This is a genomic window from Mycobacterium sp. 852002-51152_SCH6134967 (genome assembly GCF_001667105.1).
GTDB lineage: Bacteria > Actinomycetota > Actinomycetes > Mycobacteriales > Mycobacteriaceae > Mycobacterium > Mycobacterium neumannii_A.
Genome location: NZ_LZIK01000062.1, coordinates 1 through 55,132 on the forward strand (window position 1 = coordinate 1; position 55,132 = coordinate 55,132).

54 protein-coding genes and 2 pseudogenes are annotated in these 55,132 nt (G+C 67.0%); 27 read left to right on the forward strand and 29 right to left on the reverse strand.

The features are described from left to right. Positions 1 to 240 precede the first annotated feature (240 nt). Positions 241 to 1,098: a Bax inhibitor-1/YccA family protein gene (locus A5790_RS18085; RefSeq protein ID WP_066847260.1), complete on the forward strand. Its 858-nt coding sequence runs from the start codon at positions 241 to 243 to the stop codon at positions 1,096 to 1,098. 66 nt (positions 1,099 to 1,164) lie between these two features. Here the strand turns inward: A5790_RS18085 and A5790_RS18090 are convergent, their stop codons facing one another. Continuing rightward, positions 1,165 to 2,382: an acetyl-CoA C-acetyltransferase gene (locus A5790_RS18090; RefSeq protein WP_066847263.1), complete on the reverse strand. Its 1,218-nt coding sequence runs from the start codon at positions 2,380 to 2,382 to the stop codon at positions 1,165 to 1,167. 34 nt (positions 2,383 to 2,416) lie between these two features. Then, entirely contained in the window at positions 2,417 to 3,379 is a 963-nt protein-coding gene (locus tag A5790_RS18095) for an SGNH/GDSL hydrolase family protein (RefSeq protein ID WP_066847266.1), read from the reverse strand. A 205-nt stretch (positions 3,380 to 3,584) separates the two neighbouring features. Between A5790_RS18095 and A5790_RS18100 the strand changes: the two genes are divergently transcribed. From A5790_RS18100 to A5790_RS18115, 4 genes are all read left to right on the forward strand, one after another. Further along, positions 3,585 to 4,646 (forward strand): alpha/beta hydrolase fold domain-containing protein, encoded by a 1,062-nt coding sequence (locus A5790_RS18100; RefSeq protein ID WP_066847269.1) that lies wholly within the window; start codon positions 3,585 to 3,587, stop codon positions 4,644 to 4,646. Positions 4,647 to 4,687: 41 nt separating this feature from the next. After that, positions 4,688 to 6,088: a cystathionine beta-synthase gene (locus A5790_RS18105; RefSeq protein ID WP_066847272.1), complete on the forward strand. Its 1,401-nt coding sequence runs from the start codon at positions 4,688 to 4,690 to the stop codon at positions 6,086 to 6,088. 110 nt (positions 6,089 to 6,198) lie between these two features. Continuing rightward, the gene (locus A5790_RS18110; RefSeq protein ID WP_066847279.1) at positions 6,199 to 6,801 is read left to right on the forward strand and encodes an RDD family protein; all 603 of its coding nucleotides are present in this window, start codon (positions 6,199 to 6,201) and stop codon (positions 6,799 to 6,801) included. 84 nt (positions 6,802 to 6,885) lie between these two features. After that, positions 6,886 to 7,755: a hypothetical protein gene (locus A5790_RS18115; protein WP_369829797.1), complete on the forward strand. Its 870-nt coding sequence runs from the start codon at positions 6,886 to 6,888 to the stop codon at positions 7,753 to 7,755. A 4-nt stretch (positions 7,756 to 7,759) separates the two neighbouring features. Here the strand turns inward: A5790_RS18115 and A5790_RS18120 are convergent, their stop codons facing one another. After that, on the reverse strand, positions 7,760 to 8,932 hold the full coding sequence (locus A5790_RS18120; RefSeq protein ID WP_156656446.1) for an acyl-CoA dehydrogenase family protein: 1,173 nt from the start codon (positions 8,930 to 8,932) through the stop codon (positions 7,760 to 7,762). A 54-nt stretch (positions 8,933 to 8,986) separates the two neighbouring features. On the opposite strand from A5790_RS18120, the gene A5790_RS18125 reads away from it, so the two are divergent. Then, complete coding sequence (locus A5790_RS18125) at positions 8,987 to 10,150, forward strand: cystathionine gamma-synthase (RefSeq protein WP_066847281.1); 1,164 nt, start codon at positions 8,987 to 8,989, stop codon at positions 10,148 to 10,150. A gap of 3 nt (positions 10,151 to 10,153) precedes the next feature. Here A5790_RS18125 and A5790_RS18130 read toward each other — a convergent pair whose 3' ends face one another. The 3 genes from A5790_RS18130 to A5790_RS18140 form a co-directional block, all read right to left on the reverse strand. After that, complete coding sequence (locus tag A5790_RS18130; protein ID WP_066847284.1) at positions 10,154 to 10,816, reverse strand: GPP34 family phosphoprotein; 663 nt, start codon at positions 10,814 to 10,816, stop codon at positions 10,154 to 10,156. 61 nt (positions 10,817 to 10,877) lie between these two features. Next, entirely contained in the window at positions 10,878 to 11,372 is a 495-nt protein-coding gene (greA, locus tag A5790_RS18135; RefSeq protein ID WP_064394952.1) for a transcription elongation factor GreA, read from the reverse strand. A gap of 246 nt (positions 11,373 to 11,618) precedes the next feature. Continuing rightward, positions 11,619 to 12,041, reverse strand: a complete 423-nt coding sequence (locus A5790_RS18140) for a DUF4307 domain-containing protein (protein WP_066847287.1) — start codon at positions 12,039 to 12,041, stop codon at positions 11,619 to 11,621. A gap of 119 nt (positions 12,042 to 12,160) precedes the next feature. Between A5790_RS18140 and mca the strand changes: the two genes are divergently transcribed. Genes mca through A5790_RS18160 form a run of 4 tightly spaced genes read left to right on the forward strand, consistent with a single transcriptional unit; the run spans position 12,161 to position 15,692 of the window. Next, positions 12,161 to 13,030 carry a mycothiol conjugate amidase Mca gene (gene mca, locus A5790_RS18145; RefSeq protein ID WP_066847565.1) on the forward strand — a complete coding sequence of 290 codons (870 nt, stop codon included), beginning with the start codon at positions 12,161 to 12,163 and terminating at the stop codon, positions 13,028 to 13,030. Then, positions 13,027 to 13,314, forward strand: coding sequence for a hypothetical protein (locus A5790_RS18150; RefSeq protein ID WP_066847290.1), 288 nt, complete (start codon positions 13,027 to 13,029; stop codon positions 13,312 to 13,314). Before mca ends, A5790_RS18150 begins: the two co-directional genes overlap by 4 nt. Next, complete coding sequence (locus A5790_RS18155; protein ID WP_066847295.1) at positions 13,298 to 15,310, forward strand: thioredoxin domain-containing protein; 2,013 nt, start codon at positions 13,298 to 13,300, stop codon at positions 15,308 to 15,310. Before A5790_RS18150 ends, A5790_RS18155 begins: the two co-directional genes overlap by 17 nt. A gap of 10 nt (positions 15,311 to 15,320) precedes the next feature. Beyond that, entirely contained in the window at positions 15,321 to 15,692 is a 372-nt protein-coding gene (locus A5790_RS18160; protein ID WP_066847297.1) for a nuclear transport factor 2 family protein, read from the forward strand. Here A5790_RS18160 and A5790_RS18165 read toward each other — a convergent pair. Further along, positions 15,689 to 16,429, reverse strand: a complete 741-nt coding sequence (locus A5790_RS18165) for a hemolysin III family protein (RefSeq protein ID WP_066847300.1) — start codon at positions 16,427 to 16,429, stop codon at positions 15,689 to 15,691. The genes A5790_RS18160 and A5790_RS18165 overlap by 4 nt on opposite strands. A gap of 55 nt (positions 16,430 to 16,484) precedes the next feature. On the opposite strand from A5790_RS18165, the gene A5790_RS18170 reads away from it, so the two are divergent. The 4 genes from A5790_RS18170 to A5790_RS18185 all read left to right on the forward strand — a co-directional run bounded on the left by A5790_RS18170 (position 16,485) and on the right by A5790_RS18185 (position 19,700). Further along, complete coding sequence (locus A5790_RS18170; protein WP_066847303.1) at positions 16,485 to 17,276, forward strand: (2Z,6E)-farnesyl diphosphate synthase; 792 nt, start codon at positions 16,485 to 16,487, stop codon at positions 17,274 to 17,276. Between the two features lie 32 nt (positions 17,277 to 17,308). Next, on the forward strand, positions 17,309 to 18,661 hold the full coding sequence (locus A5790_RS18175; protein ID WP_066847306.1) for a hypothetical protein: 1,353 nt from the start codon (positions 17,309 to 17,311) through the stop codon (positions 18,659 to 18,661). A gap of 114 nt (positions 18,662 to 18,775) precedes the next feature. After that, a complete protein-coding gene (locus tag A5790_RS18180; RefSeq protein ID WP_066847309.1) occupies positions 18,776 to 19,198 on the forward strand; it encodes a hypothetical protein in 423 nt (140 codons plus the stop codon). Positions 19,199 to 19,289: 91 nt separating this feature from the next. Further along, entirely contained in the window at positions 19,290 to 19,700 is a 411-nt protein-coding gene (locus tag A5790_RS18185) for a hypothetical protein (RefSeq protein ID WP_082961781.1), read from the forward strand. A gap of 4 nt (positions 19,701 to 19,704) precedes the next feature. Here the strand turns inward: A5790_RS18185 and coaA are convergent, their stop codons facing one another. Next, positions 19,705 to 20,652 carry a type I pantothenate kinase gene (gene coaA, locus A5790_RS18190; RefSeq protein WP_066847312.1) on the reverse strand — a complete coding sequence of 316 codons (948 nt, stop codon included), beginning with the start codon at positions 20,650 to 20,652 and terminating at the stop codon, positions 19,705 to 19,707. 30 nt (positions 20,653 to 20,682) lie between these two features. Between coaA and A5790_RS18195 the strand changes: the two genes are divergently transcribed. The 4 genes from A5790_RS18195 (at position 20,683) to A5790_RS18210 (ending at position 25,974) form a co-directional block, all read left to right on the forward strand. After that, positions 20,683 to 21,894 (forward strand): DUF885 domain-containing protein, encoded by a 1,212-nt coding sequence (locus A5790_RS18195; protein WP_066847314.1) that lies wholly within the window; start codon positions 20,683 to 20,685, stop codon positions 21,892 to 21,894. Between the two features lie 195 nt (positions 21,895 to 22,089). Then, positions 22,090 to 23,553, forward strand: coding sequence for a glycine hydroxymethyltransferase (locus A5790_RS18200; protein WP_066847316.1), 1,464 nt, complete (start codon positions 22,090 to 22,092; stop codon positions 23,551 to 23,553). Positions 23,554 to 23,614: 61 nt separating this feature from the next. Further along, entirely contained in the window at positions 23,615 to 24,442 is an 828-nt protein-coding gene (locus tag A5790_RS18205) for an acyl-ACP desaturase (RefSeq protein ID WP_066847318.1), read from the forward strand. 218 nt (positions 24,443 to 24,660) lie between these two features. Next, positions 24,661 to 25,974 carry a PhoH family protein gene (locus A5790_RS18210; RefSeq protein WP_066847569.1) on the forward strand — a complete coding sequence of 438 codons (1,314 nt, stop codon included), beginning with the start codon at positions 24,661 to 24,663 and terminating at the stop codon, positions 25,972 to 25,974. Between the two features lie 6 nt (positions 25,975 to 25,980). Here the strand turns inward: A5790_RS18210 and A5790_RS18215 are convergent, their stop codons facing one another. The 5 genes from A5790_RS18215 to glpX form a co-directional block, all read right to left on the reverse strand. After that, positions 25,981 to 26,178: a hypothetical protein gene (locus tag A5790_RS18215; RefSeq protein WP_066847320.1), complete on the reverse strand. Its 198-nt coding sequence runs from the start codon at positions 26,176 to 26,178 to the stop codon at positions 25,981 to 25,983. 105 nt (positions 26,179 to 26,283) lie between these two features. Next, positions 26,284 to 29,052 carry a LuxR family transcriptional regulator gene (locus A5790_RS18220; protein ID WP_066847324.1) on the reverse strand — a complete coding sequence of 923 codons (2,769 nt, stop codon included), beginning with the start codon at positions 29,050 to 29,052 and terminating at the stop codon, positions 26,284 to 26,286. Positions 29,053 to 29,116: 64 nt separating this feature from the next. Then, positions 29,117 to 31,849 carry an AAA family ATPase gene (locus tag A5790_RS18225; RefSeq protein ID WP_066847327.1) on the reverse strand — a complete coding sequence of 911 codons (2,733 nt, stop codon included), beginning with the start codon at positions 31,847 to 31,849 and terminating at the stop codon, positions 29,117 to 29,119. 22 nt (positions 31,850 to 31,871) lie between these two features. Next, positions 31,872 to 33,296 carry a class II fumarate hydratase gene (locus A5790_RS18230; protein WP_066847328.1) on the reverse strand — a complete coding sequence of 475 codons (1,425 nt, stop codon included), beginning with the start codon at positions 33,294 to 33,296 and terminating at the stop codon, positions 31,872 to 31,874. A gap of 23 nt (positions 33,297 to 33,319) precedes the next feature. Further along, complete coding sequence (gene glpX / locus A5790_RS18235) at positions 33,320 to 34,348, reverse strand: class II fructose-bisphosphatase (protein WP_066847329.1); 1,029 nt, start codon at positions 34,346 to 34,348, stop codon at positions 33,320 to 33,322. A 54-nt stretch (positions 34,349 to 34,402) separates the two neighbouring features. Here glpX and A5790_RS18240 point away from each other — a divergent pair, with 54 nt between their 5' ends. Together A5790_RS18240 and A5790_RS18245 are read left to right on the forward strand one after the other, a co-directional pair. Continuing rightward, positions 34,403 to 35,050, forward strand: a complete 648-nt coding sequence (locus tag A5790_RS18240; protein WP_066847331.1) for a DUF4245 domain-containing protein — start codon at positions 34,403 to 34,405, stop codon at positions 35,048 to 35,050. Between the two features lie 105 nt (positions 35,051 to 35,155). After that, positions 35,156 to 36,043 (forward strand): dienelactone hydrolase family protein, encoded by an 888-nt coding sequence (locus tag A5790_RS18245; RefSeq protein WP_082961782.1) that lies wholly within the window; start codon positions 35,156 to 35,158, stop codon positions 36,041 to 36,043. Here A5790_RS18245 and A5790_RS18250 read toward each other — a convergent pair. The 3 genes from A5790_RS18250 to A5790_RS18260 all read right to left on the reverse strand — a co-directional run bounded on the left by A5790_RS18250 (position 36,024) and on the right by A5790_RS18260 (position 38,889). Next, positions 36,024 to 37,211, reverse strand: coding sequence for an AI-2E family transporter (locus A5790_RS18250; RefSeq protein ID WP_066847333.1), 1,188 nt, complete (start codon positions 37,209 to 37,211; stop codon positions 36,024 to 36,026). The two genes, A5790_RS18245 and A5790_RS18250, sit on opposite strands and share 20 nt — an antisense overlap. Positions 37,212 to 37,222: 11 nt before the next feature. Continuing rightward, on the reverse strand, positions 37,223 to 38,050 hold the full coding sequence (locus A5790_RS18255; protein WP_066847571.1) for an SDR family oxidoreductase: 828 nt from the start codon (positions 38,048 to 38,050) through the stop codon (positions 37,223 to 37,225). A 65-nt stretch (positions 38,051 to 38,115) separates the two neighbouring features. Next, entirely contained in the window at positions 38,116 to 38,889 is a 774-nt protein-coding gene (locus A5790_RS18260) for an SDR family NAD(P)-dependent oxidoreductase (protein ID WP_066847336.1), read from the reverse strand. A 76-nt stretch (positions 38,890 to 38,965) separates the two neighbouring features. Here A5790_RS18260 and A5790_RS18265 point away from each other — a divergent pair, with 76 nt between their 5' ends. Next, entirely contained in the window at positions 38,966 to 39,415 is a 450-nt protein-coding gene (locus A5790_RS18265) for an SRPBCC family protein (protein ID WP_197696830.1), read from the forward strand. A gap of 20 nt (positions 39,416 to 39,435) precedes the next feature. On the opposite strand, the pseudogene A5790_RS18270 reads toward A5790_RS18265, so the two are convergent. The 4 genes and pseudogenes from A5790_RS18270 to A5790_RS18285 all read right to left on the reverse strand — a co-directional run bounded on the left by A5790_RS18270 (position 39,436) and on the right by A5790_RS18285 (position 43,637). Next, positions 39,436 to 40,310, reverse strand: a pseudogene (locus A5790_RS18270) (formylglycine-generating enzyme family protein). 76 nt (positions 40,311 to 40,386) lie between these two features. Beyond that, positions 40,387 to 41,265 carry an HAD family phosphatase gene (locus A5790_RS18275; protein ID WP_066847342.1) on the reverse strand — a complete coding sequence of 293 codons (879 nt, stop codon included), beginning with the start codon at positions 41,263 to 41,265 and terminating at the stop codon, positions 40,387 to 40,389. 4 nt (positions 41,266 to 41,269) lie between these two features. Continuing rightward, the gene (locus A5790_RS18280) at positions 41,270 to 42,814 is read right to left on the reverse strand and encodes an arylsulfatase (protein WP_066847345.1); all 1,545 of its coding nucleotides are present in this window, start codon (positions 42,812 to 42,814) and stop codon (positions 41,270 to 41,272) included. A gap of 103 nt (positions 42,815 to 42,917) precedes the next feature. Further along, positions 42,918 to 43,637, reverse strand: coding sequence for an alpha/beta fold hydrolase (locus A5790_RS18285; protein WP_066847574.1), 720 nt, complete (start codon positions 43,635 to 43,637; stop codon positions 42,918 to 42,920). 95 nt (positions 43,638 to 43,732) lie between these two features. Here A5790_RS18285 and A5790_RS18290 point away from each other — a divergent pair, with 95 nt between their 5' ends. Next, positions 43,733 to 44,011 carry a dsRBD fold-containing protein gene (locus A5790_RS18290; RefSeq protein WP_064395004.1) on the forward strand — a complete coding sequence of 93 codons (279 nt, stop codon included), beginning with the start codon at positions 43,733 to 43,735 and terminating at the stop codon, positions 44,009 to 44,011. A gap of 15 nt (positions 44,012 to 44,026) precedes the next feature. On the opposite strand, the gene A5790_RS18295 is transcribed toward A5790_RS18290, so the two are convergent. From A5790_RS18295 to A5790_RS18310, 4 genes are all read right to left on the reverse strand, one after another. Beyond that, positions 44,027 to 45,139 (reverse strand): NAD-dependent epimerase/dehydratase family protein, encoded by a 1,113-nt coding sequence (locus A5790_RS18295; RefSeq protein WP_066847348.1) that lies wholly within the window; start codon positions 45,137 to 45,139, stop codon positions 44,027 to 44,029. A gap of 63 nt (positions 45,140 to 45,202) precedes the next feature. Beyond that, complete coding sequence (locus A5790_RS18300) at positions 45,203 to 45,415, reverse strand: exodeoxyribonuclease VII small subunit (protein ID WP_066847351.1); 213 nt, start codon at positions 45,413 to 45,415, stop codon at positions 45,203 to 45,205. Next, positions 45,402 to 46,649: an exodeoxyribonuclease VII large subunit gene (gene xseA, locus A5790_RS18305; RefSeq protein WP_066847354.1), complete on the reverse strand. Its 1,248-nt coding sequence runs from the start codon at positions 46,647 to 46,649 to the stop codon at positions 45,402 to 45,404. The genes A5790_RS18300 and xseA overlap by 14 nt, the downstream gene beginning before the upstream one ends. Positions 46,650 to 46,668: 19 nt before the next feature. Beyond that, complete coding sequence (locus A5790_RS18310; protein ID WP_066847356.1) at positions 46,669 to 47,253, reverse strand: lipid droplet-associated protein; 585 nt, start codon at positions 47,251 to 47,253, stop codon at positions 46,669 to 46,671. A 73-nt stretch (positions 47,254 to 47,326) separates the two neighbouring features. Here A5790_RS18310 and A5790_RS18315 point away from each other — a divergent pair, with 73 nt between their 5' ends. Continuing rightward, positions 47,327 to 48,328, forward strand: a complete 1,002-nt coding sequence (locus A5790_RS18315; protein ID WP_066847581.1) for a 4-hydroxy-3-methylbut-2-enyl diphosphate reductase — start codon at positions 47,327 to 47,329, stop codon at positions 48,326 to 48,328. Between the two features lie 22 nt (positions 48,329 to 48,350). Here A5790_RS18315 and A5790_RS18320 read toward each other — a convergent pair whose 3' ends face one another. Next, positions 48,351 to 49,481, reverse strand: coding sequence for a DUF6542 domain-containing protein (locus A5790_RS18320; RefSeq protein WP_066847358.1), 1,131 nt, complete (start codon positions 49,479 to 49,481; stop codon positions 48,351 to 48,353). Positions 49,482 to 49,565: 84 nt separating this feature from the next. Here A5790_RS18320 and ychF point away from each other — a divergent pair, with 84 nt between their 5' ends. After that, positions 49,566 to 50,639 carry a redox-regulated ATPase YchF gene (gene ychF, locus A5790_RS18325; protein ID WP_066847360.1) on the forward strand — a complete coding sequence of 358 codons (1,074 nt, stop codon included), beginning with the start codon at positions 49,566 to 49,568 and terminating at the stop codon, positions 50,637 to 50,639. Positions 50,640 to 50,649: 10 nt separating this feature from the next. On the opposite strand, the pseudogene arsB reads toward ychF, so the two are convergent. The 4 genes and pseudogenes from arsB to A5790_RS18350 all read right to left on the reverse strand — a co-directional run bounded on the left by arsB (position 50,650) and on the right by A5790_RS18350 (position 53,724). Beyond that, positions 50,650 to 52,196: pseudogene (gene arsB / locus A5790_RS18335) on the reverse strand (ACR3 family arsenite efflux transporter). Further along, a complete protein-coding gene (locus A5790_RS18340; protein ID WP_066847367.1) occupies positions 52,193 to 52,540 on the reverse strand; it encodes a metalloregulator ArsR/SmtB family transcription factor in 348 nt (115 codons plus the stop codon). Before A5790_RS18340 ends, arsB begins: the two are co-directional and overlap by 4 nt. A gap of 97 nt (positions 52,541 to 52,637) precedes the next feature. Then, positions 52,638 to 53,180: a DinB family protein gene (locus tag A5790_RS18345; RefSeq protein WP_066847368.1), complete on the reverse strand. Its 543-nt coding sequence runs from the start codon at positions 53,178 to 53,180 to the stop codon at positions 52,638 to 52,640. A 61-nt stretch (positions 53,181 to 53,241) separates the two neighbouring features. Further along, the gene (locus tag A5790_RS18350) at positions 53,242 to 53,724 is read right to left on the reverse strand and encodes an ArsI/CadI family heavy metal resistance metalloenzyme (RefSeq protein ID WP_066847370.1); all 483 of its coding nucleotides are present in this window, start codon (positions 53,722 to 53,724) and stop codon (positions 53,242 to 53,244) included. A gap of 101 nt (positions 53,725 to 53,825) precedes the next feature. On the opposite strand from A5790_RS18350, the gene A5790_RS18355 reads away from it, so the two are divergent. Genes A5790_RS18355 through A5790_RS18365 form a run of 3 tightly spaced genes read left to right on the forward strand, consistent with a single transcriptional unit; the run spans position 53,826 to position 55,124 of the window. After that, on the forward strand, positions 53,826 to 54,185 hold the full coding sequence (locus A5790_RS18355) for an Rv2640c family ArsR-like transcriptional regulator (RefSeq protein ID WP_066847372.1): 360 nt from the start codon (positions 53,826 to 53,828) through the stop codon (positions 54,183 to 54,185). A 40-nt stretch (positions 54,186 to 54,225) separates the two neighbouring features. Beyond that, positions 54,226 to 54,591, forward strand: a complete 366-nt coding sequence (locus A5790_RS18360; RefSeq protein ID WP_066847373.1) for a DUF1801 domain-containing protein — start codon at positions 54,226 to 54,228, stop codon at positions 54,589 to 54,591. Then, positions 54,588 to 55,124: a GNAT family N-acetyltransferase gene (locus tag A5790_RS18365; protein ID WP_066847375.1), complete on the forward strand. Its 537-nt coding sequence runs from the start codon at positions 54,588 to 54,590 to the stop codon at positions 55,122 to 55,124. Before A5790_RS18360 ends, A5790_RS18365 begins: the two co-directional genes overlap by 4 nt. Positions 55,125 to 55,132 lie beyond the last annotated feature (8 nt).

A 55,132-nucleotide genomic window follows, 5' to 3' on the forward strand; every position in this document is an offset into this window, starting at 1 on the left:
GCAGCCAATCTAAGAGCCAGACACCAGGTGAAAAGGATTCAACCACCGCACTACGCGGCACCTCACCTTCACACTGAGTATGCAATCTAGAACGTTGCCCGACCTGCGAATGCTTTGGGTAGGGTTTCTCGTGAACCAGCTGGGAAAGTGATCGGCGCGGCCGGGAACCGACCAGGGACATGATTCGTTGACGGTGTGTTCGCCGATTGACGATCGACATCATCAGGAGAGGAACCCACGGTGCGGGAATCCAGCAACCCCGTATTTCGATCCCTGCCAAAGTCGCAGGGCGGATATGCGCAGTTCGGAACAGGGGCCGCCGCCTACGGTACGCAGGCGGTTCACGCCGACCCCTATGTGACGCAGTACCCGGAGCAGCGCCAGGCCGGCGTTGCCCGCCCGATGACCATCGACGATGTCGTCACCAAGACCGGCGTCACGCTGGCGGTGTTGGCGGCCGTCGCAGTGGTCACCTACTTCCTGGCGGCGGTGAACCCGGCTATTGCCCTTCCGCTGGCGATGGTCGGAGCGATCGGCGGCCTGGTGTTGGTCCTGGTGGCCACCTTCGGTCGCAAGCAGGACAACCCCGCGATCGTCTTGAGCTACGCGGGCCTGGAGGGCCTTTTCCTGGGCGCCATCTCGTGGGTGTTCGGTAGGAGTGTCGAGATCGCGGGCGGCAGCGCGGGCGCGCTGATCACCCAGGCGGTGCTCGCCACGTTCGGCGTGTTCTTCGGCATGCTCGTCGTCTACAAGACCGGCGCCATCCGCGTCACCCCGAAGTTCACCCGCATGATCGTCGCCGGTCTGTTCGGTGTCCTGGTGCTCATGCTCGGCAACCTGGTGCTGGCGATGTTCGGTGTCGGCGGCGGCGAGGGCATGGGCCTGCGCGCCGGTGGTCCGATCGCGATCATCTTCTCGCTGGTCTGCATCGGCCTGGCCGCGTTCAGCTTCCTGATCGACTTCGATTCGGCCGATCAGATGATCCGCGCCGGTGCACCGGAGAAGGCGGCGTGGGGCGTTGCGCTCGGCCTGACCGTCACGCTGGTCTGGCTGTACATCGAAATCCTGCGACTGCTGTCGTACTTCCAAAGCGATTAGCAGCTTGACGAGAAGGCCCGGCACGAAATGTGCCGGGCCTTTTCGTTTTCGCGGGCTCTTCGCGGGCTAGGAGAGCCGCTCGATCACCATCGCCATGCCCTGGCCGCCGCCGACACACATCGTCTCGAGGCCGAACGTCTTGTCGTGGGTCGTCAGGTTGTTCAGCAGCGTCGCGGTGATCCGCGCGCCGGTCATGCCGAACGGATGGCCCAGTGCGATCGCACCGCCCGAGACGTTGAGCTTGTCCTCGTCCATGCCCAGTTCGCGCGCCGAGCCGAGCACCTGCACCGCGAACGCCTCATTGATCTCGTAGAGGTCGATATCGCCGATCGACATGCCTGCGTTGGCCAGCGCCTTCTTCGTCGCCTCGATCGGGCCGAGACCCATGATCTCCGGCGATAGCCCGCTCACCCCCGTCGAGACGACACGCGCCAGCGGCGTCAGGCCCAGCTCGCGAGCCTTGGTGTCCGACATGACGATCAACGCGGCGGCGCCGTCGTTGAGTGGGCAGGCGTTGCCGGCCGTCACGGTGCCGTTCGGCCGGAACACCGGCTTGAGTTGGCTGATCTTCTCGTAGGTGGTCCCGGCCCGAGGGCCATCATCGGTGGACACGACGGTTCCGTCGGGCAGCGTCACCGGGACGATCTCGCGCTCGAAGAAGCCGTTCTTGATGGCCTCCTCGGCCCGGTTCTGCGACCGAACGCCCCAGTGGTCCTGGTCCTCGCGGCTGATGCCGGTGTAGAGCGCGACGTTTTCGGCGGTCTGGCCCATCGCGATGTAGACATCCGGCAGCAAGCCGTCCTCGCGCGGGTCGTGCCACTCCTCGGCACCGGCGGCCGCCTGATCGGAGCGGCTCATCGCGTCGGCGAACAACGGGTTCTTGCTGTCGGGCCAACCGTCCGCCGTACCCTTCGGGAACCGCGAAACCGTCTCCACGCCAGCTGAAATGAACGCATGTCCCTCACCGGCCTTGATCGCGTGGAACGCCATGCGCGTGGTCTGCAGCGACGACGAGCAGTAGCGGTTCACCGTCGTCCCCGGCAGGAAGTCGTAGCCGAGCTGCACGGCCACCGCCCTGCCGACGTTGAAGCCGGCCTCGCCTGCGGGCTGGCCGCAGCCCATGATCAGGTCGTCGATCTCCCGCGGATCCAGTGCGGGCACCTTGTCCAGCACCGCGCGCACCATCTGCGCGGCCAGGTCGTCAGGACGGATGTCGACCAGTGAACCCTTCGCGGCGCGGCCGATCGGCGACCGCGCGGTCGCGACAATGACGGCTTCAGGCATGGTGTCTCCTCGCATTGATGGCTATGGGGAGAACCTAGCTCGCGGACGCCACGATGGGTGCGGGGACCCCAGTCGACCGCCGCCACAGCCGGCTCAACCCGCCCACCCGGGCCAGCAGCGCGAAGCCCTCACCCGAGCGCGTCCGCCACGGTAACTCCGGCGACGCGCCACCGAGCCAGTCGCTCAACGCATTACACAGCGCGGGCAGCAGTTGGTTGGCTGCCAGCGCATAGCCGGCGCCGGATGGGTGGAACATGTCGGGCGAGAACAGCACGTCGGGGGTGGTCCGGAAGTGCGGCGCCAGCAGGTCGGCCAGCGGCACGGGAACCCCGCCCTCGGCTCGCACCGCAGCCGTCTGAGCCCGGGCAAGCTGCAGGCCCCGGCTGCGTGTCACCGCGCGCAGGGGCTGCGGTATCGCGGTGATGACGCCGAAGTCAGGGCACGTTCCCACCACCACGACGGCGCCCGCGGCCCGCAACCTGCGCACCGCCTTTCCCAGTCGGCGCGCCGACGGTCGGATGCCGTTAGGCCGGGTGATGTCGTTGGCGCCGATCATGATCACCGCGGCGTCGGGCGGTGGGCCCGCGACGAACATCGCGTCGATCTGGCCCGACAGTCCCTTCGACGTCGCCCCGACGATCGCCTTGGTGCTCAGCCGGATCCGCTTACCGGAGACCTCGGCCAGACCCCTCGCGAGCAGGACTCCGGGCACCTCCTCGGCGGAGGAGGCGCCGTAACCGGTTGCGGTGGAGTCGCCGAAGACCATCAGATGCAGGTCGAACGGCACTTCACGGCGCCAGCGCTCGACGGGACCGCCGCCGGGTGCGTAGACGCCGTCGGCGCGGGGCGGGATGTCCCACGCGTGCGGAATGACCCGACGAGCCTGATCGGCCTGCCCGATCAGCAGGTTGCGCGCCCCGACATAGGCCGAACCGACCGAGGCGAGCGTGGCCGCGGCTGCGAAGGCGATGGTGCTCGTCCGTCGTGGTGTGCCCACGTCGGCAAGTTTAAGTGGCTTTTCTGGGGTATCCGCGTGGCGAGAAGCGATAAGGGATCACATTGCGGTATCAACTCCGGTATCGAATATGACTCACTAATTGTTGAAACGAACGTAAGCTGTCAAGCTAAGGTGCGAGTCACGTCCAGAAAATTAGGCGTGCTCAGCACCGCGGCGGCTTGAAACGTCGGAGGGGGTGGTTGTAATGACCGCACCAAGCAAATCCAGCCATGTTCGCCCGCGAGGCATACCGCCCGCTCACACGCGTAAGCCCCGTAAGTTCCCGGTCAGTGACGGAGCGCCGGTAGAGGTCGTCGAGGACGGCCCGAGCCTTGGCGGTCGGCTTGCATCGCTCGCGGCCCTGCTAACTGTTCGACCCACGCTAGCTATCGGCAGCTATGCGCCGAAGCTGCCGTGGCCCTGGGGTCTTGTCGACTTCGTCTCGCGCATCGCGCGGCCTGCGCCGGGCACCGTGCGGGCCACGATTTCTTTGCCGAATTGCACTGCGCAACTCGTCCGGGCACCCGGTGTGCTGCCCGCGGACGGCAAACGCGGCGTCATCCTTTACTTGCACGGCGGCGCATTTCTGACCTGCGGTGTCAACTCGCACGGCCGCCTGGTGCAGGCGCTGTCGGGCTACGCCGATTGTCCAGTGCTGGTCGTCAACTACCGGATGATCCCGAAGCACTCCGTCGGCATGGCGATCGACGACTGCTACGACGCCTACCAGTGGCTGCGCCTGCACGGCTACGAGCCCGACCAGATCGTCCTGGCCGGAGACTCCGCGGGCGGCTACTTGGCGCTGGCCCTGTCCGAACGCCTGCAGCGCGAAGGCCTTAAGACTGAGGTGCCTGCCGCGATGGTGACGATGTCGCCCCTCTTTGAGATCGACAACGAGGCGCGGGCCAACCACCCGAACATCCGCACCGACGCGATGTTCCCGCCACGGGCGTTCGAAGCGCTCGTCGACCTGATCGAGGACGCGGCGCGGCATGGTCGCAAGGATGGCAAGCCCGAAGAGGTCTACGAGCCGCTCGACCACATCGAACCCGGGCTGCCCCGCACGCTGATCCACGTCTCGGGCTCCGAGGTACTGGTGAGCGATGCGCGCAAGGCCGCGCGGCGCCTGGCTGCGGCCGGTGTGCCGGTCGAAGTCCGCGTCTGGCCGGGGCAGATGCACGTGTTCCAGATCGCGGCGCCGATCGTGCCCGAGGCGAAACGCTCGTTGCGCCAGATCGGCGAATACATCCGCGAGGCCACCTGGTAGCCGACCTGGTGACGGCGGGAGTCGCCTGACACGATGGAGTCATGCGGATCGCCCGGCACGTCAGTGAACTCATCGGCAATACCCCCCTGGTACAGCTGAACTCTGTTGTGCCGCCGGGGGCCGGTATGGTCGCGGCCAAGATCGAGTACCTCAACCCCGGCGGCAGCTCGAAGGACCGCATCGCGATCAAGATGATCGACGCTGCCGAGGCCATCGGGGAGCTCAAGCCCGGCGGCACGATCGTCGAACCGACGTCGGGGAACACGGGGGTGGGGCTGGCGCTGATCGCCCAACAGCGGGGCTACAGGTGCATCTTCGTCTGCCCAGACAAGGTCGGCGAGGACAAGCGCAAGGTGCTGCGCGCATACGGCGCCGACGTGGTGGTGTGTCCGACCGCGGTGCCACCCGATCATCCCGACAGCTACTACAGCGTCTCCGACCGGCTGGTCGGGGAGATCGACGGTGCGTGGAAGCCGGACCAGTACTCCAACCCGATGGGGCCCGAGTCGCACTACGAGACCACCGGCCCGGAGATCTGGGCCGACACCGACGGCAAGGTCACGCATTTCGTGGCGGGTGTGGGCACCGGGGGCACCATCACCGGCGCCGGTCGCTACCTGAAGGAAGTGTCCGACGGCAAGGTGCGGGTCATCGGCGCCGATCCGGAGGGTTCGGTGTACTCCGGCGGCTCGGGACGGCCGTATCTGGTGGAGGGCGTGGGCGAGGACTTCTGGCCCAAGGCTTACGACCCCGCGGTGCCCGACGAGATCATCGCGGTTTCTGATGCCGATTCGTTCGAGATGACCCGCAGGCTGGCGCGCGAAGAGGCGCTGCTCGTCGGCGGGTCGTGCGGAATGGCAGTGGTGGCCGCCAACAAGGTCGCCGAACAGGCCGGCCCCGACGCACTGGTTGTCGTGCTGTTGCCCGACGGCGGAAGAGGCTATCTCGCAAAGGTTTTCAACGACGATTGGATGTCGTCGTACGGCTTCCTGCGTAGCCGGATGGACGGGTCGGTGGAGGAGTCCACGGTCGGTGAAGTGCTGCGCGGCAAGTCGGGGGCGTTGCCGGACCTCGTGCATACGCACCCGTCGGAGACCGTTCGCGACGCCATCGGGATCCTGCGCGAATACGGCGTCTCGCAGATGCCCGTCGTCGGTGCCGAACCGCCGGTAATGGCCGGGGAGGTCGCGGGCAGCGTGTCCGAACGCGAACTGCTCTCCGCGGTGTTCGAGGGACGGGCCAAGCTCGCCGATGCGGTGGCCGAGCACATGAGCCCGCCGATGCCGCTGATCGGCGCCGGCGAACTGGTCAGTGCCGCAGCGAAAGAACTTCGCGAGTGTGACGCGGTGATGGTGGTCGAGGAGGGTAAGCCCGTCGGCGTGCTGACCCGCCACGACCTGCTCGGTTTCCTGTCTGATGGAAGTAAGCGCCGGGTTCGCTAGCGCCTCACCGTCATCGGGCCGGTGTTTCGCACAGAAAACTCTGCACAAAGCGGCTTCTCGGGTAGATTAGGCACGCTTGATCCCAGCTAAGCCATTGACTGGAGCCGTCCATGCGCGATGAACCGCCGCCTCCGGCAAGCGGTCCGTCTTCACCCGACGGTTCGCAGGGCGGCGGAACTCCGCCACCGCAAATGGTGACCGGCTATCCACCTCCAGCGCAACCGGTTCAAGCACTAGCGAGAGAGGCTTACACGCCCTGGTTCACCCGCGTCTTGGCGTGGCTGATCGATAACATCCCCACGTTCCTCATCCTCGGCATCGGCTGGGCCGTGTTACTCGCAACGCAGGAAACCACCTGCGTGACAGAGTATTCAGAAACCGACATGCGTGAGATCTGCGTGATGGAGCCGTCGATGCTGGGGCAGGCGTCGGCCGCCCTCATCGCTCCGATACTCGTTCTTACATACGTGATCTGGAACTACGGTTACCGCCAGGGGGCCACCGGCTCCAGCATCGGCAAGTCGATGCAGAACTTCAAGGTAGTCAGTGAAAAGACCGGGCAGCCAATCGGGTTCGCTATGTCGATCCTGCGGCAACTGGCGCATACCATCGACGCCGCGATCTGCTATATCGGCTATTTGTTCCCGCTGTGGGACGCCAAACGGCAGACCATTGCGGATAAACTCGTCTCCACCGTCTGCTTACCGCTGTAGTCAACCGGGAAGGTCACATGACTGATCAACCGCCCCCTCCGCCGGAATACAATCCTCCGCCACCACCCGGTGGTTACCCGCCGGGTGACGGAGGAGGTGGGTAACCCCCGGGTGGCGCCAGGTGCTGGTTATCCGCCACCGGGGCAGGCCGGTTACCCGCCTCCAGGCGGCTATCCGCCGCCGGGTGAGCCGGGATACCCTGGCGTTCAGAGGTATAGCGTCGGACAGGCGTTCTCGTGGGCGTGGGGGAAGTTCACCTCCAATGCCGCCGCGCTGATCGTTCCGACGCTGGTCTACGGGCTGATCATCGCCCTGCTACAGGTGCTATTTGGCGTCCTGTCGGCCCTCGTGGAACCGGAATCGACCAGTTACACGTCCGACGGCGATGGTTTTGCCTTCTCGTTCAATGTGTCTGGACCCGCCAGCCTCACCATCACCATTGTCGGCTGGCTAGTCTCCCTCGTCGTAGGCGGAGCTATCCAATCCGCCTACTACAATGGCATGTTGCGTATCGCCAACGGTCAACCGGTAAATATCGGATCGTTCTTCAAACCGCGTAGCGTGGGCAGCGTCATCATCGCCAGCCTGATCGTCGGATTCCTTTCTTCAATCGGCTATGCGCTGTGCTTCGTTCCCGGTTTCATCGTGACCATCTTCACGATGTTCACCGTGATCGCCCTGCTGGACCGCAACCTCTCGCCGATCGACGCGATCAAAACGAGCTTCGACATCGCGAAGAATAACTTCGGTCAGGTGCTGCTGACATTGCTGGCTGTCTTCGCCATCACGGTCGTCGGGGCGTTACTCTGCGGCTTGGGTCTGCTCGTCGCGCTTCCGCTGGTCGCGCTAATCGAGGTGTACGCCTATCGCAAGCTCAGCGGGGGCCAGGTGGCCGACCTCAACCCGCAACCATTACCGCCCGGTCCGCCGCCTCAAGTCACCCCGCAGCAGTAACCGATCAGCGGAAGGCGCTGACGCCGGTCAGCGCCTCTCCGATGACCAACTGATGCACCTCCGAGGTGCCCTCGTACGTCAGCACCGACTCCAGGTTGTTGGCGTGCCGGATGACCGGATACTCCAGGGTGATCCCGTTGGCGCCCAACAGGGTTCGACACTGACGGGCGATCTGGATGGCCTCGCGGACGTTGTTCAGCTTGCCGAGGCTGACCTGCTCGGGCTTGATCTTGCCCTCGTCCTTGAGCTTGCCGAGGTGAAGGGCGAGGAGTTGAGCTTTGCCGAGTTCGACTGCCATATCGGCGATTTTGGCCTGAGTCAGCTGGTAGCCCGCCAGCGGTTTGTCGAACACCTCCCGTGTGCCGACGTAGTCCAGCGCGCTCTGCAGGCAGTCCCTGGCGGCGCCGACACTGCCGAACACGATGCCGAACCGGGCCTCCGACAGGCAGCTGAGCGGCCCGGAGAGTCCGCGCGCGTCGGGAAGCTTCGCGTCGGCCGGCAACCGGACGTCGTCGAGGTGCAATTCGGAGGTGACCGAGGCCCGCAGCGACAACTTGTGTGTCATGTCGGTCGCGGAGAATCCCGGCGTTCCGGCGGACACCAGAAATCCGGCGACCCCGTCGTCGGTTCGGGCCCACACGACCGCCACATCGGCAACCGACCCGTTGGTGATCCACATCTTCGAACCGCGCAGGATCCAGTCCGATCCGTCCCGCTTGGCGGTCGTGCGCATCCCGCCCGGATTGGAGCCGAAGTCGGGTTCGGTCAGCCCGAAACACCCGATGGCCTCACCGGTGGCCATCGCGGGCAGCCACTGGTTGCGCTGCTCCTCGCTGCCCCAGCGGTGGATCGCGAACATCGCCAGCGAGCCCTGCACCGACACCAGGCTGCGCAGCCCGCTGTCCACCGCCTCGAGTTCCTGGCACACCAGGCCGTAGGCCGTCGCGGTCGATCCGCCGCAGCCGTAACCCTTGAGGTGCATACCCAGAAGCCCGAGCTTGCCGAACTCGGCGGCCAGTTCGCGAACCGGCACCTGACCGGTTTCGAACCACTCGGCTATGAACGGCCGCAGCCGCTGTTCGCCGAACCGGCGCACGGTCTGGCGCAGCTCGATGTCCTCGGGTGAGAGCAGGGAATCCAGCTCGAGCATGTCCTCGAGGCGGGTCGCAGAATTCATGGGACATGTCTACCCGGTCGGCATGCGGCACAGTCGTGGCTAGGCTGAGCGGTGATGTCGAAGAACGAAACGCAGGGCCTTTCTACTCAGGGTCTTTCCACGAAGGCCATCCACGCCGTCCGGCCCGATCTGACCACGGGTGCCGTCAACGCGCCGATCTACGCCAGCTCGACGTTCGCGCAGGACGGCGTCGGCGGGCTGCGCGGAGGCTACGAATACGCCAGAACCGGCAACCCCACCCGGGCGGCGCTCGAGGTCTCCCTCGCCGCGGTGGAGGCCGCGGCCTACGGGCGGGCGTTCTCCTCGGGCATGGCGGCGACGGATTGCGCGTTGCGGGCGGTTCTGCGGCCCGGTGACCACGTGGTGATGCCCGACGACGCTTACGGCGGGACATTCCGGCTGATCGACAAGGTGTTCACCAAGTGGGGCATCGACTACACCGCCGTTGCGCTCGCCGATCTGGACGCGGTGCGCGCGGCGATCACGCCGAACACCCGGTTGATCCTGGTCGAGACGCCGACCAACCCGCTGCTGTCGATCGCCGACATCAGCGCGATCGCGCAGATCGCGGCGACGTCGAATGTGAAAGTGTTGGTGGACAACACCTTCGCCTCACCCGCGCTGCAGCAGCCGCTGCTGCTGGGCGCCGACATCGTGTTGCACTCGACCACCAAGTACATCGGGGGGCACTCCGACGTGGTGGGCGGCGCGCTGCTGACCAACGACGAGGAACTCGACGCCGCGTTCGCCTTCCTGCAGAACGGTGCGGGCGGGGTGCCCGGGCCCTTCGACGCCTACCTCACCCTTCGCGGCCTGAAGACACTGGTGATCCGCATGCAGCGGCACAGTGACAACGCGGCCGTCATCGCCGAGTTCCTCGAGGGACATCCCGCGATCGAGACCGTGCTCTACCCGGGGCTGCGCACGCATCCGGGCCACGAGGTCGCGGCCAGGCAGATGACCGGCTTCGGGGGCATGATCTCCGTGCGACTGCGCGGGGGAGCGGAGGCCGCACGCAAACTATGTTCCCGCACAGAGGTTTTCATTCTCGCCGAGTCGTTGGGCGGCGTCGAATCGCTGATCGAGCATCCCGGCGCCATGACCCACGCGTCGACCGCCGGTTCCCAACTGGAGGTTCCTGATGACCTGGTGCGGCTGTCGGTCGGTATCGAGGACGTCGCGGATCTGCTGGCCGACCTCGAGCAGGCGTTGAGCTAGCGGCTAGGTCAGCGCCGGGCGCAGCGCCGAGGCCGTGACCGCGAGGTTCATCTCGGGCAGGGCCGTCGGTGACTCTTCGACCCAGCTTCCCAGCGCGATCTCGCCGGCACGGGCATGCACCCACCGCCAGCCCCGGTCATTGAGGCTGAGCAGCGCGCCCAGACCGTCGATCGCGTGCAGCAGCGTGATGATCGCGGCTGTGGTCGGGCCCGGCGGCCTGCGATCGAACAGCGCCGACAACAGCGCCGAGCGCGCGTGGCCGACGCGGTTGCGGTTGGTCAGCGGCCATGCGAACTCGTGTCCGAACCGCTTGTCCGGCAGAGGGATACGTCGGATCTGACCGGTTCGCTCCAGATGGCCGACGACGTTGCTTTCGGTGTGCTTGGCCAGCCGCTTGACCGCCGATCGGGGCCGCAACGGGCGGCGCTGCAACAGCGAAAACGCCGGTTCTGCGACCGGGTCCGTCGCGCCGGCCACCGACAACGCGATCAGGCGGCCCGGTTCGACCGGGTCACCGTCGACCGACGGGCGGATTCGGCAGGCCAGGGCCAGGTCGAGCAGCACCGCGGCGGCCAACACCCGCTCCCGGCGCGGACGGTCGAGAACCGGTTGCGCCGAAGCGTTGTCGAGCAGCAGCAGGAAAAGGTCCTCGGCGATCTGCGCCATGAGCGGATGCTAAACCGCATCCGGTCCGCGACTCGAATTCGGCTGGGGGTGGGCCGGGCCGTCAGGCGTGATACGGCTCGGCCTCGAGCAGCTTCACCTTGACCGTGCTGCCGCTGGGCACCGTGTAGGTGCGCACGTCGCCGACCTTCGCGTCGAGGAGCGCCTCGCCCAGCGGGGACTTCGGCGAGTACACCTCGAGCTTGCCGTCGCTGATGCCCTCTTGGCGGGTGGCGATCAGGAAGGTCTCGGTGTCGCTCTCGTCGTCGCCGTACTGCACCTTGACCACCGAGCCGGGCAGCGCGACGCCGGACTGCTTGGGCGCCTCGCCGACCTTGGCGCTGTTGAGCAGTTCCTGCAGCTGACGGATCCGGGCCTCCTGCTGGCCCTGCTCCTCGCGGGCGGCGTGGTAGCCGCCGTTCTCGCGGAGGTCACCCTCTTCGCGGCGGTCATTGATCTCGGCGGCGATGACGGGCCGGTTGGCGATCAGCTGGTCGAGCTCCGCCTTCAACCGGTCGAATGCCTCCTGGGTAAGCCAGGTGACCTGCGTATCGGTCATATCGTCGCGCTCCTGTCCTTCTGGGTCTTGCGGCGTGCTCGCGCTTTTCTCGCGTAAGACGTCTCGTGGTACGGCGCCGGGGCTTGACGTGTATTGCCGCGGTTCACGTGCTCAAGCACAGCACCAAATGCAGCAATACACGGCTCCAGCAGGAACCGTGTACCCGACCATGGTAGCACCGACGGGCCAATCGGATTTCAAGAATTCGCAGTTCGCCGTCTGCCGGACCGACGAATCAGCGTGATTTCAAGGGGCCACCAGATACGACGGCACGTCGGTTCCGCACCCGTAAATATCGCCGATCACGGGCTGGCGGGTCGCTTTGACCGGTGCGGTCACTTGCACCGTCTGTTGCGAGGCCGGCGGGACCAGCACCTCCCGACGGCCCGTCTCGGCGCCGTCGATGGAGCGGGCGCGCACGATGCAGACGACCGGCTGGGACGGGTCCTCGCGGGTGACGCTGATCGTGACCGACACCGTCTGGTCGTCGACCAGTTCGTAGGCGCCCAGCTCGCCCGTCACGGGCTCGCTCTCGAACCGTCCGAACGCCACCACAGCGACCGTCACCCCCACCGCCAGCGCGAGCAACGTGAACGCGACCGCGACCCAACGGCGGCGGTTACCGGGCAGCCGCTGGCGGCCGTAGCGCGCGGCGGGGCGCTCGATCATCTGGTTTTCTATGCCCGTCGGTCGGATAGATCTACAGAACTGGAACTATAGGGACTATTGAGACGTCTCGGCGGGTTGATATCGCCGGAGACGACAGCGCGATGATAAGGCAGAGCAGGTTGAGTGAACTGCGGTTGATGGCGGTGCACGCCCACCCGGACGACGAGTCCAGCAAGGGTGCCGCCACCATGGCACGGTACGTGGACGAGGGTGTGCGCGTGCTTGTGGTCACGCTCACCGGCGGCGAGCGCGGCGACATCCTCAACCCGGCCATGGACCTGCCCGAGGTGCACGGCCGGATGGCCGAGATCCGCCGCGACGAGATGGCCAAGGCCGCCGAGATCCTCGGCGTCGAGCACCGCTGGCTCGGCTTCGTCGACTCCGGCCTGCCCGAAGGCGACCCGCTTCCGCCGCTGCCGGAAGGCTGCCTCGGCGTGGTGCCGCTCGAGCAACCGGTGGAGGCGCTGGTGCGCGTCGTGCGCGAGTTCCGGCCACACGTGATGACCACCTACGACGAGAACGGCGGATATCCGCATCCGGACCACATCAGGTGCCACCAGGTGTCGATGGGTGCCTACGACGCCGCCGGTGACCACCTCCTGTTCCCCGACGCCGGCGAGCCGTGGGATGTCCAGAAGCTGTACTACACGCACGGCTTCGTGCGACAGCGGATGCAGCTGCTGCAGGACGAGTTCGCCAAACACGGGGAGGTCGGCCCGTTCGAGAAGTGGCTCAAGCACTGGGATCCCGAGCACGACATCTTCGCCAAGCGGGTGACCACCCGCGTCGAGTGCGCCAAGTACTTCGCGCTGCGCGACGACGCATTGCGCGCGCACGCCACCCAGATCGACCCCAACGGGGACTTCTTCCGCGCGCCGATCGAATGGCAGCAACGGCTCTGGCCCACCGAGGAGTTCGAGTTGGCCCGCTCGCGCGTGCCCGTATCGCTTCCTGAGGACGACCTCTTCGCCGGGATCGAGGGCCGATGAACCTCCTGCTCGCCGTCGACCTGCTGGCCCAGCAGGAACCACCCAGGGACACCGGACCGGACTTCGGCAAGGCCAGCCCGTTGGGCCTGCTGATCGTGGTGCTGCTGCTGGTCGGCACGTTCCTGCTGGTCCGGTCGATGAACCGGCAGCTGCGCAAGGTGCCGGACTCGTTCGACCCGCCGGATGCGGAAGCCGACCGGATCGCCGAGCCGCCCGACGAGCCCCAGGCGCCGATCGAGTCCGACGCGCCGCCCGACGGGACGAAACGTGAGCCCGGGGGCTAACACACTCTCGCGGGCCACCAGCCCGTATCTGCGTCAGCACGCCGCCAACCCGGTGCACTGGCGCGAATGGACGCCGGAGGCGCTGGCCGAGGCTGCCGACCGCGATGTGCCGATCCTGCTGTCGATCGGCTACGCGGCCTGCCACTGGTGTCATGTCATGGCCCACGAGTCGTTCGACGATGACGAGGTCGCCGCGGTGATGAACGACGGCTTCGTCTGCATCAAGGTCGACCGCGAGGAGCGTCCCGACCTCGATGCGGTGTACATGAGCGCGACTGTTGCGCTCACGGGGCAGGGTGGCTGGCCGATGACCTGCTTCCTCACTCCCGACGGCAGGCCGTTCTTCTGCGGGACGTACTACCCGAAGCCGACCTTCCTCCAGCTGCTGGCCGCGGTCATCGACACCTGGCACAACCGCCGCGGGGAAGTCGAGCAGGCGTCCGAGAAGATCACCGAGGAACTGCGGACGATGGCGGCCGGGTTGCCCGGCGGGGGACCGCCGTTGCAGCCCGCGCTGTGCGACCACGCCGTTGCCGCGGTGCTGCAGGACGAGGACGTCGCTCGCGGTGGATTCGCCACCAATCCCGCTGGCGCACCGAAGTTTCCACCATCCGCGTTGCTCGAGGGTCTGCTGCGCAACCACGAACGCACGGGCGACATCATGCCCATCGAAACCGTCGAGCGGACCTGCACGGCGATGGCCCGCGGCGGAATCTACGATCAGTTGGCGGGCGGCTTCGCCCGCTACAGCGTCGACGCGGCCTGGGTGGTTCCGCACTTCGAGAAGATGCTTTATGACAACGCCCTACTGTTGCGGGTGTACGCCCATTGGGCGCGACGTACCGGAAATCCGTTGGCGCACAAGGTAACCGTCGAAACAGCCGCATTCATCATCGACGAACTCGGCGCCGACGGCATGTTCACGTCGTCGCTGGATGCCGACGCGGACGGGGGGGAAGGCCTGACGTACGTCTTCACCCCCGCGCAACTGCGCGAGTTCCTCGGTGACGACGACGGGCAGTGGGCGGCAGAGCTTTTCGCCGTGACCGAGGTGGGCACATTTGAGCAGGGTGCGTCGGTGCTGCAGTTGCCGCGCGACCCCGACGACCAGGACCGGTTCGTCAGTGTGCGGGCAGCGCTGCTGGCGGCCCGGCTCACCCGGCCGCAACCCGGCCGCGACGACAAGGTCGTCACCGGGTGGAACGGGCTGGCGATCACGGCGCTCGCCGAAGCCGCTGTCGCGCTCGACCGGCCCGAATTGCTCACCGCCGCAACGAATTGTGCGCGCGGCGTGTGGAATCTGCACGTCGTCGACGGCAGACTGCGGCGGGCGAGCCTCGGCGGTGCGGTCGGCGACAGCGCCGGGATCCTCGAAGACCATGGGGCGTTGGCCACCGGCCTACTGACCGTTCACCAGATGACGGGTGACCCGGACTGGCTGGAGGCCGCGATGACGCTGCTCGACATCGCGCTCGAGCACTTCGCCGACCCGGGCCGGCCCGGCCGGTGGTTCGACACCGCCGACGACGCCGAGGCATTGATGGTGCGGCCGGCCGATCCGCTCGACGGTGCGACACCATCGGGTGCGTCGTTGATCGCCGAGGCGCTGCTCACCGCAGCGCACCTCGCCCCCGCCTGGCGGGCGGATCGCTACGGCGCGGCGGCCGAGGCCACTCTGGCGGCGGCCACGCCGATCCTGACCCGGCTGCCGCGCTCGGGTGGACACTGGCTCGCCGTCGCAGAGGCGGCGGTGCGCGGGCCGATCCAGATCGCAGTGGCGTGTGACCCTGGCCGGTCGGAACTGTTGTCGGCAGCGCGGCGGCTCGCGCCGGGCGGAGCGGTCGTCGTCGGCGGCGTGGTGAATTCGTCCGAACTGCTGATCGACCGCGACCGCGTCGGCGGCGCCGACGCCGCCTATGTGTGCCGTGGCAGAACATGCGACCTGCCGGTCACCACGGCGCCGGAACTCGCTGCCGCCCTGGGCGCGTCCGTGTAGCGTTCGGCGCATGCCGACGCCGGAAGACAACGCCAAGACCGTCACCCGTTACCTCGAACTGGCCGCGCAGGGTAAGGCCGATGACATCGCCGAGTTGTACGCCGACGACGGCACCGTCGAGGATCCGGTTGGCGGCGAGGTGCACATAGGCCGCAAAGCGATTCGCGGTTTCTACGACGCGCTCCCCACGACGGGCGCCCAGGCCGACGTCGTCACGCTGCGGGCGTTGGGCAACGAGGCGGCGTTCTTCTGGGCGCTGACCATCGACCTCGGCGAGAACAAGATGCGCATCGAGATCATCAGCGTGATGACCTTCAACGAGGAGGGCAAGATCGCGTCGATGAAGGCCTACTGGACCCCCGAAAACGTCACCCAGCTCTAGAAGACCGCGAACCACATCGCGATGTAGTGGCAGATCGCCGCCACCGCGGTGCACGCGTGAAAGAACTCGTGATGGCCGAAGACCGTCGGCCACGGGTTGGGCCACTTGAGCGCGTAGAGCACACCGCCGATGCTGTAGAGCGCGCCCCCGACGATCAGCAGCACGAGCGCGGCCACTCCCGCACCGTGCGTGATCGGTCCGACGAACCACGCCGCCACCCAGCCCAGCAGAATGTAGAGCGGCACGCCGACCCACCGCGGCGCCGACGGCCAGAAGCACTTGAGCAGCACGCCCGCGATCGCACCGCCCCACACGATCCAGAACAGCACCATGCCGTCGGTTTGCGGCAACGCCAGCAAGGCGAACGGCGTATAGCTGCCCGCGATGAACACGAAGATCATCGAATGGTCGAGTCGCTTCATCCACTTGCGTGCGGTCGGCGACTTCCAGTCGACCCGGTGGTACGCGCCGCTGACCGCGAACATCGCCACGATGGTGAGCGTGTAGATCAGCGTCGCGACGCCCGCGCGCGTGGACTGGACCGACCACGACACCGACACCAGCGTGGCGCCGCAGATGGCTGCGATCCCCGCCGCGTACACGTGTATCCAGCCCCGTGCGCGCGGCTTACCGATGAAATTGGCGAGACCGTCGACAACGGCTTCCGGAAAGTCCTCCGCAGGGTTCTGCGGGTCGCGGGACTTATCGGAATCGGTGCTGTCGATGGATCGGGTCATGTCACCTCCACTAATGCCATGGGGGTTTTCGAACCTCACAGTAGTCTGGATCTTCGTGGAGCTCATTCCCCCGCGACTCAAAGAGCCGGCCTATCGGCTGTACGAGATGCGGCTGCGCCAGGAGCTGGCACGGTCCAAATCCCAACTGCCGCGCCATATTGCCGTTTTGTGTGATGGCAACCGCCGATGGGCACGTGACCTTGGACACGACGACGTCAGCGTCGGCTACCGGATGGGCGCCAGAAAGATCGCCGACATGCTGCGCTGGTGTCAGGAGACCGGCATCGAGATGGCGACGGTCTATCTGCTGTCCACCGAGAACCTGCAGCGTGCGCCCGACGAACTGTCCCCGCTGATCGAAATCATCACCGACGTCGTCGAGGAGATCTGCGCGCCCGCCAACCACTGGAGTGTGCGCACCGTCGGCGATCTGGAGCTGATCGGCGAGGAGCCCGCGCGCCGGCTGCGTGACGCGGTCGGGTCCACTGACTCGGGTCCGGACTGCTTTCACGTCAACCTCGCCGTCGGTTACGGCGGGCGCCAGGAGATCGTCGACGCCGTCCGTCAGCTGCTGAGCAAGGAGCTGGCCAACGGCAGCACCGGTGAACAGCTGATCGAGGCCGTCACCATCGACGCGATCTCGGAGAACCTCTACACCTCCGGACAACCGGACCCCGACCTGGTGATCCGCACCTCGGGGGAGCAGCGGCTGTCGGGCTTCCTGCTGTGGCAGAGCGCGTACTCCGAGATGTGGTTCACCGACGCCTACTGGCCGGCGTTCCGGCGGGTCGACTTCCTGCGCGCGCTGCGCGACTACACCGTGCGCCATCGACGGTACGGAATGTGATGCCACGCCGTAGTTGATGGAACACTGAGAACATGGCTGCGCTGTCGGCGGTGGTCTTCGCGCTCAGCTGGTGGTTGGGGCTGTATCTGCTGGCCCGCGACCCGCGTAAGCCTGTGCTCGTGCTGGCCGCGATCGGGTTGACGAGCTTCGCGGCGGTGGTCGCGCTGGATGCCGTGCGGACCGTCAGCGGGGCCGATGTGCTCAGTCGCATCGAGGTCTACCTCGTCGCCGTGCCGGGCATCGCCTGGTTCGCAGTGCTCCTCGAGCTGTCCCGGCCCCGTGACACCTGGCGTGGCCGTGCCGGTGAGCTCGGGCTGGTCGCCGTGGTGGCCGCGACCGCGTTCGTCGGCGCCGCGATGGCCGGAAGCGTCGACGGCCCGTTGCGCCTTGGCCACTGGGTGATGTTCGCGGCGGTCTCGGTGCCCTCGCTTGGCGCCATGGTGTACGCGGTGTTGCGCCAGTCGCAGCCGGTCCCGGTGGTCGGTTTCGTGGTGGTTGCGACGTTGTTCTTCGCGTTGGGCAACGCGATCCTGATCATCCCGCTGGGGCTGGTGCCCAGCTGGTTGGCGCTCGCTTCGACGGGTTTCGACGTGGCGCTGCTCGGTGTCGCGGTCGCGATCGGGGATGCGTTCGACGAGGGGCAGGCGTTGCGCGCCGACATGCTGCGCTCGTTCGCGGCGACGACGGTGGTGGCGGTGCTGTTCGGCGGTCAGGCGTTGATCGGTCTGGCGGTCACCGGTCACGACACCGCGCTGACGGTGCTGCTGTTCACCAGCCTGGCGGTCGCGATCGCGATCAACGTCCTTGCCGACCCGCTGGCAGGTGTGCTCGACCGGTTGGCGTTCTCGCGCTCGCCCGCCCTGCGCGCCGACCGCGCCGCCCTGCGCAGCACCGAGGCTGCGCTGCCGCTGCGCAAGGACAATCCGCTCGACGGCATCGACGAGCAGACGTTCGTCCGCCTCACCCGCCGCGCGCTCGGGCACTACGGCGACCTGTCCAAGCTGATCGCCAGCCCGCTCACCAACCTGCCGATCATCGACCAGCGGTTGGCCTCGCGCGGCGCCTCCGGCCAACCGCTGGAGCGGGCGACCGAACTCAAGGCGCTGCTGGCCGAGCGCATCGCCCGGCTCAAACCCCGCGACGGCGGCGAGTTCGGCACCACCGAGGAGTGGCGGCACTACAACTCGCTGTACTTCCCGTATGTCGCCGGGGTGCGGGCCTATGCGCAGAACGCCACCGCGGCGGGACTCGACCCCGTGGCCCGCCAGGCCTGGCAGTGGTTCGTCACCGAAGTGCCCCAGCGGTCGCTGCACAACTGGCAGAACGCCGCCGCGCGGCTGATCGCTGCCGATCTGCGCGGCAACCTGGTGGCCGCTCAGGACTGACGCGCATCCGCATCGGCGCCGGCGTTGGGCCCGATACCCACGTGACCTGCGGCTGGCAGTAGCTGGCAGCGTTCTGCGTCGATCTGGCAGCGGCATCTGAGCACTGTCGGTGACATGACCACAGCAACCACCCACCTGGTAAACACCACCGGCGAAGGCGATACCACCGACTCGCTGCTGCGCGTGGCACTGCGTGCCGACGCGACGCTGTGCGGGGGTCTCGGCCTGGTCATCGCGATGGCCGCCGACCCGCTGTCCCGACTGAGCGGTCTGTCAACCACCAGCGAGTGGATCGCCGGCGCCGCGCTCGTCGGCTACGGCGCCGCACTGTTCCTGGCGGCCGGGATGGCCGACGTCCGCCGCGTCGGTGTCGGCGTGCTGGTCGGCAACATCGTCTTCGCGCTCGTCGTGGCCGCGGTGCTGGCGACCGGCGTGCTGCCGCTGACCGAAGCCGGCGTTGCGGGCATCGTCGGGTTCACCGCCGTCACCCTCGCATTCGCCTACGCCCAGTACCTCGGGGTGCGTCGCCTGACGTGACCCCCTCATGGCTGGTCCGGAGCCGCCGTCGTCAGAGGTTGCGGCGTCGGCTCCGGAACGGTCCCTCACCCCCCCCAAGAAAGGAAGTACGATGACCGCTATCTCAACACCGAGGCTCCGCGAGTCCAACGACTCGTTCCTGCGCTTCGCTTTGCGGACCGACGCCTTAGCCAGCGGGCTCATGGGTGTGGCCGGTGTCGCGCTCGCGGGATGGCTGGCGGAGACGTCAGGAACTCCAATCGCATTCGAGTACACCGTGAGTGCGGTCTTCATCGCCTTCGCGATCGGTGTGTTCGCACTCGCCGCGCTGCCCACGGTGAAGGCCACCGGCACCGTGATCGCGATCGGAAACGTGGCGTACACGGTCGCCACCGTCGTATTCGTCTTGGCCGACGTTTTCCCGCTGACGACTGCCGGTGTGGTGCTCACCCTGGCCACCGGCGTCTACACCCTGATCATGGCCGAGTTGCAGTACCAGGGCATCCGCCGGATCAACCGGTAGCCGGCTACAGCTTGCGCAAGCGCAGCCGGTTGATCGAGTGGTCGGCATCCTTGCGCAAGACCAGCGTCGCCCGCGGCCGGGTCGGCAGGATGTTCTCGATCAGGTTCGGCCGGTTGATCGAATGCCAGATGTCGCTCGCGGCGAACACGGCCTGCTCGTCGGTGAGCGTGGCGTAGTGGTGAAAGTGCGACGCCGGGTCGGCGAACGCCGTCGTGCGCAAGCCGAGGAACCGATCGATGTACCACTTCTCGATGTCGTCGATGCGAGCGTCGACGTAGACCGAGAAGTCGAACAGGTCGGACACCATCAACGTCGGCCCGGTCTGCAGCACGTTGAGGCCCTCGAGGATCAGGATGTCCGGATGCCGGACGATCTGCTTCTCACCGGGCACGATGTCGTAGAGCAGATGCGAGTACACCGGCGCGCACGCGTATTCCGCGCCGGACTTGACCGTCGTCACGAACCGCATCAGCGCACGACGGTCGTAGCTTTCCGGGAAACCCTTGCGGCCCATCAGGTTTCGTCGTACCAGTTCGGCGTTGGGGTAGAGGAACCCGTCGGTGGTCACCAGGTCGACGCGCGGGTGGTGCTCCCAGCGCGCCAGAAGTGCCTGCAGCACACGGGCCGTCGTGGACTTGCCGACCGCGACGCTGCCCGCGACGCCGATCACGAACGGCACCGGCCGGTCGGGCTGAGAGTCGCTGTCTGAGTCGCCGCCCAGGAACTCGGCGGTCGTCGCGAACAACCGCTGGCGGGCGGCGACCTGGAGGTGGATCAGCCGGGCCAGTGGCAGATAGACCTCTTCGACTTCGAGCAGGTCGATCTTCTCGCCGATACCGCGCAGCTTCTTCAGCTCGTCCTCGGTGAGTTTCAGCGGCGTCGACATACGCAGGTTCCGCCACTGACTCCGGTCGAACTCCACATATGGGCTGGGTTCACTCAGCCGCGCCATGCGCCCAGTCTTGCATTTACGGTTGAGATCATGGACGCCAGCACCTCAGATTCGTTGGTCCGCGAGTATCTGCTGCTCGGGCTGCGCTTCGACCGGGTGGAGGAGGGTTACGTCGACTCGTTCACCGGCGACCCGGCGCTGCGCCGTGCCGTCGCCGCCGAACCACAGCCCGTTCCCGCGGACCTGGCCAGGCAGGCCGACCGGTTGCTGGGGCAATTGACCTCGGTCGACGGGCTGGAGCGAGCGCGTATGGACTACATCGGCGCCCACCTGCGGGCGCTGGCGTGCGCGGGCCGCAAATTCGCCGGTGAAGACGTCGGCTTCGTCGACGAGGTTGAGGCGTACTTCGACGTGCGCATCACCAAAGGGGACCCCGAGCGGTACCGGCAGGCCCATCGCCAGCTCGACGAAGTGCTGAGCGGGTCCGGACCGCTCGCCGACCGGATGCAGGCCTACCGCGCGGCCGAGGAGATTCCGCCTGCGCGCCTCGAAGAGTGCATCCACGCATTCTCCAGCGCGCTGCGTGACCGCGTGCGCGCCGAGTATCCGCTGCCCGACGCGGAGACCATCACCTATGAGGTGGTTTCCGACAAGCCGTGGTCGGGCTTCAACTACTACCACGGGGATTACAAGTCCACGGTGGCCGTCAACGCCGACCTCAAGCAGCAGATGTCGAACCTGCCCCGGCTGGTCGCGCACGAGTCGTATCCGGGACATCACACCGAGCACTGCCGCAAGGAGGCCGGGCTGGTCGAGGGCAGGGGACAGGCTGAGCAGACCATTTTTCTGGTCAACACCCCGCAGTGCCTGATGGCCGAGGGCTTGGCCGACCTCGCGCTGTACGCGGCGATCGGGCCCGAATGGGGTGTGTGGGCCGGCGAGATCTACGCCGACCTGGGGCTGCGGTTCGACGGGGAGCGCGCCCAGGCGGTGTCGGAGGCGACGGCGGCGCTGGCCGAGGTGCGCCAGGACGCGGCCCTGATGTTGCACGACGAGCACCGCGACGTCGACGACGTCGTCGGCTTCCTCAAGCGGTGGCTGCTGGTCAACGACCAACGCGCCCGCCAGATGCTGCGGTTCCTGTCGTCGCCGCTGTGGCGCGCCTACACCAGCACCTACGTCGAGGGGTACCGGTTGCTGCGGGGCTGGCTGGATGAACGCCCCGAAGAGGTCAGCCTGACCCAGCGGTTCGGCACGTTGCTCGACGAGCCGTTGATCCCGTCCTCGCTGCGGGCCGCCTGAGCCTGAGCAGCCGCCTGAGCCTGAGCCGCCGCCTGAGCCTGAGCCGCCGCCGAACCGCCGCCGAACGTGGGTTACCGTCACGCCGATGGCGGGTGTGGCGTGTGTCAATCCCACAGTCGGCGGCCCAGGTATGGGCATCGAGCGCCCCAGGTACGGGCATCGAGCGCCCCAGGTGCGGAAAGTAGGCTGAACCCCATGACTGCAGACCCCGTGACCTCCAACGCTGCCGCTCCCGGTGCCGAGTACGCCGAGACCGCGAGTGCCGCCTACCGGGCCGCGTTGCAGGTGATCGAGTCGGTGGAGCCGCGTATCGCGGCGGCGACACGTAAAGAGCTTGCCGATCAACGGGACTCGCTCAAGCTCATCGCCAGCGAGAACTACGCCTCGCCCGCGGTGCTGCTGACGATGGGCTCCTGGTTCTCCGACAAGTACGCGGAGGGCACGATCGGGCACCGGTTCTACGCGGGCTGCCAGAACGTCGATACCGTCGAAAGTCTCGCCGCCGAACACGCCCGTGAGTTGTTCGGAGCGCCGTATGCCTACGTCCAGCCGCACTCCGGTATCGACGCCAACCTCGTTGCCTTCTGGGCGATCCTGGCCACCCGGGTCGAAGCGCCCGAACTGGCGGCCCTCGGCGCCAAGCACGTCAACGACCTGTCCGAGGCGGACTGGGAGAAGCTGCGCAACAAGCTCGGCAACCAGCGGCTGCTGGGGATGTCGCTGGACGCGGGCGGCCACCTGACCCACGGTTTCCGGCCCAACATCTCCGGCAAGATGTTCCACCAGCGCAGCTACGGCACGGACCCGAACACCGGATTCCTCGACTACGGCGCGGTGGCCGAGGCCGCCCGCGAGTTCAAGCCGTTGATCATCGTGGCCGGATACTCGGCCTATCCGCGTCGGGTCGACTTCGCCAAGATGCGCGAGATCGCCGACGAGGTCGGCGCCACGCTGATGGTCGACATGGCGCACTTCGCGGGTCTGGTCGCGGGCAAGGTGTTCACCGGCGACGAAGACCCGGTACCGCACGCCCACGTCACCACCACGACCACCCACAAGTCGCTGCGCGGACCGCGCGGCGGGATGGTGCTCGCCCAGCCCGAGTACTCCGACGCCGTCGACAAGGGCTGCCCGATGGTGCTGGGCGGTCCGCTCTCCCACGTGATGGCCGCCAAAGCGGTCGCGCTGGCCGAGGCCCGCCAACCGGCCTTCCAGGCTTACGCGCAGCGCGTCGCCGACAACGCCCAGGCGCTTGCCGACGGTTTCCTCAAGCGTGACGCCCAGCTCGTCACCGGCGGCACCGACAACCACATCGTGCTGCTCGACGTCACCTCGTTCGGGCTGACCGGGCGCCAGGCCGAGTCGGCCCTGCTCGACGCGGGCATCGTCACCAACCGCAACTCCGTGCCCGCAGACCCCAACGGCGCCTGGTACACCAGCGGCATCCGGTTGGGCACTCCCGCGCTGACCACCCGGGGATTCGGGGCCGACGACTTCGACCGTGTCGCCGACCTGATCGTGGACGTGCTGTCCAACACCGAACAGCAGGGCACTTCGAAGGCCAAGTACACGCTGTCCGACGGCACCGCCGAGCGCGTTCACGCCGCCTCTGCCGAGCTGCTGGAGGCCAACCCCCTGTATCCGGGGCTGACGCTGTAGCCCCCGCGCCACGCCGGTCGGGAATTTTACGATTCCCACAGAATTGAGTTACTGTAACCGCATGGCACAGAAACCTGTACCGAATGCGCTGATCCTCGAACTCGAGCCGGTCGTGCAGCAGGAGCTGCGTCGTCACATCGACAGCGAGGATCTCTGGTACGCACACGACTACGTGCCGTTCGACCAGGGCGAGAACTTCGCCTTTCTCGGCGGTAAGGACTGGGACCCGTCGCAGGTGACCCTGCCCAAGGACGTCACCGACGCGCTCGAGATCCTGCTCATCACCAAGGACAACCTGGCGAGCTTCCACCGCGAGTTCGTCTTCAGCTTCATCCTCGAGGAGAAGTGGGGTCGTTGGATCGGCCGGTGGACCGCCGAGGAGCACCTGCACGCGATCGCGTTGCGCAACTACCTCGTCGTCACCCGGGAGATCGACCCGGCCGCCAACGAGGACGTCCGCGTCGAACACGTGATGAAGGGCTACCGTGCCGACACCTACAGCCAGGTCGAGCGGCTGGTGTTCATGGCCTTCTTCGAAGGTGCCCACGCCGTCTTCTGCCGCAACCTCGAGGCCAAGATCACCGAGCCGGTGCTCAAGGACCTCATAGGCCGCATCGCCAAGGACGAGGAGCGGCACGAGGAGTTCTTCGCCAACCTGGTCGCCCACCTGCTGTCCACGAGCCGTGACGAAACCGTCGACGCCATCGCGCGACGCGCGGCCGAACTCGACGTCGTCGGCGGCGACATCGACGCCTACGCCGACAAGGTGCGCAACGTCGCCGAGGCGGGGATCTTCGGACCCGAGCGGCTGCGTCAGGTGACCGCCGATCGGATCGCCGCGTGGGGGCTGGCCGACGAGCCGAAGATGCGGGAGTTCACCTCCGCGTAACCGCCCGCTCATCACCGCGGACGAGCAGCGGCGAACACTACGGCGCGCCTGCACGGCGCATGCCGCAACGGGAGTAGCGTCGTTTGCGATGGCTAGCGACGTGCTTTGCTGTCCGGGCGGTACCCGATCGTTGCGATCACGAGAGGGCCGGCCCCGGCCCTGGTGCCGCAGTGTCCGCCGACGGTTCGCGGGGGACCCGCGGATACCAGGAGCGCTACGTGATCGATTCGCCTCTCCGGACCTACGTGCTCGACACCTCCGTGCTGTTGTCAGATCCCTGGGCCTGCACGCGCTTTGCCGAGCATGAGGTCGTGGTCCCGCTGGTGGTCATCAGCGAACTCGAAGCCAAGCGACACCATCATGAGCTGGGCTGGTTCGCGCGTCAGGCCCTGCGACTCTTCGACGATCTGCGGCTCGAACACGGCCGGCTCGATCAGCCGATTCCCGTTGGCACACAAGGCGGTACGCTGCACGTCGAGCTGAACCACAGCGATCCTTCGGTGCTTCCCGCCGGTTTCCGCACCGACAGCAACGACGCGCGGATTTTGACGGTCGCGGCCAACCTGGCCGCCGAGGGCAAGCACGTCACGTTGGTCAGCAAGGACATCCCGCTACGCGTGAAAGCCGGTGCGGTCGGGTTGTCGGCCGACGAGTACCACGCACAGGACGTCATCACCTCCGGCTGGACGGGTATGGCCGAGGTCGAGGTCATCTCCGATGAGATCGACGTGTTGTTCGCCGAAGGTGAGATCGATCTGGAGGCGGCCCGAGATCTGCCGTGCCACACCGGTATTCGTCTGCTCGGTGGTACGTCGCACGCGCTGGGGCGGGTGACGCCAGAGAAGCGGGTGCAGTTGGTGCGCGGTGACCGGGAGGCGTTCGGGTTGCGCGGCCGCTCCGCCGAACAGCGGGTGGCACTGGACCTGTTGCTCGACGAGTCGGTCGGCATCGTTTCGCTCGGCGGTAAGGCCGGCACCGGCAAGTCGGCGCTGGCACTGTGCGCGGGACTGGAAGCCGTGCTGGAGCGCCGCACGCAACGCAAGGTCGTGGTGTTCCGTCCGCTCTACGCGGTCGGCGGGCAGGACCTGGGCTACCTGCCGGGCAGCGAGAGCGACAAGATGGGGCCCTGGGCGCAGGCGGTCTTCGACACGCTGGAAGGACTGGCCAGCCCGGCGGTGCTCGAGGAGGTGCTCTCGCGCGGCATGCTCGAGGTGCTGCCGCTGACCCACATCCGGGGGCGCTCGCTGCACGACTCGTTCGTGATCGTCGACGAGGCGCAGTCGCTCGAGCGCAACGTGCTGCTGACCGTGCTGTCGCGTCTCGGCGCCGGTTCCCGTGTGGTGCTGACCCACGATGTGGCACAGCGGGACAACCTGCGAGTCGGCAGACATGACGGCGTCGCGGCCGTGATCGAGAAACTCAAGGGCCACCCCTTGTTCGCTCACATCACGCTGTTGCGCAGCGAGCGCTCACCGATCGCGGCGCTGGTGACCGAGATGCTCGAGGAGATCAGCCCCGGCGCGCTGCCGTGAACTCCGCTAGAGGCGGAGACGATTGCGACGGGCCAGGTACCAACCGGCGGCCGCCGCACCGCTGAGCGCCACCACCCGGTCCGCGCGATCGCCGCGCGGCAGGTCGAGTAGCGAAACCAGGCCCAGCACCGCGAACCCGGTGTCCAGGGCCGGCTGGCTGGTGGCGGTCGTGACCAGGGTGTGGTCGCCGTGGTCGGTCAGCATTGCGGGAGCTTCGTCGAGACGCACCGGTTCTCCAGTCGATGGCGGGGGCGAGACAGCGTTACGACGGTAAGTCCTGTGCCCCGACGGGAGGAATAGGGTGTTTCCCTATGTGTGGTCCCCCTTTTGAGGCCCGCTCGGCCGCCCGACATGTCGACCCAGCTCGGCGCGCGACTTGATTCCCAGCTTGCGGTAGATGCGCGCGAGGTTGGCTTCGACGGTCTTGGGGCTGATGAAGAGCGCGGCCGCGACGTCGCGGTTCTTCATTCCGCTCGCGACGAGTTCTGCGACCCGCTGCTCAGACGGCGTAAGTTGCCCGCTGCGCTGAGGTCCCGCGCTCGCACGCGAGAACTCCGCGTGGGCCCTGGCCGCCCACAGCGGGATGTTGAGACGCTCGAACACCTCGAAGGCCTCCCGAAGATGCACCGACGCCAATTCCTTCTTGCGTTGCCGGCGTTCGATCTGCCCCAGGGTCAGCAGGGTCCGTGCGCGCTCGAACGGCATCGGCAGACGGAGGTGTGCGGCCATCGCCCGCTGGGCGGCCTCGTGTGCGGCGTCGAGGTCGCCGAGTGCGGCCAGCAGCATGCCGCGTGATCGTGCACCGACCGCGAGCATCCAGTCCCGGTCGGTCCGCCGGCCGTTGTTCTCCAGCGCGGTGGTGAGCCGTTCCGCCTCGTCGAGGCGATCGAGATGTATCAGCGCCTCGATCGCGTCGGGCAGGTAGGCGGCATTGGGCAGTTCGGTCGGCGTGCTGTCGGGGTCGAACTGGACGAGCATGGGTTGTAGCGCGGCCGCAGCGGCTTCGTAGTCGCCCAGCGAGACTTCGAGAAAGCCGAGGGTCGCGCGCACGCGATCTGCCATGCGTAAAGTCCCGGTCTGCCTTGCGCATTCGAGGGCGTCCTCGATCGCGCGGCGGGCGACCTCCTCGTGGCCGGCGAATGCGGTCAGCTGGGCCCGCAAGCTCTGGGTCAGGAACTGCGAGGTGTTGCCCCCGAGCTGGCGGGCCTTCTCCACGGCGTCCTCCGCGACCAGGTTGGCCGTGACGAAATCACCGCGCGCGATCGCGTTCGTCACCACGTGCTGGGAAACGAAGACATGCTCACCCTCTTCGCCCTTCTCCAGGCAGCGCGCACGGATCTTGTCCACGACATCGCGCGCTTCGTCGAGCCGGCCGGACCACTCCAGCAGCAGCGCGTGTTGCATGGTGGGCCGGAAGACCAGCGGTGCGTATGCATCGGGGTCCTCCAGCCGCAGCGCTCGATGCAGGGTCTTTTCGTCGTAACCTTCGCCGGCGGCGAACCGCAGTATGACCAGCATGCCGAGCGCCATGCTGAGCAGATGCGGCTGGTCGAGGGGTTCGGCGTTCGCGACCGCCTGCGCGGCGGTGTTCAACCCCTGTTGAAGTTGATTGGCGTGGAAAAGCGTGTACGCCAACGTGATCAGGGTCTGGACGCGCAGCGCGTGGTTGTCGTGGGCCTCGTCGAGCGCCTCGCGAAGCAGCCGCGCGCTCTCGATGAAACCGTCCCCGTACAGCCGCACCACCGCCAGTCGGCTCAACGCTTCGGCGCGCAACGCGCCGGTGGGAAGTTGTTCGATGGCTTCGGTGAGGACGGCCGCCGCGCGCTCCTGCTCCCCGGCGTCGAAGTGGTGCAGCGCCGAGCGCAGCCGCCGCTCCGCGGTGTCACCGCCGAGGCCGATGGCCAGGTCCACCAGTTCGGCGGCTGCGGCTGGCGCACCGCGCATCCGTGCCGATTCCGCCGCCATGTCGAGGGCCTCCAGCGTGACCTCGTCGCCTTTGGTGGTGGCCAGCGCCAGGTGCCGGGCCCGAAGTTCGGGTTCGTCGACGATCTCGGCGAGCCGACGGTGCATCGACCGGCGGCGGCCGGGGGACGCCTCGGTGTAGACCCCGCTGGCCAGCAACGGATGTGCGAACCGGATCCGGTTGCCGTCGATTGCGATGATGCCCTTGCTCTCGGCGATCTCCAGCAGTTCGACCAGCCGGTCCTCGTCGCCCGTCGTCGCCTTCGACACGAGCTCCACCGTCGGCACGGCAAGGCACGAAGCGGCCAGTAGCGCGTCGTGGACGTCGGTGTCGAGGCTGCCAAGCCTCGTGCGCACCACGTCGGCCAGGGTGCCGGGCAGCGACGCGTCGACGCCCGGCGCCCGTTCATCGAGGGAGCGGGCCAATTCGATTGCGTAGAACGGGTTCCCACCCGACACCTGGTGGATCCGGCCGATGGTCGGGCGTGAGAAGGGGCGTCGCAGCCGTGCGGAGACAGCACGATGCAGATCCTGGATGTTCAACGGGCTCAACCGGATTCGATTCACTGCGTCGGGCCGGGACAACTGCAGCCAGTCGTCGACCGCACGGTCGTCGGATTCGGTACGCAGGCTGGCCAGTAGGCCGGTACGCCCCGTGAGCCTGCGCACCGCGAAGGCGATGACGTGCTTGCTCGACGGGTCGAGCCACTGTAAGTCGTCAATGGCCAGCAGGACAGGGCGGTCCTCGCTGAGCCGTTCGACCACCGAAAGGAACGCGGCGGCCACGGCACGCTGATCGGTCACCGCGTCGTTGTCCGCGCGCAGCAGCACCTGGTCGACCGCGAGGAGTTGCGGCGTCGGCAGGTCGGCCCACGCGCGCGTGTCGGCCTCCTCGAGCAGGTCGGCCAGCGCGGTGTAGGCGAGCACCGACTCCGCAGCCGCCGGTCGGGTCGACAGGACGTGAAATCCGCGCTGGTGCGCCTGCTCGACCGCGGCCAGCCACAGCGTGGTCTTGCCGATCCCGGGTTCACCGTCGATCAGTAAGGCCGACGGGCCCAGCGCCATCGCGTCCAGGAAGGCAACGACGGCGTGCTGGTGTGTCGACTGGCCGATCACGGTATCTCGTGGGTCCCCTCGCGTCTCCCCAGAATTGCAGCTGAGCCGGAAGCGGGCGACATCCCTATACCCCTTGGCGGCCGGACTGACCCATAACCCGGGTTAGTTCGGCCCGGGACCGGATGTCGAGCTTGCGGTACACCCGCGCAAGGGTGGCCTCGACGGTCTTTGCACTGAGAAAGAGTTCACCGGCCACGTCGCGGTTCGTCAGGCCGGCGGCGGCCAGCTCGGCAATGCGCAGCTCGGCGGCGGTCAGCGCGTGCGGCCTCGACGCAGCGGAACGGAGTACCTCTCGCGCTGTCCTGGCGCGCTCGGCCCAAACCGGCGTGCCGATGGCCTCGAACGTCGCCAGCGCCTCGTTCAGCGTCGAAGCGGCCTGCCGATCGCGCAGTCTGGCCTGCAACTGCCCGAGCAGAAGCTGGGTACGAGCGCGTTCGAACGGCATCGCCAACCGTTGATGGTCCTCGAGCGCGCGGCGCGCACAGCTCGCGGCGTCGCGCAGATCGCCCTCGGCCGCGTGAAGCATGGCGCGGCACCGCCCGCCCACCGCCAGCATCCACGCCCGGTCGAGGCGACGGCCGTTGCGTTCCAGTGCGGCCACCAGCGGTTCCGCTTCGGTCGCGCGGCCCAGCTCGACGAGTGCCTCGACCGCATCGGCTACGAACTCGGCGGCTTGAATCTCGGTGGACTCCGGTGCGAACCGCGAGACCAGCGGGTCGAGAAACTCCATTGCCGCACCGTAGTTTCCGAGCGATACCTCGAGAAATCCGAGCGCAGAAAGCGTCCAGTCCTCGTGCCACGCGGTGCCACTGCGTCGGCAGGCGTCGATCGCGTCCGCCGCGGCCAGGCGGGCCTTGCTCTCTGCGCCGTCGTAGGCGGCCAGCCAGGCCTGTAGCACCAGGCTGAGCATCGCGGGGAACTCACCACCGAGTTGCCTTGCGAGAGCGGCAACTTCGTGGGCCACCCGCTTGGCCTCGGCGAAGTCCGCGCGCCATATCCGGGTCAACGCGACGTAGAAGTCGACGAAGACGACTTCGCCTTCCTCACCGCGGTCGGTGCAGCGACGCGAGATCTCCCGCATGCTCTCATAGGCGGTGTCGAGGTCACCGGTGCAGGCCAGCATCAACGCGTGCTCGACGCTCGGCCGCAGCATGATCGGCGTGAAGGTTTCGGTGTCTTCGAGTTCGAGGGCGCGGCGCATGCTGGCGTCGTCCACCCCACCGCCGAGAAAGAACTGGATCGTCGCCCGGACCCCGAGTGCGAGGCTGAGCAGGCCGGGGATACCGAGCTGTTCGGTGTAGGCCACCGACTCCTCGGCCCGCAGCCGGGCCGACGCGTGGTCACCGGTCATGTAGAGGCCGTACGCCAACGTGGTCAGCATGACCGCCTTCGCCGGGCCCTCGGTCGCGTCGTCGAGCGCCGTCGTGAGCAGCTCGACCGCTTCGGTGTAGCCGTCGTCGACGAACCGCACGACCGCGAGCATGTGCCGCGCTTCAGCGCGTATCGGTCCGGGCGCCAGATCGCCGACCACCCCCTCCAGCAGCGCGCGTGCCCTGGACGGATCTCCGCCGTCAAAGCAGTACGCCGCCAACCGCATTCGTCGGTCGGTGGTATCACCGCCGAGTGCGATGGCGAGCTCGATCAACTCTGCGGCGGCGACGGGGGCGCCTCGCGCGTGAGCGGAGATGGCCGCCCGCTCGAGCGCGCTGACAGTGGCGTCGTCGCCGGCGGTCGCGGCGAGCGCCAGGTGGCGTGCCTGCAATTCGGGCTCGTCGACGAAGCCGGCGAGCCTGCGGTGCATCTGCCTGCGGTCCTCGGCGGAGACGCCGGTATACACACCGGTGGCCAGTAGCGGGTGTGTGAACCGGACCCGGCTGCCCTCGATGACGACGACGCCGCGCTGTTCGGCGGCCTCGAGCACCTCGACCGTCCGCTCGTGATCGGTGCCGACCGCGGCGGCCACCAGATTGACCGAGGGGTTGGCCACCGAGGCGGCGGCCAGGAGTGCGGCCATCGTCTCGGGATTCAGTCCGCTGAGCCGGGCTTCCACCACGGCGGCCAGCGTGTCCGGCAGCGAAACTTCCGGCCTGCCGTGGGCGACCTTGGCCAGTTCGATCGCATAGAAGGGATTGCCACCGGAGATCTGGTGGATGCGCGCCAGTTCCGCACGCGGCAGCGGATGCTCGAGGTGTTGTGTGACCACGGCGTGCAGCATGCGGGACGTCAGCGGCTGCAGTGAGATTCGTTGGGTGGCATCCGGGCGCCGCAGCTGAAGCCAGGTGTAGGCCTCTGTGCCGTCGGTGCGCAGGGTGCCCAGCACGCCCACCGGCGCGGAGAGCCGACGTGCGGTGTAGGACAACACATGCGAGCTGGACGGGTCGACGCACTGCACGTCGTCGATCGCCAGTAGCAGCGGTTGTCGGGAAGCGAGGCCCTCGATGACCGACAGGAATGCCGCCGCGACGGCGCGCCGGTCGGTGGGTGCGGCATCGGCGCGGTCGTCGCGGCGGATCCGCTCGATGGCGCCGCGCTGGGCGGCGGGCAGGTCGCCGAACTCGGCGGCGTCGACGTCGGCGAGCAGTTCGGTCAATGTCGCGTAGGCGAGCACCGATTCGGTGCTTGGGTTCGTGGCCGACAGCACACGGAAACCACGGCTGCGGGCGCGCTCGGACGCCGCCTGCCACAGCGTGGTCTTACCGATCCCGGCCTCGCCCTCGATCAGCAGAGCCGCCGGCGCTTGCGAAGCGGACTGGAGGAAGTCCGCTACCGCCGTCTCCTCTTCCGGGCGGTCCGCCAGGTACGACGGAGAACGAAAACCCTTAGCGCTCGTCGTCTTTCACCTTGGCCATCGCCAACACGTCGAGGCGCTTGTCCAGTTCCTCCTCGGACAGCTTGTCGCCGATCAGGCCTCGATCGATGACGGTCTGACGGATGGTCTTCTTCTCCTTGAGCGCCTGCTTGGCGACCGCGGCGGCCTCTTCGTAGCCGATCGCCGAGTTCAGCGGCGTGACGATCGACGGTGACGACTCGGCCAGCTCGCGGAGCCGGTCCTCGTTGGCCACCAGGCCGTCGATGCACCGCTCGGCGAACAACTTCGACGAGTTGGTCAGGATCTTGAACGACTCGAGGATGTTGCGGGCCATCATCGGGATGTACACGTTCAGCTCGAAGGCACCGTTGCCGCCACCCCACGCAATCGCGGCGTCGTTGCCGATCACCTGCGCGGCCACCTGCGTGATGGCCTCCGGAATGACCGGGTTCACCTTGCCCGGCATGATCGAGCTGCCCGGCTGAAGATCGGGCAACTGAAGCTCGCCGAGCCCGGTCAGCGGTCCCGAGCCCATCCACCGGATGTCGTTGGCGATCTTGGTCAGCGACACGGCGATGGTGCGCAGCGCGCCCGAGGCCTCGACCAGTCCGTCGCGGGCCGCCTGGGCCTCGAAATGGTTGGCGGCAACCTGCAATTCGGGCAGGCCGGTCTGCTCGCGCAGCACGGCGACGACACGCTCGTCGAAGTCGTCGGGCGCGTTGAGGCCGGTGCCCACCGCGGTGCCGCCGATGGCCAGTTCGCCGAGCCTTGGGAGCGTGGCCTTCACCCGCTCTATGCCGGCTTCGACCTGGCGGGCGTAGCCGCTGAACTCCTGGCCCAGCGTCACGGGCACGGCGTCCATCAGATGGGTGCGCCCGGACTTGACGACGGTGCGCCACTGCCGCGCCTTGCTGGCCAGCGACTCGTGCAGCACCTCGAGCGCCGGGATCAGGTGGCGCACAGCGGCTTCCGTCGCGGCAATGTGTGTCGCGGTAGGGAAGGTGTCGTTCGACGACTGCGACATGTTGACGTCGTCGTTGGGGTGCACGGTCACGCCGTTGCGCCCCGCGATGCCGGCGATCACCTCGTTGGTGTTCATGTTCGAGCTGGTGCCCGAACCGGTTTGGAACACGTCGATCGGGAACTGGTCGTCGTGCTGACCGTCGGCGATCTCACCGGCCGCGGCGATGATCGCGTCGGCCTTGTCCGCCGCGAGCAGGCCGAGGTCCTTGTTGACCTGTGCGCAGGCACCTTTCAGCAAGCCCAGCGCCCGGATCTGGGTGCGCTCGAGACCGCGGCCGGAGATCGGGAAGTTCTCCACCGCGCGCTGAGTCTGCGCGCGCCACAGCGCGTTGACCGGCACCCGGACCTCGCCCATGGTGTCGTGCTCGATGCGGTACTCGGTTTCAGCTGCGCTGTCGGAGTCGACGCTCATGAATGTCCTTACTTCTCTTGTGGTTACGGCAGCGGGTAGACGGCGTTGCTGTCGCCGGTGAAGTCGATCGCGGAGTACTCGCTGAGTTTGGACAGCCGGTGGTACGCCTCGATCATCCGAACGGTGCCCGATTTCGAGCGCATCACGATCGACTGCGTGGTGCACCCGCCGCTGTAGAAGTGCACGCCCTTGAGCAGGTCACCGTCGGTGACGCCGGTGGCGCAGAAGAAGACATTGTCGCCGGAGACCAGGTCCTCGGTGGTCAACACGCGGTCCAGGTCGTGGCCGCGGTCGATGGCCTTCTGCCGCTCCTCGTCGTCCTTGGGCGCCAACTGGCCCTGGATGGCGCCGCCCATGCAGCGGATCGCGGCCGCGGCGATGATCCCTTCCGGCGTACCGCCGATTCCGGCCAACATGTCGGTGCTGGTGTTGGGGCGGCACGCCGAGATCGCGCCTGCGACGTCGCCGTCGGTGATCAGCCGGCACCGCGCGCCGGCCTCCCGCACATCGGCGATCAACTGCTGATGGCGCGGCCGGTCCAGGATGCACACGGTCAGATCGGAGACCGACACATTCTTCGCCTTTGCCACCCGGCGGATGTTCTCCCCGATCGGGGCGGTGATGTCGATCGCGTCGACGGCCTCGGGTCCAACCGCGATCTTGCTCATGTAGAACACCGCGGACGGATCGAACATGGTGCCGCGTTCGGAGACCGCGAGCACCGAGATGGCGTTGGACAGGCCTTTACTCATCAACGTGGTGCCGTCGATGGGGTCCACGGCGAAGTCGCATTCCGGTCCGTCCCCGTTGCCGACCTCTTCGCCGTTGTAGAGCATCGGCGCGTTGTCCTTCTCGCCCTCGCCGATCACCACCACGCCGCGCATCGACACGGAATTCACCAGCTCGCGCATGGCGTCGACGGCCGCCCCGTCGCCGCCCTCCTTATCGCCGCGGCCCACCCAGCGGCCTGCGGCCATGGCGCCTGCCTCGGTTACTCGGACGAGCTCGAGCGCGAGATTTCGATCTGGGGCTTCACCACGGGTCGGACTCATGGCCCAGATTGTCCCATTAGCCGGTCCGCGTTCGGGAGCTGGGATACTGGCGGAGTGACCTCGCAACCGGCCCCTGCACCCAAGCCCGCCAAGTCGCGGCTGCTGCATGACGGCCGCGACATGTTCTGGTCGATGGCGCCGTTGGTGCTGGCCTGCATCGTGCTGGCCGGGATGCTGGGGATGTGCTCGTTCCAGGGCGCGGGACCCGGCGCCGGTCCGGTCCCGTCCTTCGACGCCCCCGCGGCGTTACGTGCCGATGCCGAGGCGCTGAAGATCCCGATCCGGATCCCGCAACTGCCCGAGGGCTGGCAGTCGAACTCGGGTAGCCGCAACGGCATCGAGGCCGGTCGCGCGGACCCCGCGACGGGGCAGACCCTGCGTGCTGTCAGCTCTACCGTCGGTTATCTCGCACCCAGCGGGATGTATGTGAGCCTGACCCAGAGCAACGCCGACGAGGATAAGCTGGTCTCTTCGCTCGAGTCCGATGTCGTGCCCACTGGGGTTCAGGACGTCGACGGTGTGAAATGGGTGGTCTACGGCGGCGTCGACGACGACGGCAAGCCCGCCGAACCGGTGTGGACGACGCGGCTGGCCGGCCCCACCGGACCGGCGCAGGTCGCGCTGACCGGTGCCGCGGGCGCCGGCGATTTTCGTACGCTTGCGGCGGCGACGCAGACCGCGGCGCCCCTGCCGGTCCCGTAGGAGCACGATTGACTTGTTCGACGAGATTGCACCCACGCAGGCTCCGTCCCGCACTTTCTCTGCATGGTTTCAATCTCGCGTGACGAGCGAACTGGAGAAGCGCCCATGACCGCACCGGACCCCGATGTCGCCGCCGGGGCGGCTCCGGACCCCGATGTCGCCGCCGGGGCGGCTCCGGACCCCGATGTCGCCGCCGGGGCGGCTCCGGAAGCCGACCTCACCGGATGGGCCGCCGCGCCCTTCACCGCCGCCGGTTACACCCACGACGTCTACCGCAAGGGCGAGGGCCCCGGTGTCGTGCTCATCCCCGAGATGCCCGGCGTGCACCCCGGCGTCCTGGCGCTCGGCAACCACCTCGTGGAGGCCGGCTTCACCGTCGCGATTCCGTCGTTGTTCGGCACGCCCGGTGCGGCGCCGATGCGCCCGGGCATGGTGCCGGTCATGCTGCGCGGGTGCGTGGCCAAGGAATTCGCCGCTTTCGCCACCAACGCAGACCGCCCCGTCGCGCACTACCTGCGCGCACTGGCCCGCGACCTCAACGCGCAGACGCCGGGTAAGGGGGTCGGGGTCATCGGCCAGTGCTTCACCGGTGGCTTCGCCCTGGCCGCCGCGGTCGATGACAGCGTTCTCGCGCCGGTGCTGAGCCAGCCGTCGCTGCCGTTGCCGCTGACACCGAAGCAGCGCAGGGACCCGGGCTTGTCCGAGGCCGAGCTGAAGGTCGTCGAGCGCCGCGCCGCCGACGAAGGGTTGTGCGCGCTGGGTCTGCGTTTCAGCAAGGATCCGCTGGTGCCTGCGGAGCGCTTCAAAACGCTCAAGGACCGGCTCGGGGACGCGTTCGAGGTGATCGAGATCGACTCGGGTAAGGGCAACGAACACGGCTTCGGCGCGATGGCTCATTCGGTGTTGACGTTGGAACTGCGTCACCAGGAAGGGCATCCGACGGATGCGGCCCTCAAGCGCGTGGTCGCGTTCCTCAGGGAACGGCTGGTTTAGGTTTCGGGTCGGCTTGGGTTTTGGCCCGCGCCTTTTTGATGCGACGGCCCAGCCACCAGAACGGGTTTCGAAGTTTAGGTTTTTCATCGGCCGAGTCGGGCCGGCGCATCGGCACGCCCTTGTACTCCTCGAGGTAGACGCTGATCGTGGTGACGATGACGATCATCAGCACCGGTCCGATCACGATGCCCCACGCGCCGAACATGCTGATTCCGGCGAACACGGCGAGCAGCATCAGCGCGGCGTCCAGACGGGCCTCGCGCGGAACCAGGATGGGCCGCAGGAAGTTGTCGATGTTGGTGACCACGATCAGGTGGAACAGGATCACGAACGCGCCGCCGAAGATGTTGCCGAACAGGATCATTCCGATACCGAACGGGATCGTGACGATACCGCTGCCCAACGGGATGACCGACAGCGCCGACAGCAGCACGGCGAACAGGAAGAAACCCTGATGGAAGCCCGCCAGGTAGATCGACGCGGCGCCCGCGACGCCCTGGCACACCGCGATGACGAACTGGCCCATCACGGTGCCCTTCACCATCGCGCCCATCTTCTCCATGTAGACGTCGGTGATCCCCTCGCCGAGGGGGTTGAGTTGGCGGATTATCGCGACTACGCGTTCGCGGTTTGTCAGCAGCGACACGAACACGTACACGAACAGGATCATGGCGGTGACGGCGCCGAACAGGCCGCCGGCGGCGCCCTGCAGCAGGCCGAGCAACCACTGGCCGGCCTCCTGGGCGACCCGAGCCATCGAACTCTGCAGCGACTCCGGGGTGACCGTGGTGTCGATGTAGGGCACGCGGCGCAACAGGTCGTTGACGAACTGCAGCGCCCGATCGCCGAGCGCGGACAGGTCGGTGCGGCCGACCCACTCGGCCACCCGCTCCACCATGGTCGAGATCTGCACGACCGCGAGCGTGACGAACAGACTCAGAGGCACGATCACCGCGGCGAACGCGGCGAGCAAGGTCAGCGTCGCCGACAGCCCGCGGCCCATCTTCTTGTTGAGCCAGGTGTACAGCGGTGAGAACAGGTAGGCGCCCACCGCTGCCACCACGATGAGGATGAAGAAGCCGCGCAGGAAGTACGCGCCGAAGGCGACCGCGATGACCGTCGCGACGGCCAGCGCACGGCGTTGCGGCAGCGAGAACTCGGTACTCATTGCCGCTATGTCTACAACGTGTCGGACCTGGCTTGCGCTTGTTTGGCGCGTTGATCGGCGATGAACCGCATCGACACCCGGTTCATCAGGGTCGGCGCGAGGCGCGCAAAGATCCACTGGGCATGCGCGACGCGAGGTTTGACCAGGATCGGCTTGTTCTTCTCGACCGCGCGCAGCACGTCGCGGGCCAACCGGTCCGCGTCATAGGGCTTGCCGCCCTGGGCCTGCAGGAAGTAATCGCGGCCGACGAAGCCGCCGATGGACCCCTTGTCGAGGATCGGCGTCTCGACCGCGGCCGGGCACACCGCGAGCACCCCGACACCGCGCGCGGCGGCCTCGGAGCGCAGCGCGAGGCTGAGCCCCACGACTGCGTGCTTGGTCATCACGTAGCTGGTGACCTGCCCGGCCGCGGTCAGCCCCGCCATCGACGCGGTGTTGACGATGTGGCCGTGGCCCTGGCGCACCATCAACGGATAGGCCGCCGCCACCCCGTGCACCACGCCGCGGATGTTGACGTCGACGATCGCGTTCCACTGGTCCAGCGTCAGCAGTTCGGTGTCGCCGCCCCAGACGATTCCGGCGTTGTTGAACATCAGGTCAAGACGTCCGGCCCGGTTAACCACGTCGTCGACGGCGGCCTGTACCGCCGCGGAATCGGTCACGTCGAGGCGGGCGGCGCGGGCCCTACCGCCGAGACCGGCCGCCGTGCGTTCGGCCGCGTCGCCGTCGACGTCGGTGCACACCACCTCGGCTCCCGCGTCGACCAGTGCTCGGCACAGTGCGGCGCCGATACCGGAACCGCCTCCGGTGACGAGGGCCTGCTTTCCGCTGAACGTCATCACCGGCTGTCTGTTCTTCGCGCGAGCGCTCATCACCGGTTGTCTGTTCTTCGCGCGAGCGCTCATCACTGCCCCGCGAGCCTCATGACGTGCCCCATCACATCGGGGTAGCGCTTCATGTGTGCACCGCCGTTGAGGTCGAGCACCTCGCCGGTCAGCCACGACGCCTTCGGCGAGCACAGGTACAGCACCGCTTCGGCGATGTCCTCGGGCGTGCCCGCGCGGCCCAGCGCGGTGTTCTCCACGTACTCCTCGACGACGCCGGGGACGGCCGCCGCCGGCGCGGTCAACGGCGTGTGCACGAAGCCCGGGGCCACGGCGTTGACGCGGATGCCGCGCGGCCCCCACTCGAGTGCTGCGACCTGGGTGAGCATCGACAGGCCGGCCTTGGCGGCGCAGTAGGCGCTCATCCCGGCGGCCGGCTGACGCGCGTTGAGCGAGCTGATCGACACCAGTGCACCGCCCTCGCGCAGCACCCGGCCTGCGTGCTTGGCGACGATGAACGCCCCGTTGAGGCATACGTCGACGACGGCACGGAAGTCCTCCACGGCGAGGTCGGTGATCATGCCGACATTGCTGAACCCCGCGCAGTTGACGACGACGTCGAGCGGGCCGGTCTGATCGAACAGCGCCTGCACCGAGGCCTCGTCGGTGACCTCGACGTGCACGGCGGTGTGTGGATCGCCGAGTTCGGCGGCGCGTTGACGGGCGCCGTTGACGTCGCGGTCGGCGAGCGTCACGCGATCACCTTCCGCGGCCAGCGCGCGGGCCGTCGCCAAGCCGATACCCGACGCCGCGCCGATCACCACAGCCGCCCTGGCCGACCGCCCGTTGCTCATACAGTTGCCCTTTCGACGCAGTAGAACGCGTTTCAACTTAGCGCTTTGACAGACTCGACCGGTGAGCGATCTGAAGATGAGCGAGTCGATTCACGTGGCCGCAGACCCGCACCGGTTGTACGAAATGGTGTCGGACGTGACGCGGATGGGCGAGTGGAGTCCGATCTGCCGCGCCTGCTGGTGGGACGACGGGGACGGTCCGCGGGTCGGAGCGTGGTTCACCGGCCGCAACGAGACACCCGAACGCTCCTGGCAGACCCGCTCGCAGGTAGTCGCGGCCGAACCCGGGCGCGAGTTCGCGTGGGAGGTCAACGACGGCTGGGTGTACTGGGGCTATAGCTTCGAGCCGGCGGACGGCGGAACACGACTCACCGAATCCTGGGAGCTTCTTCCCAAGGGGGTGGCCGGATTTCGTGAGCGCTTCGGCGAGACGGCTGACGCGGAGATCGACAAGCGCCGCGAAGCCGCCCGCACCGGGATTCCGGCGACGCTGGCGGCGATCAAGGCCGCAGCCGAAATCGCGTGAGGGTCGCGACGCCGATCCTCCTACCGTTTGACGCAGCGAAACCCGATGTGGCTCATCCCCGTGTCGACGGGCTGGGGTCGGCGCGCCGCAGGGCGGTAGCGGCGGCAGTAGGAGTCGGCGCATAGGAAGGAACCGCCCTTCACCACTCGGCGCGGCACACGGAACTGCGGCTGCTGCGGGTCGTAACTGTCCTCTGCGCAACAAGCCGATGGTGACGGGTCCTCGGCATACCAGTCGGTCGTCCATTCCCAGACATTGCCCGCCATGTCGAACAGACCGTATCCGTTGGGCGGGAACGTACCCACGGATGTCGTTCGGCCGTAGCCTTTTTCCGGCCGCCACGGAAAGTCGCCGTGCCAGTAGTTGGCCAGCGGTCGTCCGGGTTGTTCGGGCTCGTCACCCCAGGTGAACTCCGCGCCGTGCAGTCCGCCCCGTGCTGCCGTCTCCCATTCGGTCTCGGTCGGCAGCGCCATTCTCGCCCACTCCGCGTACGCCTCGGCGTCCTCGTAGGCCACATGTGCGACGGGGTGGTCGGAGCGTCTACCGATGGACGACAGCGGTCCGACAGGATGACGCCACGAGGCGCCCGGTGTCCACGTCCACCACTGACCGAGGTGACGTAGGTCGACCGGACCCGGTGTACGGGTGAACACCATCGATCCCGGCTCGAGATTCTCCCGTGGGGCGCCCGGATAATCGGCGGGGTTCAACGGACGTTCCGCAACCGTGAGATACCCGGTGGCGGAGACGACTCGGTGAACTGGTCGTTGGTGACCTGATGCGCCATCATCCAGAACCCCTCGACATCGACCTGACGTACCGGTGCCTCCTCCGGGTAATGGCAGTCGGAGCCGAGCACGGCGGTCTGCGCCGGGATCCATACGAGGTCGGTCATCACCCCTCCGACTTCTGTTGTGCAACCAGATCGCGAACCAGCGGCTGGACAGCGGTTGGGGCGATCTGGACGCACACTAGGCGAAGACCCTGGTCCAGTCGTTGCGCATACTGACGACGATCCAGCCGTCGCTGTCGGCCCGCGCGAGGGCCTTCTCAGCACCGGCGGTGTAGGCGAACTCGCGATCGGGGTCGTCGTGCAGGACGAGCAATCGAAGCCCGCGGGCGAACTCGAGCATCTCGATGTCGCCGTTGGAATTCCCGGCGGCAAGAATCGGCCGGCGGCCCGTACGCCCCCAGATTCGTACCGGTTTCACCGGGCCGTCGTCCAAAAATTCCGGCCGACTCGTGGTGCGCAGATCGCCGTCAGAGAAGAAGAGGCCCACCGAGCTCCCGATGACCCGCTCCGGTGGTATGCCGTAGAGCGCTTCGGTCACCGGCCGCATGAAGTCGCGACCACCGCCCGACGCGATATAGGTGGTGAATCCGTTGTCCTCCAGGTACCGCAACAGCTCGATCATCGGGGGGTACCCGCATGCCGTGTATGGCCGGCGCAGCGTCGGGTGTTCGGCGGTGGCGAAGAACGCCTTCACCCGATCGGCGTACTCTTCGACCGTCAACCCGGCGAAGGCCGAGAGTATGCCCCCGGCAAGGTACTTCAGCTCTGAGTCGTCGCCGTTGTAGTGCCTGGTGACCGCGTCGCCGAACCATCCGAGGTCTCCGGCCGCGGCGGCACGGTACGGCTGCCGGTCGGCGAGTTCCGGGTCGGCGCGGGCTTGTTCGGCCAGGCGACGCACGAGGAAGTCGAGTTGGATGTATGCCGGTTTCTCACACCACAGCGTTCCGTCGTTGTCGAAGACCGCGACGCGTTCCACGGCGGGAACATCGTCGACTGCGCGCGAAATGAAGTCGACGATCGCCGACTTGGCCGGCCCGTCGTTCCACGACCCGAGCATCGAGTCAGCGGCCTAATGACTCGAGGAAATCGTTGAGCTTCTCCACCGCGTCGCCGATAGTGAACGACGCGGGTTCGCGCCGCGGCGGGAACTCCTTGAACGTCTCCAGGAACTGGGTGACCACCGCATTGGCCATGAACGCGATGTAGTCGTGGTCGAAGAACCAGTCCCAGTAGGTATTGGACGTGACGTCGGCGTGTTCGAACGGATCGGTGCGCAGGTTGAAGATCTTCGGCGCGCGCAGCGGAGTGAAAGGCTCGAACCAGATCTGTAGCGTGCCTTGGCAACGCTGCTCCATGAAGACGATCTTCCAGTTTTCGATCCGGACGCCCAGGACATCGCAATCGTCGGAGAAGTAGACCAATCCGCGCCGCGGGCTCTTGTCCACCTCGCCGGTCAGGTAGGGCAGCAGGTTGAAGCCGTCGATGTGCACCCGATAGGTCTGGTCGCCGATTGCGTGGCCCTGCGTGAGCTTTTCGACGATGTCCGGCTGACCGGCGGCGGCCAGGAAAGTCGGTAGCCAGTCGTGGTGCTGGATGATCTCGTTGGACACCGCCCCTGCTGGAATCCTGCCCGGCCAGCGGATCATCTCCGGCACGCGGAAGGCGCCCTCCCAGTTCGTGTTCTTCTCGCTGCGGAACGGTGTGGTGGCGCCATCGGGCCAGGTGTTGGCGTGCGGGCCGTTGTCGGTCGAATAGATGACGATGGTGTCGTCGGTGATGCCCAGTTCGTCGACGGCATCGAGCAGCTGCCCCACATGGCGGTCATGGTCGATCATCGTGTCGTGGTAGCCCGATTGCCAACGCCCGGCCTGCCCGAGGCTTTCCGGCTTCGTATGTGTGCGGAAATGCATATGGGTGGTGTTCATCCACGCGAAAAACGGCTTGCCCGCCTCGTGCTGGCGCTTGATGAAATCGATGCATGCCCCGACGGTCTCGTCGTCGACGGTCTCCATCCGTTTCTTGGTCAGCGGCCCGGTGTCCTCGATGCGCTGCTTACCCACTGGGCCGAACCGCTCGTCGACTTCGTCGGAGGCCTCGTCGATGGCCCACGACTTGATCACCCCGCGCGGCAGGAAAGCCTTGCGTAGCAGCGGCGCCTCCTCGACGGTCGGGTAGTCGGGGTGCTCGGGTTCCTCCTCGGCGTTGAGGTGGTACAGGTTGCCGAAGAACTCGTCGAACCCGTGCGCAGTCGGGAGGTACTTGTTCAGGTCGCCGAGGTGGTTCTTGCCGAACTGGCCGGTGGCGTAACCCAGTGGTTTCAACAACGTGGCGATCGTCGGATCATCCGGTGACATCCCGACGTCCACCCCAGGCATACCGACTTTGCTCAACCCGGTGCGGTAAACGCTCTGTCCCGTAATGAAAGACGAGCGGCCCGCGGTGCAGCTTTGCTCGCCATACGAGTCGGTGAACCGCATACCCTCGTTCGCGATGCGGTCGATGTTGGGGGTGCGGTAGCCCATGAGACCGTCGCTGTAGCAACTGAGGTTCGTGATCCCGATGTCATCACCCCAGATGACCAGAATGTTCGGCTTCCCGTTCGGCATGGCGACTCCTTCAGCGCTAGCCCTAGTCGCACGATAGGACGGTGGTATCCGAGTCGTGGCCGTTCGGTCAACGTGACGGCAATATCTGCCAGGCGACGCTTGGTCAGCTCCCCTCGACGGTGTCGATGTGGGCGCGCACCAGCGCCGGATAACGGTCGCGGTCGGGACGGAAGATGTCGTGCGGCGAGTCGGCGAACACGTGTAGCGACGCCTTGGGGAACACCTCCCGATAGCGGTCCCAGGCGGCGTCGGAAATAAGCGGGCTGTTCGCGCTGCGCACCACCAACAGCGGCGGTTGCCACTGCGCCAAGGACTCCCAGAACGACTGCTTGCGGGCGGCGCGGAAGATCGCCTCCCCGGCGGCCCGGTTCAGCCGTTCGTGCACCGGAGTGCCACGCCACCGCCCGTCCAGCAGGAAGGTGGAGACCTCTTCGGGAAGCGTGATCTCCTCGGGCACGTAGTCGCCGATCGAGATCGAGCGGACCTGTTCGCGGTGCGCGAGCGCCCAGGTCAGCGCGTAGGGGGTGCCCCGGGAGAACGTCATCAGGTGGACGGGACCGTCGGTGACCGCGTCGATCACCGCGCCGACGTCACCGCCGAGAACCGTTGAGTCGTAACCACTTTCGGGTGCATTGCTGCGTCCGTGTCCGCGTAGGTCGACGACCACCGTCCGTCGGCCGAACAGTGGCAGCACCTCGACGTAGTCGTCGGCGACGTCGGTGAAGCCGGGTACGAAGACGACAGGCGCTCCGAGGTCGGGCCCTCCGGAGTCGAGGTAGTGCAGACGAGCGCCCGCGTTGGTTGTGAACTGTGATTCGACCATCACCACCACCATGCCCGGTCGTCGCTCCCGGCGCGGGCCAAACGCCTGCGAAGCGTCGGCGAGAGGAGCACGCTGGTAGCTGGAAGGTGATCTGTATGTACGACAAAGTTCAAGACAACGCCTGGCGCATCGACATCGAGTTCAACGAGGACGAGACGCATACTCACGCGACGGTGTGCGCCACACGCGACGACGGCGAGACGGTGACCGCCCAGGGCGATGCCTACCGCAACCCGAAGGATTCGGTGCAGCCGCTGGTCGGGGAGGAGATCGCGGCGGCCAGAGGGTTGATTGCGTTGGGTGCCGAACTGCTGCAGCGCGCGTCGTCGCGGATCGAGCAGACCACGCATCAGCCGGTCCACCTCGTTCACTGACCTACCGGGCGGCGGTCAGCCCTCCGGCGGGGCGGACGCCGCGACACTGACCGTCGGATCCTTGGACGCGTTCTTCATCTGGTGGAAGAGGTCGACGTAATACGGCAGGCACTCGGCCATCGCCTGGTCCGTGGTGAACAGCGGCCGGTATCCCAGGTCTCGTTCGGCCTTGGCGATCGAAAAGTAGTTGTCGAGGTAAAGGCGTTCCACCCCAAGGGGTTCGATCATCGGTTTGGGTATTCCGAACCGGAAGTGCAACCACTGCCATGCGGTCATGGCGAACCACACCAACCGGCCCGGCACGCGGATCTTCGGGTAGCGCTCGCCGCACGCCTCGACGACGGGCCTCGAGAACTCGAACATGTTGATCGGGTCACCGTCGTTGATGAAGTACGCCTGCCCGGGCGCGGTGCCGCCCGGGACGAGGTGCTGAGCGGCGAGGATGAAACCGTGAATCAGGTTGTGCACGTAGGAATTGTCGAGCTTGACGTTCTTGCCGCCGACGAGAACCTTGACGTGCCCGGCCAGCACGCTCTCGAACACTTTGCGGAACATGGTCTGATCTCCGCGACCCCAGATACCGCTGGGCCGGATCGAGCAGGTGAGCAGGCCGTCGACTCCGTTGGCGGCCAGCACGAACTTCTCCGCGGCGACCTTCGTCTCGGTGTAGAGGTCGTTGAATCGCTCTGTGTAGGGCAGGGTCTCGTCGCCGCCGGAGATGCGTTTGCCACCCATCACGACGCTGTTCGACGCGGTGTAGACGAAGCGCTTGGCGCCGGCGGCGCGGGCGGCGCGCACGAGGCTTTCGGTGCCGGTGACGTTGATCGCGAAGCTGCGCTTGCGGTACTCGTCGGTGACCGACGCGCCGCCCATCAGATCGATGATCGCCGCGGTGTGGAACACGGTGTCGATGCCGGCGACCGCGGCCGCGACCTGGTCGGGGTCGCAGATGTCACCTTCGACGGCCTCGAGGCCGGGTTGCGCAGGAAGCGGCGAGGGGGCCCGGTCGAAGGAGCGGACCTCGTGTCCGCGCTTGAGCAGTTCGGTCACCAGGTTGGCGCCGACGAATCCCGAGCCTCCCGTGACGAGGACCCGGCCCAGTTCGGTGGTCAGCGTTGAGTCACCCATGGCGAGCAGACTAACTGAAACGTGTTACAGTTTCGACCCCTTGGAGAAGAAAACGTTGCGCTGTCAACTTTCGTCGCCGTCTTTGGCGGCCAGCGCCTCCTCGATGCGCTGGCGGGCGCCAGCTAAGTGCTCTTCACAGCGTTTAGCCAGCTCCTCACCGCGTTCCCACAGTTTTAGCGACGTATCCAGATCAAGGCCGCCCTGCTCGAGTTGCTGGACGACCGCGACGAGTTCTTCGCGTGCTTCCTCGTATCCCAATTCACTAATGGGCTTCATCTTCTGCCCCTTCCGGCCCCTCGCTGATCGCGGTGATCGCCCCGTCTGCCACCCGGACCCGCAACCGCACACCGCTGGCGGCGTCCACGGCGGTGCGCAGCACCTGGGCGTCCGGCATCTTCTGCACCACCGCGTAGCCGCGCGCCAGGGTCGCCGCAGGGCCCAGTGTGCTCAGCCGGGCCGACAGATGTCCGATGCGATCGGTCTCGGTGGCCACCATCCGGGTGACGTCGCGGCGTGCGGTCGTGCGCAGACGGTCGACCTCGTCGGCGCGCGCGGTGATCGCCGCCAGCGGCTGCGCCAGCACCGGCCTGCTGCGCAACTGATCAAGGGCGTGCTGCTCGCGGTGCACCCAGTTGCGCAGCGCGCGGCCACCTCGACGGCACAGATCGGTGATGTAGGCCTGTTCGGCGGCGGCGTCGGGAACGATGCGCTTGGCGGCGTCGGTCGGTGTCGCGGCGCGCAGATCGGCGACCAGGTCGCAGAGCGGGTTGTCGGGTTCGTGTCCGATCGCGCTGACCACCGGTGTGGTGCACTTGGCGATCTCGCGGCACAGCGTCTCGTCGTAGAAGGGCAGCAGGTCTTCGACGCTGCCACCGCCGCGGGCGATGACGATCACGTCGACGTGGGGGTCGGCGTCGAGCCCCCGCAGCGCCTCGACCACCTGCGGGACCGTGTTGGGGCCCTGCACGGCGGTGTTGCGGACCGCGAACCGCACGGCGGGCCAGCGGCCGGTGGCCACCGAGATCACGTCGTGTTCGGCATGGCTGCCGCGGCTGGTGATCAGCCCGATCGTGTTCGGCAGGAACGGAATCGGCCGCTTGAGCCGCGGGTCGAAGAGTCCCTCGGCGTGCAACAGCTGGCGCAGGCGTTCGATACGCGCCAACAGCTCGCCCACGCCCACCGCGCGAATCTGGTTGACCCGCAATGAGAACGAGCCCCGACCGACGAAGAAGTTCGGCCGTCCCAGCATGACGACCCGGGTGCCCTCGGTGAGTTTGACCGGCGCGTTGAGCACCAGCTCGCGTGGGCAGGTGATCGACAACGACATGTCGACCGACGGGTCGCGCAGCGTGATGTAGGCGGTGCTGGAGTTCGGCCGCGTCGAGAGCTGGGCGACCTGCCCCTCGACCCAGACCGTGCCCAGCCGTTCGATCCAGTCCTTGATCTTCATCGACACGGAGCGGACCGGAAACGGGTTCTCCGGTGACTGGCCCTGCTCGGCGTCGGTCATCTACCCGGCGTTGGGGTGGTCACTTGGCCGACGCGCGGGTGATCCTGTTGGCGAGCAGCGTCTGGAACGGCGCGCGGCCCTTGGTGGCCTCCTCGTAGGCCAGCAGCGCCTCCAGGTCGGCCACGCGCAGCGTGTTCAGCCGCGCGCGCAGCTGCGCCAGCGTCAGCGACTCGTAGTCGAGTTCGGTGACGATCTCGGGGGCCTCACCGATCGCCAGGTCGGTAGCTTCGCCGTTTTCCTCGCTGCCGTCTTGTTCGGACGGCGACTGCGGCTCACCGTTGCTGAACAGCGCAAAACGGCCTTCGGTCATGCGTTCGCCGTCGCTCGAGGCGGCCGAACTCGGCGCCTCGGAAGCGTCGTCGTCTTCGTCGAAGGTGGCCCACTCGGGCTGCTCGTCCTTGGGCGGGAAGATCGTCTCCAGCGTCTCGTCACCCTTGTTGACCAGGTCGGCGACGTCTTGCTGGACCTTCATCACCAGGTGCGCGAGGCTACTGACGACGGTCATCGGGTACATCAGGATGGTCTGGGGCAGCTTGCGGGTTTCCTCGATGGCGGTTACCGCCGCGCCAACCAGCAGACGGACCCCATACGGTGCGGTTGCCATGGTCACAGACTACGGGCGGCTTCTCGGCTGGTCCGAACGGCCTTGGAACGGCACTGTGCGTACCCTGGTAGCCATGCCGCCGACAATCAACATGGGGATTCCGGGCGCCTCGAGCTCGGTCGCCGGTGGCGTGACCGGGAAACGCGTACTGCTGGCCGAACCTCGCGGGTACTGCGCGGGGGTGGATCGCGCCGTCGAGACCGTCGAGCGTGCGCTGGAGAAGCACGGCGCCCCGGTGTACGTGCGCCACGAGATCGTGCACAACCGCCACGTCGTCGAGACGTTGGCCAAGGCCGGGGCCGTCTTCGTCGACGAGACCGACGAGGTGCCCGAGGGTGCGATCGTGGTGTTCTCCGCGCACGGCGTGGCCCCGACCGTGCACCAGACCGCCAAAGAGCGCGACCTCAAGGTCATCGATGCGACCTGCCCGCTGGTCACCAAGGTTCACAACGAGGCCAAGCGATTCGCCAGGGACGACTACGACATCCTGCTGATCGGCCACGAGGGCCACGAGGAGGTCATCGGGACCGCCGGCGAGGCGCCCGACCACGTCCAGCTCGTCGACGGACCGGATTCGGTCGACAACGTCACCGTGCGTGACGAGAGCAAGGTCATCTGGCTGTCGCAGACCACGCTGAGCGTCGACGAGACGATGGAGACCGTGCGCCGGCTGCGCCAGAAGTTCCCGACCCTGCAGGACCCACCCAGCGACGACATCTGTTACGCCACCCAGAATCGCCAGGTCGCCGTCAAGGCGATGGCCCCGGAGTGCGAGCTGGTGATCGTCGTCGGCTCGCGGAACTCGTCGAACTCGGTGCGCCTGGTCGAGGTGGCCTTGGGTGCCGGTTCCGACGCAGCGCACCTGGTCGACTACGCCGAGGACATCGACCCCGCGTGGCTCGACGGCGTGACGACGGTCGGCATCACGTCCGGCGCGTCGGTGCCGGAGATCCTGGTGCGCGGCGTCCTGGAGCGGCTGGCCGAATACGGCTACGACATGGTGCAGCCGGTGACGACGGCCAACGAGACACTCGTGTTCGCGTTGCCTCGGGAGATCCGCCCCGCCCGCGCGTGACGCTCGTCGAGCGCGCCCGAGGCTAGATGTCGTACTCCCAGGAATCGGCCTCCGAGCCGCGGGGAGCGCGGCGGCGGGTGCGGTACTCCGCGCGGTCGTCGGCTTCCTCGCCGCGGTAGCGCACCCGGGAGATCGGATGGTGGGTCCCGTTGCCTGACCCGTTGTTGCTGCTGCCGTTTCGGCCGTGCGGCTCGCGAGGCTGGTAGTCGTCGAAGCGACGGCGGCGCTCGGGCCGGTCCGCTGTCCGGTCCTGACTCCTGCGGTCGTAGCCGGCGCGGCGTTCGGACGGCGGAGGACCCGGTTGACGCGGGTTCGACGTGCGCGGTCTGCGCCGGGGCTCGGGCCCCGGCGGCGGCTCGGCGTGCCTGCCGGAGCGAGCGCGTCGAGGACGTTCGGCGATCGGCTCGATGATCTCGGTGGCAGGAGGGCGCACATGGCGGGACCGTGGCGTCGTGCTGCGCCGGGCCGGCCGGCCGCTGCGATCGGCGGCCGCCCTGCTGGTTCGCGACGACGTGCGGTCCGCGCGGGCGGTCCGGCTCGCGGTGTCGGGGCGCTTGCGGCGCGGACGGGGGGCGACCTCGTCGTCCTCGTCACGGGGCGTGCGGGCGAACAGCGGCGAGATCTTGGCCGCCGCTGCCGTGACCGCGGTTGCGACGGCCGCCGCCAATGCGGGCTTTTTCGCCTCGCTGTCCTCGGAGGTGGCCGGAGATGTGCGGCGTGTCGACATCCCGATGTACCAGCGGCACAAACCGATCAGCAGCACGGCCGCCGACGTGAAGAACATCAGCGGGAAGCGCTCGATCAGCGGATAGCCGCAATTGATCGCCAGGTCCTTCACCCCGGTGAACTGGCCGCCGGTGAACAGGAAGTAGGCGCCCGGCACGCTGACGAACAACAGCAGGGGCGGCTGGATGACCGCGGTGAACACGGCTTGCTGGCGTACCGCGAGCACGGCCGCGAGGCAGCCGAGGACGTAGAACGCCGCGAACACGGAGCTGAGTTCTCGGCTGCCCGATCCGGCGTCGAACGCGAACCCGACCGTCGTCAGGGTGACCGCGATCAGCACGCCGCCCCACCCGGGCACACCGGGAAAGTTCGGATGCGCGGAGCGGTGGTCGGCGCCGACGGCCGACCGCGCGCGCTGTGCTGACACAGGTAGACCGTACCGGCTCTGGCTCCGTGTGGCTGTCAGCGCGGTTCTGGCGTGCCCGTCACGGTCTCCTAGACTCTGGACCCTGTGAGCTTGAACCTGGGAATCGTCGGCCTGCCGAACGTCGGGAAATCGACGCTGTTCAACGCGTTGACGCGCAACGACGTCCTCGCGGCCAACTACCCGTTCGCCACGATCGAACCCAACGAGGGTGTCGTTCCGCTGCCCGATCCGCGACTGGCCGAGCTCGCCAAGATGTTCGGGTCGGAAAAGATCGTTCATGCGCCGGTCACCTTCGTTGATATCGCCGGGATCGTCAAGGGCGCCTCCGAAGGCGCCGGGCTGGGCAACAAGTTCCTCGCCAACATCCGCGAGAGCGACGCGATCTGCCAGGTCGTGCGGGTGTTCAGCGACGACGATGTGGCGCATGTCGACGGCCGCATCGATCCGAAATCCGACATCGAGGTGATCGAGACCGAGTTGATCCTGGCGGATATGCAGACGCTGGAGAAGGCGCTACCGCGGCTGGAGAAGGAGGCCAGGACGCATAAGGAACGCCGGCCCGCGTATGAGGCCGCCGTGGCTGCACAGGAAGTCCTCAACGAAGGAACCACGTTGTTCGCCGCCGGGACCGATATCGCGCCGCTGCGGGAGCTGAATCTGCTGACCACCAAACCGTTCCTGTACGTGTTCAACGCCGACGAGGCCGTGCTGACCGACGACGAGCGCAAGGCGGAGCTACGTGAACTGGTCGCACCCGCCGACGCGGTCTTCCTGGACGCGAAGATCGAGGCCGAGCTGCAGGAGCTCGACGACGAGTCGGCCGCCGAGCTGTTGGAGTCCATCGGCCAGACCGAGCGGGGGCTGGATGCGTTGGCGCGCGCCGGTTTTCACACGCTGAAGTTGCAGACGTTTTTGACCGCGGGCCCGAAAGAGGCCCGCGCGTGGACGATTCACCAGGGCGATACCGCGCCGAAGGCGGCAGGTGTGATCCACACCGACTTCGAGAAGGGCTTCATCAAAGCCGAGATCGTCTCCTACGACGACCTGATCGAGGCCGGATCGATGGCCGCGGCCAAGGCCGCAGGCAAGGTGCGGATGGAGGGCAAGGACTACGTCATGGCCGACGGTGACGTGGTCGAGTTCCGGTTCAACGTTTAGAGCACTGCCGCTACGCACCGGGTACGCGTCGAGCGGCGACGCCGAGATCAGTGAGTAGGCGGCGGACGCGCTCTTCGATGTCGTCACGGATCGGTCGAACGGCGTCGACCGACTGGCCCGCCGGATCGGGCAACTCCCAAATCTCGTAACGCTTTCCCGGGAAGACAGGACAGGTGTCGCCGCAGCCCATGGTGACGACGACATCGGCGGCTTGGACGATCTCGTCGGTCCAGGGCTTGGGGAACTCGTTGGTGATGTCGATGCCGACTTCTGCCATGGCCTCGATTGCGGAGGGGTTGATCTCATCGGCTGGTTCGGACCCGCCGGACCAGCCAACGGCATCATCCCCGGCCATGTGGGTGAAGTAACCCAGCGCCATCTGGGACCGTCCGGCGTTGTGGGTGCACAGGAACAACACGGACGGCTTGCCGTCGGCCCCCTCTCCCGTCATCGCGCGCTCCGATCGGACGTGCCGGGTATCGGGGCCAAGTCGTCGGTGAAGCGGCGGCGAAGGGCGAGTGAGACATAGACGAGGGCGACGAGCACGGGTACTTCGATGAGCGGGCCGACGACTCCGGCGAGTGCCTGACCCGACGTGGCGCCGTAGGTGGCGATGGCGACGGCGATGGCGAGTTCGAAGTTATTGCCCGCAGCGGTGAACGCGAGGGTGGTGGTGCGCTGGTAGCCCAGCCCGAGCAGGGCTCCGAGGAGGTAACCGCCGCCCCACATCACGGCGAAGTAGACGAGCAGTGGCAAGGCGATGCGGACGACGTCGAGGGGTCGGTTCGTGATCTGTTCGCCTTGCAACGCAAAGAGAATCACGATGGTGAACAACAGGCCGTACAGTGCGCAAGGGCCGACCTTGGGCAGGAACGTGGATTCGTACCAGGCGCGGCCCTTGGCCCGCTCTCCGAGCCGCCGGGACAGGTATCCCGCGAGTAGTGGAATGCCCAAAAAGATCAATACGGACTTGGCGATCTCCCAGGGCGAGGTGCTGATCGTCGCCTGTTCCAGGCCGAGCCAGCCGGGTAGCAGGGACAGGTAGAACCAGCCGAGGACCGCGAACATGACGACCTGGAAAATCGAGTTGAGTGCGACCAGGACGGCGGCGGCTTCGCGGTCGCCACAGGCGAGGTCATTCCAGATGATCACCATGGCAATGCATCTCGCGAGACCCACGATGATCAGGCCGGTGCGGTATTCGGGCAGGTCGGGCAGCAGCAGCCAGGCCAGCGCGAACATCAGCGCCGGACCGAGCACCCAGTTGAGTACCAACGAGCTGATGAGCAACTTGCGGTCGGCGGCGACGGTGTCGAGTCGGTCGTATCGGACCTTTGCCAGCACCGGATACATCATGATCAGCAAGCCGAGCGCGATCGGCAACGAGATGCCATCGATCCCAACGTGATTCAAGGCAGTGTTCAGGCCTGGAACGAGTCGTCCGAGAAACAGTCCGGCGGCCATCGCGATACCGATCCACACCGGCAGGAAGCGGTCGAGCAGCGACAGTCTCTCCACAACGGCGGGATGCGTGTCCGCGGTGACGGGGCCCGTCACGCCGGTGCCGCCGTTGCCGCCTCGTCGGCGACCGTGCTCAGTAGCGACGAGAGGGTCATCAAAGTCTCGGTACGGACGGAGTAGTACACCCAGGACCCACGACGCTCGGAGGCGAGAAGCCCGGCGTCTTTGAGGACCTTGAGGTGATGAGAGATTGTCGGTTGGGTGACGTCGAAGTCGCCGGAAATGTCGCAGACGCAAGCCTCTCCACCGGCGTGACTGGCGACCAGACTGAACAGGCGCAGACGCACTGGGTCGGACAGGGCCTTGAGTTTGGCTGCGATGTGGGCAGCGGCAGCCATCGACAACGGTTCGCGAATCACGGGAGCGTAGGCGCAGGCCATCCCATCGTTCAGCGGGTGACGTGACTTAGACACTCATCGATATTGACAGATATCGATCCAGGGCACAAACGAACTTCGAGTGAACCGGAGCCGTCCCTCAGATTTTCCGGGTGAGGGTGAGCTGGCGGGAGTGGAAGTCGAAGTGCCGCCCCGGGTATCGGTAGAGATCCTCCAACGTCATGTAGTCGCTGAAGAAGGGGTCCCAGCCCGTCGGGAAATGCATACCCCGGAGGAACGCGCTGTCGGGCTTGTTGGCCATCCGTTGTTGGAGCGAACTGATCACCCGGTCGAGCTTTGCCCCCATCCGGCGGCGGTTGTACACGAGCGCGGCGGCTCGCGACCCGTAGTAATTGATCAGGTGAAAGGGGTGGGTCGATGCGTTGAGGATGCAAGCGAACGCGGCGCTTGCCCCGCGCGGAAGCCGCCCGAAGACCGCTATCAGCACTACTAGCCGTTGAACGACCATGTATCCGAAAACTATGTGGAACAACAACTCTTCATTGGTCCATCGGGTGCCGTCGGTCGGCCTTGTCCAGTCCGAGGGTTCGGCACTGTCGAGCAGTCGGTGGAAGTCGATGCGGGCACGTTCGAGGTCGGCGTTGATCGCGGCTCGATCGACGCTCGTACCGCCCGCCTCCATACTTCGATAATGCGCCCGCCGCGACCAGATCTCCACGAGGTCGCGGCGGGACGCATCGCATCTAGCAGCAGGAAGACGTTGCCGCCACCTTGTCATCGCTGTCCGCGGCCGTACCGCCGCAGCAGACGCCGCCTTCAGCGTGCCCGTCACCGGGGTGCTGCGGGCTCGTGCCGAAGGTGTCGGAGTCTTCGAGCACCGTGTACACCTCCCACTTCTCGCCCGCCGGGCCCGTCACCCAGACCTTGTCCTGCTTGGCGAAACAACAGGTGGTGCCGATCTCTTCGTCCGTGAACAGCCCTTCGTCGCTCAGGCGGGCGATTTCGGCGTGGACGATCTCGCTCGACGCAACCTCGACTCCGAGGTGGTTGATCGTGCCGCCCTTGCCGGGATTCTCCAGCAGGACCAGCTTCAGCGGTGGTTCCGTGACGGCGAAGTTCGCGTAGCCCGCCTTGGTCTTGGCGGGCGGAGTGTTGAACAGCTTCGAGTAGAAGGTGATTGCTTCGTCGAGATCGTCGACGTTTAGGGCGAGCTGAACGCGGGACATGATGTTCCTCCATACTTGTGAGACATATATCGAAGTAGCCGGCTGCTCACCACCTTCCTCACCTTTTTGATATATGTCAAGACCCGTGGCAGACTTGCTTCATGCCCAAGTCGTTGCCCGTGATCGATATGTCCGCGCCGGTGTGCTGTGCGCCGGTTGCCGCCGGTCCGATGAGCGACGGCGACGCGCTCCATGTCGCGCTTCGACTCAAGGCGCTCGCTGACCCGGCCAGGGTGAAGATCATGTCGATGTTGTTCAGTTCGTCGGCGGGCGAGCAGAACAGCGGCGAACTCGCGACGGCACTTGGGTTGACCGAATCGACTGTCAGCCATCACCTGACCCAGCTTCGACGCGCTGGGCTGGTCGAATCCGACCGGCGCGGAATGAACGTGTACCACCGGCCGCACCGCGATGCGCTCGGTGCGTTATGCGCCGTCTTGGACCCAAACTGCTGCACGTAGTCTCGCCGGGGTCGTAGCGGCGAGGCGTTACATTCGAGGTATGACTGACGACTGGCGCGTCGACCGGGTTGAGGAGATTCGGTCACTGATCAAACAAGCCGAGCCCGACGTCGTCGAGGAGATCAAATGGCGCAAGCCATCGAATCCCGATGGTGTGCCTGCGTTCTCGTTGGACGGCCTCATCTGCACGCTGGAGATGTATAAAGGCAAGGTCAAGGTGAATTTCGCCAAGGGCTCGTCCATCGACGACCCCGATGAACTCTTCAACGCGAGTCTGCAGGCACCCGTCGGGCGGTCGATCGATCTACGCGAAGACGACGAACTGGACCCAGAGGCGTTCAAGGCCCTGATCAACCGAGCCGTCGAGGTCAACCGCAGCAACAAGGCGTCGAAGCGCCGCAAGTGAGGATCGCCGACCGGCTTCCCCGCGGCGAAGGCAACGTGACGGTCCGGCGGCTGCGACACGGCGACGCGCACGCCTTCGCGGCGGGCACCGACGACGACGCGGTGCGACGGTTCGCACATCTGCCGCTGCGGGAGTACTCGGCAGAGATCGTGCGCGAGCAGATCGACGGCGTCATCGCACGCGGTCTGGCCGACGACACGCTAGCCGTGCTGGCCATCGCGGACGCGTGGTCCGACGGCTTCCTCGGCAGCATTGTCCTTTTCGACATCCATGAATCCGATGCAGAGGTCGGGTTCTGGTTGGCTCCGCAGGGACGCGGTCGCGGCGCGGCCCGTCAGGGTCTGTCGGCGGTCGTTGGTCTGGCCGCCGAAGCCGGATTGACGCGGTTGACGGCACGGACCGCTCCGAAGAACGACGGATCTCGTCGGGTATTGGAAGGCGTCGGCTTCGTGCTGGCGGACGGTCCCCGGGACGAGGTCACGCCATCTGGAGAAACGATGACCGTCGTGACATATGAGTACTGCACTTCGTAGTACGCAAT

Excerpts from the sequence above, each read along its gene's own strand:
- A5790_RS18280 (WP_066847345.1), bottom strand. The coding sequence starts at position 42,814 with ATGCCGAACGGGAAGCCGAACATTCTGGTCATCTGGGGTGATGACATC.
- A5790_RS18185 (WP_082961781.1), top strand. The coding sequence starts at position 19,290 with ATGACCGCTATCTCAACACCGAGGCTCCGCGAGTCCAACGACTCGTTC.
- A5790_RS18255 (WP_066847571.1), bottom strand. The coding sequence starts at position 38,050 with ATGACGTTCAGCGGAAAGCAGGCCCTCGTCACCGGAGGCGGTTCCGGT.
- A5790_RS18130 (WP_066847284.1), bottom strand. The coding sequence starts at position 10,816 with ATGGCGCAGATCGCCGAGGACCTTTTCCTGCTGCTGCTCGACAACGCT.
- A5790_RS18100 (WP_066847269.1), top strand. The coding sequence starts at position 3,585 with ATGACCGCACCAAGCAAATCCAGCCATGTTCGCCCGCGAGGCATACCG.
- A5790_RS18205 (WP_066847318.1), top strand. The coding sequence starts at position 23,615 with ATGGCACAGAAACCTGTACCGAATGCGCTGATCCTCGAACTCGAGCCG.
- coaA (WP_066847312.1), bottom strand. The coding sequence starts at position 20,652 with ATGGCGCGGCTGAGTGAACCCAGCCCATATGTGGAGTTCGACCGGAGT.
- A5790_RS18140 (WP_066847287.1), bottom strand. The coding sequence starts at position 12,041 with ATGATCGAGCGCCCCGCCGCGCGCTACGGCCGCCAGCGGCTGCCCGGT.
- A5790_RS18245 (WP_082961782.1), top strand. The coding sequence starts at position 35,156 with ATGACCGCACCGGACCCCGATGTCGCCGCCGGGGCGGCTCCGGACCCC.
- A5790_RS18295 (WP_066847348.1), bottom strand. The coding sequence starts at position 45,139 with ATGGGTGACTCAACGCTGACCACCGAACTGGGCCGGGTCCTCGTCACG.
- A5790_RS18200 (WP_066847316.1), top strand. The coding sequence starts at position 22,090 with ATGACTGCAGACCCCGTGACCTCCAACGCTGCCGCTCCCGGTGCCGAG.
- A5790_RS18350 (WP_066847370.1), bottom strand. The coding sequence starts at position 53,724 with ATGTCCCGCGTTCAGCTCGCCCTAAACGTCGACGATCTCGACGAAGCA.
- A5790_RS18265 (WP_197696830.1), top strand. The coding sequence starts at position 38,966 with ATGAGCGAGTCGATTCACGTGGCCGCAGACCCGCACCGGTTGTACGAA.
- A5790_RS18260 (WP_066847336.1), bottom strand. The coding sequence starts at position 38,889 with ATGAGCAACGGGCGGTCGGCCAGGGCGGCTGTGGTGATCGGCGCGGCG.
- A5790_RS18275 (WP_066847342.1), bottom strand. The coding sequence starts at position 41,265 with ATGCTCGGGTCGTGGAACGACGGGCCGGCCAAGTCGGCGATCGTCGAC.
- A5790_RS18215 (WP_066847320.1), bottom strand. The coding sequence starts at position 26,178 with ATGCTGACCGACCACGGCGACCACACCCTGGTCACGACCGCCACCAGC.
- A5790_RS18230 (WP_066847328.1), bottom strand. The coding sequence starts at position 33,296 with ATGAGCGTCGACTCCGACAGCGCAGCTGAAACCGAGTACCGCATCGAG.
- A5790_RS18160 (WP_066847297.1), top strand. The coding sequence starts at position 15,321 with ATGCCGACGCCGGAAGACAACGCCAAGACCGTCACCCGTTACCTCGAA.
- A5790_RS18195 (WP_066847314.1), top strand. The coding sequence starts at position 20,683 with ATGGACGCCAGCACCTCAGATTCGTTGGTCCGCGAGTATCTGCTGCTC.
- A5790_RS18285 (WP_066847574.1), bottom strand. The coding sequence starts at position 43,637 with ATGGTCGAATCACAGTTCACAACCAACGCGGGCGCTCGTCTGCACTAC.
- A5790_RS18355 (WP_066847372.1), top strand. The coding sequence starts at position 53,826 with ATGCCCAAGTCGTTGCCCGTGATCGATATGTCCGCGCCGGTGTGCTGT.
- glpX (WP_066847329.1), bottom strand. The coding sequence starts at position 34,348 with ATGAGTCCGACCCGTGGTGAAGCCCCAGATCGAAATCTCGCGCTCGAG.
- A5790_RS18125 (WP_066847281.1), top strand. The coding sequence starts at position 8,987 with ATGTCGAAGAACGAAACGCAGGGCCTTTCTACTCAGGGTCTTTCCACG.
- A5790_RS18110 (WP_066847279.1), top strand. The coding sequence starts at position 6,199 with ATGCGCGATGAACCGCCGCCTCCGGCAAGCGGTCCGTCTTCACCCGAC.
- A5790_RS18150 (WP_066847290.1), top strand. The coding sequence starts at position 13,027 with ATGAACCTCCTGCTCGCCGTCGACCTGCTGGCCCAGCAGGAACCACCC.
- greA (WP_064394952.1), bottom strand. The coding sequence starts at position 11,372 with ATGACCGATACGCAGGTCACCTGGCTTACCCAGGAGGCATTCGACCGG.
- A5790_RS18090 (WP_066847263.1), bottom strand. The coding sequence starts at position 2,382 with ATGCCTGAAGCCGTCATTGTCGCGACCGCGCGGTCGCCGATCGGCCGC.
- A5790_RS18180 (WP_066847309.1), top strand. The coding sequence starts at position 18,776 with ATGACCACAGCAACCACCCACCTGGTAAACACCACCGGCGAAGGCGAT.
- A5790_RS18290 (WP_064395004.1), top strand. The coding sequence starts at position 43,733 with ATGTACGACAAAGTTCAAGACAACGCCTGGCGCATCGACATCGAGTTC.
- A5790_RS18310 (WP_066847356.1), bottom strand. The coding sequence starts at position 47,253 with ATGGCAACCGCACCGTATGGGGTCCGTCTGCTGGTTGGCGCGGCGGTA.
- A5790_RS18345 (WP_066847368.1), bottom strand. The coding sequence starts at position 53,180 with ATGGAGGCGGGCGGTACGAGCGTCGATCGAGCCGCGATCAACGCCGAC.
- A5790_RS18105 (WP_066847272.1), top strand. The coding sequence starts at position 4,688 with ATGCGGATCGCCCGGCACGTCAGTGAACTCATCGGCAATACCCCCCTG.
- A5790_RS18360 (WP_066847373.1), top strand. The coding sequence starts at position 54,226 with ATGACTGACGACTGGCGCGTCGACCGGGTTGAGGAGATTCGGTCACTG.
- A5790_RS18300 (WP_066847351.1), bottom strand. The coding sequence starts at position 45,415 with ATGAAGCCCATTAGTGAATTGGGATACGAGGAAGCACGCGAAGAACTC.
- A5790_RS18315 (WP_066847581.1), top strand. The coding sequence starts at position 47,327 with ATGCCGCCGACAATCAACATGGGGATTCCGGGCGCCTCGAGCTCGGTC.
- A5790_RS18120 (WP_156656446.1), bottom strand. The coding sequence starts at position 8,932 with ATGAATTCTGCGACCCGCCTCGAGGACATGCTCGAGCTGGATTCCCTG.
- xseA (WP_066847354.1), bottom strand. The coding sequence starts at position 46,649 with ATGACCGACGCCGAGCAGGGCCAGTCACCGGAGAACCCGTTTCCGGTC.
- A5790_RS18340 (WP_066847367.1), bottom strand. The coding sequence starts at position 52,540 with ATGGCCTGCGCCTACGCTCCCGTGATTCGCGAACCGTTGTCGATGGCT.
- A5790_RS18175 (WP_066847306.1), top strand. The coding sequence starts at position 17,309 with ATGGCTGCGCTGTCGGCGGTGGTCTTCGCGCTCAGCTGGTGGTTGGGG.
- A5790_RS18250 (WP_066847333.1), bottom strand. The coding sequence starts at position 37,211 with ATGAGTACCGAGTTCTCGCTGCCGCAACGCCGTGCGCTGGCCGTCGCG.
- A5790_RS18165 (WP_066847300.1), bottom strand. The coding sequence starts at position 16,429 with ATGACCCGATCCATCGACAGCACCGATTCCGATAAGTCCCGCGACCCG.